This window comes from Citrobacter sp. JUb117, assembly GCF_024809055.1.
In the GTDB taxonomy this organism is placed as follows: Bacteria; Pseudomonadota; Gammaproteobacteria; order Enterobacterales; family Enterobacteriaceae; genus Citrobacter; species Citrobacter gillenii.
On sequence record NZ_JANUFB010000003.1, the window covers coordinates 57,672 to 115,342 of the forward strand.

Below are 57,671 nucleotides of genomic sequence, written 5' to 3' on the forward strand. Positions count from 1 at the left end.
AAGGCGTCCTGCGGTTGCGGCAACCATCGCTTCAACCGTTCCCTCGCCGCCATCGGCAACCGGGATCTTGACGTAATCCGCATCAGGCCAGATCTCACGAAAACCCTGCTCAATCGCAGTTGCTACCTCAAGCGCACTCAGACTCTCTTTGTAAGAGTCCGGAGCAATGACTATTTTCATAAGCCGTCCTTATGCATGTTGATTCTGTTAATCATACACCTGAAGAAGTGCCGGTTCCTGTCAGAACCGGCATAACGCTTAGCGAACCATGCACGGGCGCTTGTTATCAAACGTCCAGTTCGGGATCAGGTATTGCATTCCCATGGCATCATCACGCGCACCCAAGCCGTGTTGCTGATACAGTTCGTGGGCTTTCATTACCTGATCCATATCGATCTCTACACCCAGACCCGGTTTTGCCGGAACCTGTACCATGCCGCCTTTGATTTCAAACGGCTCCTTGGTCAGGCGCTGATTGCCTTCCTGCCAGATCCAGTGGGTATCGATGGCGGTGACCTTGCCCGGTGCCGCTGCCGCCACATGAGTGAACATCGCCAGCGAGATATCAAAGTGGTTGTTGGAGTGTGAGCCCCAGGTCAGACCGAACTCATGGCACATCTGCGCCACACGCACCGAACCCTGCATGGTCCAGAAATGCGGGTCCGCCAGCGGGATATCAACGGATTGCAGCGACAGCGTATGTCCCATCTGACGCCAGTCAGTAGCAATCATGTTGGTGGCCGTCGGCAGCCCGGTCGCGCGACGGAATTCCGCCATCACTTCACGCCCGGAGAAGCCCTGTTCGGCACCGCACGGATCTTCTGCATAGGCCAGAGAGCCTTTCAGATATTTACCGATGCTAATGGCTTCATTGAGCGACCACGCACCGTTAGGATCCAGCGTCACTCGTGCCTGTGGGAAGCGTTTCGCCAGCGCCACAATCGATTCCGCCTCTTCTTCCCCTGCCAGCACACCGCCTTTCAGTTTAAAGTCGTTGAAACCATATTTCTCATACGCTGCCTCCGCAAGACGCACCACCGCATCCGGGGTCATTGCTTCTTCATGACGCAGGCGATACCAGTCACATTTTTCATCTGGCTGGCTCTGATACGGCAGCGGCGTCGCTTTACGGTTGCCGACGAAGAACAAATAGCCGAGCATTTCGACTTCGCTACGTTGCTGTCCATCACCCAGCAGAGACGCGACGTTGACGCCCAGATGCTGGCCCAGCAGATCAAGCATTGCCGCTTCAATACCGGTAACCACATGAATAGTGGTACGCAGATCGAAGGTCTGCAAACCGCGCCCGCCGGCATCGCGATCGGCAAACTGGTTACGTACCGCGTTCAGCACGTTTTTATATTCGCCGAGCGTTTTACCCACTACCAGCGGAATCGCATCTTCCAGGGTCTGGCGGATTTTCTCGCCGCCAGGGATTTCGCCGACACCAGTATGACCAGAGTTATCTTTGATAATCACAATATTACGTGTGAAGAACGGGGCATGTGCGCCGCTCAGGTTCATCAGCATACTGTCGTGGCCCGCAACCGGGATCACCTGCATGGCGGTAACAATGGGGGTCGTAAATTGTGTGCTCATAATAAAGTCCTTATTCAAAATCTAGTGGCGGCCGAAAACGGGGCGTTTACGGTCGAAGGTCCATCCAGGGATCAGGTACTGCATCGGACCCGCATCATTACGCGCGCCGCCGGGCAGTCTCTTGTAGGCTTCATGGGCCTTGTTAACCTGTTCCCAGTCCAGCTCCACGCCCAGCCCAGGGGCGTCCGGAACCGCAATTTTTCCGTGCTTAATCTCCAGCGGATTTTTGGTCAGGCGGCAGTCGCCCTCCTGCCAGATCCAGTGGGTATCAATCGCCGTCGGCTTGCCGGGCGCAGCAGCGCCCACATGGGTAAACATCGCCAGCGAAATATCGAAGTGGTTGTTCGAGTGACAGCCCCAGGTCAGCCCCCAGTCGTCGCACAACTGTGCCACGCGCACCGCACCAGAAAGCGTCCAGAAGTGCGGATCGGCCAGCGGAATATCGACGGAGTTCAGCATCACCGCGTGGCCCATTTCGCGCCAGTTAGTGGCGATCATGTTGGTCGCCACAGGTAGACCAGTCGCGCGGCGGAATTCTGCCATCACTTCGCGACCCGAGAACCCTTGTTCCGCACCGCACGGATCTTCAGCGTAGGTCAGCACATCGTTCAGCCCTTTGCACAATGAGATAGCTTCATCCAGCAGCCAGGCGCCGTTAGGGTCGACCGTAATACGTGCATCCGGGAAACGTTTTTTCAGCGCACGGGCGGTCTCAATTTCCTGCTCACCGGGTAGCACGCCGCCCTTGAGTTTGAAATCTTTAAAACCGTAGCGGTCCTGAGAGGCCTCCGCCAGGCGCACAACCGCCTCGCTGTTCATCGCTTGCTGATGACGCAGGTGATACCAGTCATGGTTGCCCGGCGTCGTCTCCAGATACGGCAAATCTGTCTTCGTGCGATCGCCTACGTAGAACAGATAGCCCAGCACGGTTACCGCATCGCGCTGCTTGCCCGGCCCTAACAGTTCACAGACCGGCACGTTGAGCGCTTTGCCCAGCAGGTCGAGCAGCGCTGCTTCCAGCGCAGCTACCGCATTAACCCGCAGCTCAAAGGTCCAGGCGCCTTTACCGAAGGTGTCAAAGTCAGCGGCCTGGTTGCCTTTATGCACCTGCTGCACCACTTTGTTCAGACGGGCGACTTCCTGGCCTAATACCATCGGGATGGCGTCAAGGAGCGTCTGATAAATCACTTCACCGCCCGGCGCTTCACCGACGCCGGTATTCCCGGCGTTGTCGGTCAGTACCACGATATTGCGGGTAAAATACGCGTTATGCGCACCGCCGATGTTGAGCAGCATGCTGTCATGACCGGCTACCGGAATAACCTTCATGTCGGTGATAACGGGACTCGATTGTGTTGTCATCGTCATTGCCCTGCCACAGGTTTCAGTTCGATACGCTTAATATCGCCCACCAGCACCAGATAGCTCAGCACCGCAATCAGCGCATGCACCCCAACGTAAATCAACGCACCGTTAAACGAACCGGTGGTGCCCACGATGTAGCCAATCGCAATCGGCGTGACGATACCGGAAATATTGCCGAACATGTTGAACAGACCGCCGCTCAGGCCGCTGATCTCTTTCGGCGCAGTATCTGCCATCACTGCCCAGCCGAGCGCACCGATGCCTTTCCCGAAGAAGGCCAGCGCCATAAAGCCAATAATCATCCATTCAACGTCGACGTAGTTACAGAACACCATCACCATCGACAACAGCATACCCATCACGATCGGCGTTTTACGCGCAATATTCAGCGATCCGGTACGACGCATCAGCCAGTCGGAAATAATCCCGCCGAGCACGCCGCCCACAAAGCCGCAGATAGCCGGAACCGACGCCACAAAACCGGCCTTCAGAATCGACATGCCGCGCGCCTGCACCAGGTAAACTGGAAACCAGGTGATAAAGAAGTAGGTCAGCGCGTTAATGCAATACTGGCCGATGTAGATCCCCACCATCATGCGAGAACCAATCAACTGCTTAATTTGTCCCCACTTCACGCTGAACGGGACTTTCGTTTTCGCTGCCGCCTGATCCATGTTGATCAGCGCGCCACCAGCGGCGATGTAATCCAGCTCTTTTTGGTTCACGCCCGGGTGCTGGTTAGGTTCGTGAATTACTTTCAGCCAGACGAAGCTGATAACGATCCCGAGGCCGCCCATAAAGAAGAACACGTGCGACCAGCCCACTTCGTGAGTCAGCCAACCCATGATCGGCGCGAAGATAACGGTGGCAAAGTACTGTGCGGAGTTAAAAATCGACACCGCCGTGCCCCTCTCCTGCGCCGGGAACCACGCCGCCACAATGCGACTATTGCCGGGGAAGGAAGGCGCTTCGGCTAAACCGACAAGGAATCGCAACGTAAACAGCGCGATGATAATGCCAAAGCCGCTGAAGATATCGACGAAGCCTTGCAGCAGGGTAAACAGGGACCAAATAAAGATGGACCAGAAGTAGACACGTTTAGAACCAAAGCGGTCGAGCAACCAGCCGCCGGGGATCTGGCCGATAACATAGGCCCATGAGAATGCAGAGAAAACGTAACCCATACCGACAGCATCGAGGCCAATATCTTTGGCCATCTCCGAACCGGCAATGGATAAGGTGGCGCGGTCGCCATAGTTGAAGGATGTGACGATAAACAGCATCACCACTATCCAGTAGCGAGCATTAGTGCGCTTTTCCGCGCCGCTCGCCGCCTGACTTAATGAACTCATTGTTGCACTCCTGAATTTTCGCGTTTTTATTCGCTCACTCTGAATTGCAAAACCGGTAGGGGTCAGAGGTAACGTTTGGTGTATAGGCAGCTTTTTTGGAGGTTGTTCGCCTTGCATGCTGCATTTTCTTATAACTGGCATGAGGAGTATAAAAAGCAGGCAGGAAACACTCACCGTGCAACAACACAGTATTTCGTCCACACACCAAGCCTGTTTGTGGCAAAAGCCCTGGTGACTGGAAGCAACTTCACGGAAATGAAAACCAGAGGGTTGAATAGGGAAATGTCAGGACGGAAAAGAAAGGAGTGTGAAACGGGTCGCTTGATCCTATGAAAACGCCTGTAAAACCACTTTCAAATGAAGGTTTTTACAGGCATTTGCCCGAAGCTAACACGATTCAGTTTTATTAGGATATGGCCAGGTCGTTCTTTTTGCTTGCTGGCACAAGCAGGACACCCTCCCGGTAGGGGGGAGGGGAAGCCTCAAGACAGGAGAGTTCCCCAATGTTCTACCCAGGGATTGGATTCACTTTCCGGCTCAGGGTGCTCGCTGGCATCAATCAACAACATCTCACCCACGCGCTGCGCGCTTTGTTCCTGCAACAACGCGTCGAACTGTTTTCCGCCGTTGCAGAAGTTAACGTAGCTGCTGTCGCCGAGTGCGATCACGCCATAATGCAGATTTGGCTGAAAACCAAGATTATCTTTGATCCCCTGAAACAGTGGCACAATGCTGTCCGGAAGATCGCCCTGCCCGGTCGTTGAGGTCACCACCAGGACGTATTTGTCTTGATACGCCTGCCAGTCAGCCAGCTCTGGATCTTCAAACACCGTAGCCTTATGGCCCTGTCCGGTAAGGATAGCTTCAGCCTCTTCGGCTACCAACAGCGAGTTTCCGTACATCGTGCCGACAAAAATACCAATTTCCGCCATAACCTTTTTCTCCAGGGACTTAAGAATCTATTTGCTCATCCTGACCTGACCGCTCGCTGAACTCAACCCTTTCATTCTCAGGGAGAAGTCCACGCCAGCCAAACTGCGATAGCGCCTGCATCCAGACGTCATCCAGACCCGCGCGAATCACCAACGGCTCGCCAGTGAACGGATGGGTAAGCGTAAGCTGGCTGGCATGCAACATTAAGCGCTGGCAACCGAAATGCTCCGCCGCACTGCGGTTTTGCCGCAAATCACCGTGCTTACTGTCGCCAATAATAGGATGGCGTAAATGGGACAGATGCCGCCGGAGCTGGTGTTTACGACCGGTTTTAGGCTCAAGCTCTACCAATCCGTAGCGAGTCGTTGGATAACGCCCGGTGGCCACCGGCATTTCTACCGTTGCCAGTCCGCGATAGTGGGTGACCGCCGGTTGCGGATCTTTATCTTCACGGGAAAATTTGTCGGCAATTTTATCCAACTCTTCCACCAGCGGGTAATCCAGCACCGCGTCATCCATTAACCAGCCACGCACAATCGCATGATAACGCTTTTGAATTTGATGCTGTTCAAACTGCTGCGACAGCAAACGCCCGGCTTCGCTGGACAATCCCATCAGCAGCACGCCGGATGTCGGTCGGTCGAGGCGATGCACGGTAAAAACATGCTGACCAATCTGGTCACGCACCGTTTGCATCACGACCACTTTCTCATCGCGGTCGAGCCAGCTGCGGTGAACCAGCCAGCCAGAAGGTTTGTTAACAGCAACCAGCCATTCGTCCTGATAGAGGATCTCAAGCATCAGGATTTATCGCTGGTAAACAGTGCATCCAGCTCCTGTAATGCAACGAGAAGCACTTCACGCTGTGGATGGTCGGCGGTCAGCGCCATTTCGTAATACGGAGCGATGGCAAACGCCTCTGGAAGCGGCTGCGCGTTATCAAGCAGAGCATGCATGCGGGGAATCAATACCCATTGCAGCCATTCAACCGGCTCCATGGTATCCATACAAAAAGGCTGCGTGCTGGTAAATAAATGCGCCTCAGGCTCATCCATTCGCCAGTGATTATGCTCACGCAACAGCGCTTCAAGCGCGTGGAGTTGCTGGCGCACACGGTCATGAGTCGTCATGAAATTAACCTCATTGATGAAAAATCTGGCGCGAAGAATAGCATTTGTGGGCAGGAAATAAAAAAAGGGAGCACTGTAAAAACAGTGCTCCCGGTTCGTTTCGCAGCATTCCAGCTACTTTTAGTGCTCCCTGCTCATCCATGACAACTTTTCCTGTGGTCTTACGACCTGTTCATCCTGAACGTTTGCATCCTGCTCACATCACCCCGATGTAAAAACTTCATCCTGAAGTGTCCCTGGCCATCCTGACCCGCCGACCATCCTGCCCGGCTCTCATTCTCCTTCCTGGAGGTGTCCTTTAACGCATCCAGCGTTTTCCTCTTTGCTTCGTCCTGAAGCCTATCCTTGTAACACCATCCTGGTGTGTCCTGCAGAAGTGTCATCATCCTGATGTTCACTTCGTTGTGCGACTCCTTGTCGACGTAGATAGAATCGCCTGTTTCGCTTTGTCTTACAAGATACTTACAGACATTCCTTTAAGGTTTTTTTCATATGAAAGCAGAGAATAAAACATCAACTAACTGAATTACATACATTTACTATGAAGGCCCTGCATTAAGCTTTCACTTATTACCTGGCGATCTCCTACAGGGTTTGTAAGAGATCTCTCACACGCATGCGGGCAAAATGGATTACAGAACTGGCTTAAGTTGAGTCAGGAAATCCGCAAGAGAGGCCGCCAGCACCGTTCGTTTACGAGTCCCCAGCGTTTCTTTGCACACTTCCCCGGACAGGTTACACACCGAAATGACATCCAGTTCATTTTCCTGTGTCGCAATAAACAGCGTCGGCGAGAGCTTGAGCCGCTTTTGCGTGACCAAATGGCCAATCAGGTTTTCCTGAACGCGCCTGAAGTCATCTTCGCTCCAGGTTTGCAGCAGCGTGAGCTTTTCATCGGCAAACTGCGCGTGCATGTCCCCGGCAAATTGGGTGGTATAAAAAGCGTGAACGGCGGGTTGTACCACAATATCAAAGGCGCGTTCAACCGCGTTTACATTCGTTTCGCCCACAAACGGCTGAGGTTGCCAGTACACGGCATCGCTGGTCGTGGAAATAATGCATGGGGAAGGTACGCCATATAATTCTTCGCTGAGAGGCCAGCTGTTATTTTTCTCATGCCATGCATCGCAATACCGTGTCGTAAAGGTCGTTAACGCCTGCGCAGTCAATTCGTCCACTGATTTCTCTCTTCACAAAAGCCAGGATACACTTGACGCATAGTGTATCTGGTTTATGACGGTGAAACATGTCTTCTTATGAAAACCATCAGGCGCTTGACGGCCTGACCCTCGGTAAATCAACAGATTACCGGGACAATTACGATGCCAGTTTGTTGCAGGGCGTTCCGCGTAGCCTGAACCGCGACCCGCTAGATTTAAAGGCCGATAATCTTCCTTTTCGTGGCGCCGATATCTGGACGCTGTATGAACTGTCATGGCTAAATGCCAATGGCTTACCGCAGGTTGCCGTCGGGCATGTCGAATTAGACTACACCAGTGTGAATCTGATTGAATCAAAAAGCTTTAAGCTGTATCTGAACAGTTTTAACCAGACCCGCTTTGATTCATGGGATGCCGTTCGCCAAACGCTGGAACACGATTTGCGCGCCTGCGCCGAAGGCGATGTTCACGTGGCGCTGTACCGTATCGACGAGCTGGAAGGGCAGCCGATTGCTCATTTCAATGGCACCTGCATCGATGACCAGGATATTGTCATCGATAACTACCAGTTCACCACAGATTATCTGGAGAACGCCACAAGCGGCGAGAAAGCAGTGGAAGAAACGCTAGTCAGCCATCTGCTGAAATCTAACTGTTTGATCACCCACCAGCCCGACTGGGGTTCTATACAAATTCAGTATCGTGGACGAAAAATCGACAGGGAGCAGCTGCTGCGTTATCTGGTTTCCTTCCGCCATCATAATGAATTCCATGAACAGTGCGTGGAGCGCATTTTCAATGACATTCTGCGCTTCTGCCAGCCGGAAAAGCTGAGCGTCTACGCCCGCTACACGCGACGCGGCGGTCTGGACATTAATCCATGGCGAACCAACACCGATTTTGTCCCTGCCATCGGCAGACTGGTGCGTCAGTAACTTTATTTCTCAATTTTGCGTGCCGGATTCCGCGCGCAAGGTTGTGAAAGGTCATAAGCCAGAGCTATTGTAATCAACAGGGAATGACGTGTTGCGTCCCATAAGGAGTTTACTTGATTACACATATTAGCCCGCTTGGCTCAATGGACATGTTGTCGCAGCTGGAAGTCGATATGCTTAAACGCACGGCCAGCAGCGACCTGTATCAACTGTTTCGTAACTGTTCGCTTGCCGTCCTGAACTCCGGCAGTTTGACCGACAACAGCAAAGAGCTGCTGTCTCGTTTTGAAAGTTTCGACATTAACGTGCTGCGCCGTGAACGTGGCGTTAAGCTGGAACTGATTAACCCGCCTGAAGACGCGTTTGTTGATGGACGCATTATTCGTGCGCTGCAGGCCAACCTGTTTGCCGTCCTGCGCGACATTCTTTTCGTTAACGGCCAGATCCATAACGCTGGTCGTTTTCAACGTCTGGATCTCGAAAGCTCGGTTCACATTACCAACCTCGTCTTCTCCATCTTGCGTAACGCCCGGGCACTGCACGTCGATGAAGCACCGAACATGGTTGTCTGCTGGGGCGGTCACTCCATCAACGAAAATGAGTACCTGTATGCTCGTCGCGTCGGTACCCAGTTGGGCCTGCGTGAGCTGAACATCTGTACCGGCTGCGGTCCTGGTGCGATGGAAGCCCCCATGAAAGGCGCGGCGGTGGGCCACGCCCAGCAGCGTTACAAAGACAGCCGTTTTATCGGCATGACTGAACCGTCAATCATTGCCGCCGAACCGCCTAACCCGCTGGTCAACGAACTGATCATCATGCCGGACATTGAAAAACGTCTGGAAGCATTTGTCCGTATTGCCCACGGCATTATCATTTTCCCTGGCGGCGTAGGCACGGCGGAAGAGCTGCTGTACCTGTTAGGGATCTTGATGAACCCGGCGAACAAAGATCAGGTTCTGCCACTGATCCTGACGGGACCAAAAGAGAGTGCGGACTACTTCCGCGTGCTGGATGAATTTATCGTACACACGCTGGGTGAAGACGCGCGTCGCCACTACCGCATTATCATTGACGATGCTTCAGAAGTCGCTCGCCTGATGAAAAAAGCGATGCCGCTGGTGAAAGAGAATCGCCGCGACACCGGTGATGCCTACAGCTTTAACTGGTCGATTCGCATTTCACCTGATTTGCAGATGCCGTTTGAACCGTCTCATGAAAACATGGCGAACCTGAAGCTGTACCCCGATCAACCGGTTGAAGTACTGGCTGCAGACCTGCGTCGCGCGTTCTCCGGCATCGTCGCGGGTAACGTCAAGGAAGTCGGTATTCACGCTATTGAAGAGTTTGGACCGTACAAGATCCACGGTGACCGAGAGATGATGCGCCGTATGGATGACCTGCTGCAGGGCTTTGTCGCACAGCACCGCATGAAGTTGCCGGGTTCGGCCTACATTCCTTGCTACGAAATCTGCGCCTGATGTTTAACGCCCGGTAGCTGCGGCTACCACGATGACAGATTTGTCCATATCCAAGCCGGTTTTGGCCTCGCAGCCAGCCGGCTTTTTTAGTGATACCAGTCACATAGCTCAACTCCTAACATAAACATCAATAATGTTTCGTCAGAAAACCCTCAATACGCAAACGTTTACCTTTCAAATTCGACCGTGACTTATCGTCATAAATTATCATTAGTTGCAAGAATCCACTGAAAATGACAGTTTTTACAGCGCAACACTCGTATCTTCTCGCGCTCTCTTTCACGTCATATGTCGTTAATGCTAGCCTTCGCGCCCGTAAATCCGCTTTGGTTATTTTTTAATAGATTAATGGTCCAAATTTATCCACATAAAAAGTGGATTATTGCATTTGGGATCCCGATCACTGATACATTCATAACTTAAATGTATCTTTCCGCCCGAAAATTATTACGGCGAAAAATTATATAAAAAATCGCTAATCGGAATTCGTTTTACAGTCGGGTCTTTTTTCAGTGGATTGAACCCAAACCTGACTTTTTAAGCTTCCTCCAGGAGAAATAGATGGAAAACACGCAAACCAGCACTATCGTTACGGGCCAGACCCGCAGCGCATGGCGCAAGACTGACACCATGTGGATGCTGGGCCTTTACGGTACGGCAATTGGCGCGGGTGTCTTGTTCCTGCCAATTAACGCCGGTGTTGGCGGTCTTATCCCGCTGATCATCATGGCTATTCTTGCCTTCCCAATGACCTACTTTGCACACCGTGGTCTGACCCGTTTCGTGTTATCCGGTAAAAATCCGGGTGAAGACATCACCGAAGTGGTAGAAGAACACTTTGGTGTTGGCGCAGGTAAACTGATTACGCTGCTCTATTTCTTCGCTATCTACCCAATTCTGTTGGTTTACAGCGTAGCGATTACCAATACCGTCGAGAGCTTCCTGACCCACCAGCTGGCAATTACGCCTCCGCCGCGTGCCATCCTGTCGCTGATCCTGATTATCGGTATGATGACCATCGTGCGCTTCGGTGAGCAGATGATCGTGAAGGCGATGAGCATCCTGGTATTCCCGTTCGTTGCAGCGCTGATGCTGCTGGCGCTGTACCTGATCCCTCAGTGGAGCGGTGCGGTTCTGGAAACCCTGTCCTTTGACTCCGCAGCAACCACTGGCAATGGCCTGTTGTTGACCCTGTGGCTGGCAATTCCGGTAATGGTATTCTCCTTCAACCACTCACCGATCATCTCCTCCTTCGCCGTTGCGAAGCGTGAAGAGTACGGTGATGAAGCAGAGAAGAAATGCTCCAAGATTCTGGCATTCGCTCACATCATGATGGTGCTGACCGTTATGTTCTTCGTCTTCAGCTGCGTGTTTAGCCTGACCCCGGCGGATCTGGCTGCGGCAAAAGAGCAGAACATCTCCATCCTGTCTTACCTGGCGAACCACTTTAACGCACCGATCATTGCCTGGATGGCACCGATTATCGCGATGATCGCTATCACCAAATCCTTCCTCGGCCACTACCTGGGCGCACGTGAAGGCTTCAACGGTATGGTGATTAAGCACCTGCGTGGTAAAGGCAAATCCATCGAAGTCAACAAGCTGAACAAACTCACTGCACTGTTCATGCTGGTTACCACCTGGATCGTGGCAACGCTGAACCCGAGCATCCTCGGTATGATTGAAACCCTGGGTGGCCCAATCATCGCGATGATTCTGTTCCTGATGCCGATGTATGCGATTCAGAAAGTCCCGGCCATGCGTAAGTACAGCGGCCATATCAGCAACGTCTTCGTTGTGATTATGGGTCTGATTGCCATCTCCGCTATTTTCTACTCGCTGTTTAGTTAATCCCCTGCGCCGCCTACGGGCGGCGCATCTCGTTATACAATGGACGCCTCATGATTAGCGTATTCGATATCTTCAAAATCGGCATTGGCCCTTCCAGCTCACACACTGTGGGTCCAATGAAAGCAGGCAAACAATTCACGGATGACCTGATTGCTCGCGGAATACTCACTGACGTAACCCGCGTCGTGGTTGATGTTTACGGCTCTCTGTCTCTGACGGGGAAAGGCCATCACACTGACATCGCGATTATTATGGGCCTGGCGGGTAATCTGCCTGACACCGTAGACATCGATGCCATCCCGTCCTTTATCCAGGATGTGAATACTCACGGACGTTTGCTGCTGGCAGACGGTCAGCATGAAGTGGAGTTCCCGGTCGATAAGTGCATGAATTTCCATGCGGACAATCTGTCCCTGCACGAAAACGGCATGCGCATTACCGCCCTGGCCGGCGAAAAAGTCCTCTACAGCCAGACTTACTATTCCATTGGCGGTGGTTTCATCGTTGATGAAGAACATTTCGGCCTGCCGAACAGCTCGCCGGTAAACGTGCCCTATCCGTACAAATCCGCCGCCGATCTGCAACGACATTGCCAGGAAACCGGCCTGTCGCTTTCTGGTCTGATGATGCAAAACGAACTGGCCCTGCACAGCAAAGAAGAGCTGGAACAGCACTTTGCTAACGTCTGGGAAGTGATGCGTAGCGGGATTGAACGCGGTATCACCACCGAAGGCGTCTTGCCGGGTAAACTGCGCGTGCCACGTCGTGCCGCAGCGCTGCGTCGCATGCTGGTCAGCAGTGACAAAACCACCACCGACCCAATGGCGGTCGTGGACTGGATTAACATGTTCGCGCTGGCGGTGAACGAAGAGAATGCGGCCGGTGGGCGTGTGGTTACCGCCCCGACCAACGGGGCGTGTGGGATCGTTCCTGCGGTACTGGCTTACTACGACAAGTTTATCCGCGAAGTGAACGCTAACTCGCTGGCACGCTACATGCTGGTCGCGAGTGCGATTGGTTCCCTGTACAAGATGAACGCCTCTATCTCGGGTGCCGAAGTGGGTTGCCAGGGTGAAGTTGGTGTGGCCTGCTCAATGGCGGCAGCGGGTCTGGCGGAACTGCTGGGCGGTAGCCCTACGCAGGTGTGCATCGCGGCAGAAATCGGTATGGAACACAACCTGGGGCTGACATGCGATCCGGTTGCGGGCCAGGTTCAGGTCCCATGTATCGAGCGTAACGCTATTGCCTCAGTCAAAGCGGTTAACGCCGCACGTATGGCGCTGCGCCGTACCAGCGAGCCGCGCGTGTGCCTCGATAAAGTGATCGAGACCATGTACGAGACCGGTAAAGACATGAATGCCAAGTACCGCGAAACCTCTCGTGGCGGCCTGGCGATGAAAGTTGTCACCTGCGATTAAGTCCCAACCCATTGCCGGATGGCGCAAGCTTATCCGGCCTACAGTGCCGTAGTCATTTGTAGGCCGGATAAGGCGTCAGCCGCCATCCGGCAAAATGTTGTTTCAGATCTTCGCCTCCACTCGCCGTGAATGTTACCCTACAGGCTGATTCGTAAGGGAGAACACCGTGGCCGTCCATCTGCTCATTGTCGATGCACTGAACCTCATCCGCCGTATTCACGCTGTTCAGGGATCGCCCTGCGTGGAGACCTGCCAGCACGCGCTCGATTTATTGCTCGTGCACAGCCAGCCTACGCACGCCGTGGCGGTGTTTGATGACGAAGCGCGTAACAGCGGCTGGCGTCACCAACGGCTGCCCGACTATAAAGCTGGTCGCCCGCCGATGCCCGACGAACTCCATCAAGAAATGCCCGCCTTACGCGCGGCCTTTGAACAGCGCGGCGTCTGCTGCTGGGTTTCCAGCGGTAATGAAGCCGACGATCTAGCCGCAACGCTGGCGGTGAAAGTCACCCAGGCTGGGCATCAGGCCACCATCGTCTCAACCGATAAAGGTTACTGCCAGTTGCTCTCTCCTGCCCTGCGTATTCGCGACTATTTCCAGAAGCGCTGGCTGGATGCGCCGTTCATCGAAAAAGAGTTTGGCGTACAGCCTCAGCAACTGCCGGATTACTGGGGGCTAGCAGGAATAAGCAGTTCAAAAGTACCTGGTGTCGCCGGTATTGGCCCAAAAAGTGCGACCCAACTGCTCGTGCAGTTTCAGCATCTGGAAGGGATTTACGCCCGGCTTGATGACGTGCCGGAAAAGTGGCGCAAGAAGCTCGAGGCGCACAAAGAAATGGCATTTCTATGCCGCGATATTGCCCGGTTGCAAACGGACTTACATATCGACGGGAACCTACAGCAGTTACGTCTGGCGCGGTAGTTTTGTTGCCGGATGGCGCTGCGCTTATCCGGCCTACATTTCGTGCAATCCTGTAGGCCAGATAAGGCGTTCACACCGTCATCCAGCACAATTACCAGGCGGTGTGGTACAGCTCAACGATATCGCCGAGGCTCGCTTCACGCGGATTACCACCGGTGCATACGTCATCGAATGCTGCCTGCGCCAGCGCCGGGATATCCTCTTTACGCACGCCAACATCACGTAAGTGCAGCGGAATGCCCACATCACGGTTAAGCGCAAACACCGCATCCACGGCGGCTTTACGCGCCTCGTCCAACGTCAATGCTTCCACCTTCACGCCCATTGCCCGGGCGATATCGCGGAATTTGTCCCCGCTATAGTCGGCGTTGTACTGCATCACATGCGGGAGCAGAATGGCGTTGGCGACGCCGTGCGGCGTGTTATAAAACGCACCCAGCGGGTGTGCCATACCATGAACCAGCCCCAGGCCAACGTTGGAAAAGCCCATTCCAGCAACATACTGGCCCAGCGCCATGGCTTCACCGGCCTTGCTGTCACCGGCAACGGATCCACGCAGCGCCCCGGCAATGATCTCAATGGCTTTGATGTGCAGCGCATCCGTCAACGCCCAGGCCGCACGGGTGATGTAACCTTCAATGGCATGGGTCAGCGCATCAACGCCGGTAGCCGCCTTTAACGCCGCGGGCATACCGTCCATCATATCGGCATCGATAAATGCCACCTGCGGAATATCATGCGGATCGACGCAGACAAACTTGCGCCGGTTTTCCTCATCGGTGATCACGTAGTTAATGGTCACTTCTGCCGCCGTCCCTGCCGTCGTCGGGATAGCCATCACCGGTACGCTTGGCTTACGCGTGGGCGATAAGCCTTCAAGGCTGCGCACATCGGCAAACTCAGGGTTATTGTAGATAATACCAATCGCTTTACAGGTATCCTGCGGGGAGCCACCGCCAATGGCAATCAGATAGTCTGCGCCACTTTGCTCAAAGACACCCAGCCCTTCCTGTACCACTGCAATGGTGGGATTGGGGATAACGCCGGAGTAAATCTCCCACGCCAGCCCCGCCGCATCCATCCGCGATGTTACCTTCTCGACCACACCGCACTGTACCAGGTTGGCATCGGTCACAATCAGCGCCTTACGATATCCCCGACGAATAACTTCATCGGTTAACGCCCCAACAGCTCCCCGGCCAAACCATGCCGTTTCATTCAGAATCATTCTGTTCGCCATCGTATTTCTCCTTTTCGCTTTGCGAAATTACTCTTCAATTCGTAATCCGTAGGATTTGAATTTCTCCAGCACGATGGCAATCTCTTCATCATCCAGCACCGGAACAGGATCGACGATCGCTAATGTGCTCAGATAAAGGCGGGCCAGAACTTCCACTTCATGCGCCAGCCACAGTGCTTTTTCCAGGTTCGCCTCGCAGGCAATCAGCCCATGATGCTGCAACAGCGTTGCTTTGCGGTCTTTCAGCGCCACGATCACGTGCTCTGACAATTCACGTGTACCAAACGTCGCATACGGCGCACACGGAATGGAATTTCCACCGGCAGCAGCAATCATGTAATGGATAGCCGGGATAGGACGGTTGAGAATCGATACCGCGGTGCAATGGATCGCATGATTATGGACAACCGCATTAGCCTCTGGCCGCGTCTGATAGGCAGCAAGGTGAAAACGCCATTCGCTGGACGGTAATTGTTCTTTATCATAATTACCGTCGTTGTCTACATACACGATCATATTTTCCGTGAGTCTTTCGTAAGGAATTCCGCTGGGCGTGATCAGCATTCCATTTTCATAACGTGCACTCACATTACCCGCCGTTCCCTGATTCAGCCCCAGGCTGGTCATTTCAAGGCAGGTTTCAATGATTTCTCGCGACAAACGCATTCTTTCCATCATAATTCTCCGGGTACAGTTTCCCCTCGTCTTGATTGCGAAAAATACAGCCGCAGAGTAAGACGGGTCAGGTTTCAGATATGAGCAGCCACTGAATTTTTATTCAGGTTCAGTTAGCTGATTTATTATTAAAAAAGTATTATTTTTGTCTTACACGCTTAATGAGCTTCATCGGTACTTTTACCGTTTCTTTAATCGGCTGGTCTTCAATCGCACTCATCATCATGTCGAAGGCTTTTTCCGCCCAGACGTTTTCATCCTGCTGCATTGACCAGACATTATTGGCGAGGAATCCCAGCATCGGATGTTCATCGAATGTGCCGATATTAATATCAGGTGGAATAACGCCAAAATGATTGCGAATAGCGACGATGGCGCCTTCCAGCACAGGTAATGACGAGGCGATAAATGCCTGAGGACATCCCTGCTCAGCGATCAGTTTTTCCATTAACCGGTAGCCACCATCTGGCGTGTTATCCGGACCTTCACGCACCCAATCATGATGGGAAATTCCATTGTTACCCAATGCGTTAAGATACCCCTGCAAACGGTCGCCAATACTGGGCAGCCCGGTATCGCCCACCAAAAACCAGATTGGCGATTTTCCCGCATCGAACAAACTTTGCGTTAGCTTTTCGCCCCCTAAACTATTATGACTTTCTACCAGCGCGTTATCGGTGTACTTAAAATCACGGTCAAGTAACACCATCGGTTTTCTAACCTGGCGTAAATGATGCTGCTGGTTTTCGAGCGTTGACGGGACAATAAAAAGTCCGTCAACATTACGCGCAATTAACGCTTTGGTTAATTTATTCTCGTAATCAACATCATCATAAGTACAGCTAATCGTTAACTGATATCCAGAACGACGACAGCGTTGCTCAAGTTTTTCAGCGAGCGTAGCAAAAAAGACGTTGGAAATATTGGGCACAATCAGCCCCAGCGTATCCGTTTTATTCAGTTTAAGGCTGCGCGCTGAATGGTTGATGACATAACCATAACGCTCAACATATTCATTAATGCGCGTTTGGGTTTTAACGCTGATACGATATTGCTCAGCTTTCCCATTCAACACCAGTCGCACGGTTGTCACCGATAAATTCAGATCGCTGGCTATCTGTTCTACTGTTTTAGCCATTATATGCCCCAGTTCACATCCAAAACGTCAATTCACAATCATAAAAGTATTTTAAACATTTGTCTTACAGCATCAGTTGGTTAAGCACCTGCTGCTGCCCCCACATAGTCAGATGCACCTGATATTTGCGGGCATAAAAGTCCTGACGCTTAGGGTTTGTCTTGATAACCTCACCGGGCGTCACCATCGCCTGACAAGCCGCCGGGAAATTTGCCCACGCCCCGCAGGCAACCGCACCGGTAATCGCCGCACCCAGCGTCACCGCATCTTCTTCCTGCATTAAATGGATATCGCATCCGGTCGCATCCGCATACTCACGTAGCCACAGCGGATTGTGCGTTGCTCCTCCGCACAGCGTCAGTCGTGTAATGGTGTGCCCATTTTCGCGCATCACTTCCATAATATGCCGCGTACCGCAGGCAATCGCCTGTAATGTTGCCAGATACAAGCGGGCAACCTGCCGCTCGCCACGTTCAAGGGTCAAGCCACATACGCTGCCGCGAGCATCCGGCCGCGCACGCGGTGAGCGGTTGCCATGATGATCGGCCAACACATGTAAGTTGCGCCCTGGTTCCGCTTCATTTTCCTCCAGTGCAGCCACCCATTCATTGACCAATACTATCGGATGGCAACCCCGCGCTTCGGCCTTACGATACAGGTCCGCACTGGCTCCTGACTCCTGAAGCGTCCAGTCGACTAACGCCCCGGCGGCACTTTGCCCGCCTTCGGTCAGCCAGTAGCCGGGTAGCATCGCGGACCAGTACGGTCCCCATACGCCCGGTGTATGAATTTCCTCTTCGCTGCACAGCATATGGCAGTTTGACGTGCCGCTGATCAACGCCAGCGTTCCCACAGGCTGAGCACCGGCCAGCGCTACACCGCCTGCATGCGCATCAATCATCCCGCTGGCAACCACAACATTCGTGGTCAGTCCCAACGCCTGCGCCGCTTCAGGGCTGAGCGTACCAACGGCGGCCCCCGGCGGTAAAATACGCGACGGGATTTTGCTGAGTAAATCTGTTAATTCAACGGCATCGAGCAACGAATGACTAAAACGTTGTTCGTGCGCCAGATAGTTCCATTTACAGGTCAGGGTGCACAGACCCGCTACATCGCTGTCGGTCGCTTTCCAGACCAGGAAGTCCGCCAGATCGTAGAATCGATGCGCACGCTGCCACGTCGCAGGAAAATGATTCTTCAGCCACAGCACTTTAGGCAATTCCATTTCGACGCTGACTTCGCCGCCAACATAGCGCAGGGCGGGATCCTGCGTGGCGTTAATGCGTTTGGTCTCGTCTGCCGCGCGATGATCCATCCACATGATGATGTTATGGTCTGGCGATTCACCGGGTGAAACCGCCAACCCTTGTCCTTGTTCATCGAGAGCAACCAGAGAGCAGGTGGCATCGAATCCCAGTGAACGAATTTCCTCGACGGGAACCCCCGCTGACGACACCGCATCTTTCACCGCATGACACACCTGCTGCCAGATTTCAGCGGATGATTGTTCTACCCGCTGCGGACCGGGTCGAAACTGCGAGATAGGTAATGTCGCAAAGGCCAGTCGCGTACCATTGGCATCAAAGACACCGGCCCTGACGCTGGCGGAACCGACATCCACCCCGAGGAAATATCCACTGCTCATAGTAACTCCCTGACACTGGCTAAAAATGGGGCGAACATGTCGCCCCAACGGTCTTATTTTTTACCGAATGGATGTAATAATTTGTCGATTTCCGGTGTATCAATGTTCTTCGCATTCACGAATTTAACCGGGATATCAATCTCTTTTGGAACAGCCTGACCCGACACGGCGGCATTCAGCGTTTTGATCCCCTGATAGCCAATCTGGTAAGCATCCTGCACCACAAAGCCCTGGATAACGCCGGATTTCAGGAAGGCAATAATCGCTTCGGTGCTGTCAAAGCCAATCACCTTCACTTTGCCCTTCAGGTTTTGACTATCAATGGCGTTCGCTACACCCAGCGTTGAACCTTCGTTAGTGCCATAGATCCCGGCAATATCCGGGTTGGCCTGAATCATATCGATGGTTTTATCCATCGCTTTTTGCGGATCCCCGTCGCTGTACTGAACTGGCAGCACCTTGATATCCGGATATTTTTCCTTCATGCGGGCAATAAACCCTTCTGAACGCTCGATTGCAGAAGAGGTACCGGCCACGTGCGCAATAATACCGACCTTCCCTTTGCTGCCCACTTCAGCGGCGAGCGCATCGGCGGCTTCTGCGCCGGCTTTACGGTTATTGGTTGCCACAAAGCTGACCGGAATGTCGGAATTCACGCCAGAGTCAAAGGTCACAACCTTAATCCCCCGTGAATTGGCCGTTTCCACCAGCGGTGCGAGGGCATTGGCATCTAACGCCGCCAGCAGCAGTCCGTTAGGCTTTTGCGCCATTGCGTTTTCAACCAACTGAATCTGCTCAGCAATTTGTGTTTCATCCGCCGGCCCTACATAGCTGGTTTTATCACCCAACTCTTTCGCTGCCGCTTCGGTCCCCATTTTTACGGTTTGCCAGAATTCATGCTGGAAACCTTTACTGACCACAGGGAGGTTCATATCTTTAGCCAACGCGCTGGAAGTCATGCAGGCCAGCAGGGATAACGCATAGACAAAATGCCTGGTTTTCATTGTTGTACTCCGTTCTGAGTGAGTCACCCTAAACGTCAGGGTTATGATGCCCCGCAACTTCCGGGAGCGTAAATCAACGAATTTTTTTGCGTAATGTGTCGAGATAAACCGCCGCGATAACCACCACACCCATTGCCACCATCTGCCAGAACTGGGAGACGCCCATCAGGTTGAGGCCATTTTTCAACACGCTCATAATGAATGCGCCGATAATCGTGCCGCCGATGGTGCCGATCCCGCCCATCAGGCTCGTACCACCAATCACCACCGCGGCAATCGCTTCCAACTCATAACCCACACCAACCGTTGGCTGACCTGAGTTCAAACGCGAAGCCAGAATGACCCCGGCAATCCCGGTCAGCAGACCGCAGAAGGCGTAGACGAAGATTTTGACGCGCTGGACTTTAATTCCGGACAGGTGTGCTGCAACTTCATTGCTGCCCACAGCATAAACATAGCGACCAATCACCGTTTTCTTCAGGATGTACGCAGCGATTAGCGCCACCACCACCAGGTAAAAGACCGGATAAGGCAGCACGTCGAACAGGCGGCCCTGTGCCAGCATTTTGAAGCCTGGGTAATCAGCAAAGTAAATCGCGCGGCCGTCGGTCATCACCATGTTGATGCCCCTGACGGACATCATCAGGCCCAGTGTGGCAATAAAGGGCGGGATGGTCATTTTAGTGACCAACAGCCCGTTGATATAACCGCACAGCCCACCGGCCAACACGCCTGCCAGGATGCAAATCGGCAGAGGCAAACCCAGCGTGGCGCAGATACCGACCGCAACGCCTGAAAACGCCACCACGGAACCGAGAGAAAGGTCGATCCCGGAGGTGATAATGACGAAGGTAACGCCAATCGCCATGATGCCAATGACCGAGGTTTGCAGAGCAATGGTCATAATATTTTCAGTATTAAAGAAAAATGGCGATCCAAAACTGAAAAATATCACCAGAATAATCAAACTGAAAAGCGGCGCGAGGCGCATTAAAAGTTCTTTGTTAATTTTAATTTTTTTATTATTGCTGTCTGAAGAGGTTACAGAGATAGTCATAAATTAATCCTCTAACGTCGCGTATTGCATGATTTTTTCTTGTGTGGCGTCATCAGAAGCTAACTCACCGGTAATACGACCACTACGCATCACTAAAATGCGATCGCACATACCCAGCACTTCCGGTAATTCAGAAGAAATCATGATGATTGATTTCCCTTTTGCCACCAGTCGATTCATCAATTCATAAATTTCAAGTTTGGCCCCCACGTCAATGCCACGCGTAGGCTCATCAAAGATGAGAATATCGGTGTCTTTACACACCCATCTGGCAATAATGATTTTCTGCTGATTACCACCACTTAAATTTAATGCGGCCTGCTCAAGGTGTGGCGTTTTAATTCGCAGGGCTTTCACCTGCTCCTGGCTGGTTTGCTGACAGCGCTTGCTATCAACATTGCCGTAGCGATCGGAATACTCCGGGTAATTCCCCAGCATAATATTGCGCTCAACCGACAGCCCTAATGCCAGTCCTTCTTTTTTTCTGTCCTCTGTTAAATAGCTGATCCCCTGTTTGATTGCGTCAGGGATATCTTTAACTACGGTGACCTTACCGTTTAGCGTAATGGTACCGCTATCGATGGGATCTGCGCCGAAAATGGCACGCGCCAGTTCGGTACGCCCTGCGCCCATCAGACCAGCAAAACCTAAAATCTCCCCCTGATGCAGGGTGAAATCGATGTTGTTCAGTACCCCTTTGCGCGTCAGGCCGCTCACTTCCAGCACCGGTTTGTGCTGAGACAAAGGTTCACGACGCGGATAGATATTCCCGAGGTCACGCCCAACCATCATGGCAATTAAGTCGCTGATTTTTACAGCATCATAATCGACGGTGGCAATAAACTGACCGTCTCGCATCACGGTCGCGCGGTCGGCAATTAACGCCAGCTCTTCCAGACGGTGCGAGATATAGACAATGCCGGTACCCTGCTCTTTCAGCAAACGGGTAACCTGAAATAAACTGTCGATCTCCGTTTCCGTCAGCGCCGCCGTCGGTTCATCCATAATCAGAATTTTGGCATTCACCGATATAGCTTTGGCAATCTCAACCATTTGTTGTTGAGCGACGGTAAGATCGGCAACCAGCGTATCTGGCGCAATATTCAGGTTCAATTTTTGCAAAATATCGATAGCTGCCTGGCGCTGTTGTTTCTCGTCAAGACGCCAGCGGTTATTTTTGCAAAATTCCCTGCCAATAAAGATATTGTCTTCAACCGTTAACTCTGGGAATAAATTAAATTCCTGGTGAATAATCGTGATCCCGGCTTTTTGTGCACTTAACGGATTCGCGAATGAAACAGCTTGATCTTCAAAAATAATATTGCCTTCATCCGGTTGATAAACGCCGGATAAAATTTTCATCAAGGTGGATTTTCCCGCGCCATTTTCGCCAAGCAGCGCATGAACTTCCCCTTTACGTAACGCAAAATCCACATTACTCAACGCTAATACGCCGGGAAAACGTTTCGTAATATGACTCATCTGTAAAAATGTTTCGGACATTGCTGCTTTCCTCAATATACAGAAACTACAGTCGGTAAATCAGGCGAAAACAGCGTTGCCATGGAGCCATCGTCACCGTTAATGCGAATACTTCTTAAAAGCGTAGATACGTTTTTTGATTATTGCTAACTCGAGTTAGCGATTGCCTTTTAAAGCTATTTTAGCTGCAAAAAATAACCAAATCATTTGGTTTAAAACTGTGACACTGGACAGGAATTTTCTCGTATATCATTAATTAAAAACAAGATTAACTAAAATCCGCACATTAATTTATTTGACGCAGATCGAATTTTAACCACTTCTCGTGAGGCCTCTCACAGTTCCACAACAAAAAAGTTGTGCAAAAAACTCGCTGATACCTAAGCTAACTCGAGTTAGCAAAAATGAAAAATTCAGCCAACTGCGACAGTGGTGTCCTCCATCCGCTTTTGCAGCACGGCATAAAGTGAGATGAGGAACCTCGAATGAAAAAAATGAGTTTACCGAAAATCGGTATTCGTCCGGTGATTGATGGGCGTCGTATGGGTGTACGTGAGTCGCTCGAAGAACAGACCATGAATATGGCGAAAGCCACTGCCGCGCTTATCACCGAGAAACTTCGTCACGCCTGCGGCGCACAGATTGAGTGCGTGATTGCAGACACCTGCATTGCCGGGATGGCTGAATCTGCCGCCTGCGAAGAAAAATTCAGTAGCCAAAATGTCGGCGTGACGATCACCGTGACACCATGCTGGTGCTACGGCAGCGAAACCATCGACATGGACCCAATGCGTCCAAAAGCCATCTGGGGCTTCAACGGCACGGAACGTCCTGGCGCTGTTTATCTGGCTGCAGCGCTGGCAGCGCATAACCAAAAAGGTCTGCCTGCTTTCTCGATTTACGGCCATGACGTGCAGGATGCGGGTGACACCACCATCCCCGCCGATGTTGAAGAAAAACTGCTGCGCTTTAGCCGTGCAGGCCTGGCCGTTGCCAGTATGAAAGGCAAAAGCTATCTGTCCGTGGGCGGCGTTTCAATGGGGATCGCAGGATCCATTGTCGATCATAACTTCTTTGAATCCTGGCTGGGCATGAAGGTTCAGCCGGTAGATATGACCGAGCTGCGTCGTCGTATTGACCAAAAAATCTATGACGAAACCGAGCTGGAGATTGCGCTGGCGTGGGCGGACAAAAACTTCCGCTATGGCGAAGATCAGAATGCCCAACAGTACAAACGCAACGAAGAGCAAAGCCGCGCGGTCCTGAAAGAAAGCCTGCTGATGGCAATGTGCATCCGTGACATGATGCAAGGTAACAAGATACTGGCTGAAAAAGGCCTGGTCGAAGAGTCGCTGGGCTTCAACGCCATTGCCGCGGGCTTCCAGGGTCAGCGTCACTGGACCGATCAATACCCGAATGGCGACACCGCCGAAGCCCTGCTGAACAGCTCATTTGACTGGAACGGCGTACGCGAACCGTATGTGGTTGCCACCGAAAACGACAGTCTGAACGGTATAGCAATGCTGTTTGGCCGCCAGCTTACCGGTACCGCGCAAGTCTTTGCCGATGTACGCACCTACTGGTCACCGGAAGCGGTGCAACGCGTCACCGGCCAGCCGCTGACTGGCCTTGCTGAGCACGGTATTATCCACCTGATCAACTCCGGATCTGCGGCGTTGGACGGCTCCTGCAAACAGCGTGACAGCGATGGCAAACCGACCATGAAACCGCACTGGGAAATCTCCCAGCAAGAGGTGGATGATTGCCTGGCGGCAACCGAATGGTGCCCGGCTATTCATGAATACTTCCGCGGCGGCGGCTACTCCTCTCGCTTCCTGACTGAAGGCGGTGTGCCGTTCACCATGACCCGTATCAATATCATCAAAGGTCTGGGACCGGTGCTGCAGATAGCCGAAGGCTGGAGCGTGGAATTACCGAAAGACATGCATGACCAGCTCGATGCCCGCACCAACTCCACCTGGCCAACGACCTGGTTTGCTCCGCGCTTAACCGGTAAAGGTCCATTCAGCGACGTTTACTCGGTGATGGCGAACTGGGGTGCGAACCACGGTGTACTGACCATTGGTCACGTTGGTGCAGACTTTATTACCCTTGCCGCCATGCTGCGTATTCCAGTGTGTATGCACAACGTGGAAGAAGAGAAAATCTATCGCCCTTCAGCCTGGGCTGCACACGGTATGGACAGTGAAGGCCAGGATTATCGCGCCTGCCAGAACTATGGCCCGCTGTATAAACGTTAATGCGACTCTGCCCGGTGGCGCAAGCTTACCGGGCCTACAACTGTAAAATTTGTAGGCCGGATAAGCGCAGCGCCATCCGGCAACATTTGGAGTGGCTATGAAACAAGACGTTATACTGGTCCTCGACTGTGGCGCAACCAACGTGCGGGCCATTGCCGTTGACCGTCAGGGAAAAATCGTTGCCCGCGCCTCCACACCGAACGCCAGTGATATCGCCTCAGAAAACAGCACCTGGCATCAGTGGTCCCTGGATGCCATTCTGCAACGCTTTGCCGACTGCTGCCACCGCCTGTCATCTGAACTGTCTACCCGCCAAATCCGCGGGATTACCGTCACCACGTTTGGCGTAGACGGCGCGCTGGTTGATGAAAATGGCGAACTGCTTTATCCGGTAATCAGCTGGAAATGCCCACGCACCGCCGCCGTGATGGCCAATATCAGCCGCCTGATGACACCACAGCAGTTGCAGGACATCTCCGGCGTCGGCGCCTTCAGCTTTAACACCCTGTATAAACTGGTGTGGCTCAAAGAAAACCACCCGCAATTACTGGAACGGGCGCACGCCTGGCTATTTATCTCCTCGCTTCTTAACCATCGCTTAACCGGTGAATACACGACGGATATCACCATGGCAGGCACCAGCCAGCTGCTGGATATCCATCAGCGAGAGTTCAGCCCCGACATTTTGCAGGCAGCCGGCATTCCACGCCGACTGTTTCCCCGCCTCGTCGAAGCAGGCGAGCATATTGGGACGTTGCAAAGCACCACGGCAACATTGCTCGGGCTGCCGACGGGCATTCCGGTCATTTCCGCCGGGCATGATACACAGTTCGCTCTCTTTGGCGCGGGCGCACAGCCGGACGAACCGGTGCTCTCCTCCGGCACATGGGAAATTTTGATGGTGCGCAGCGCGCAGGTGAATACCCCACTGCTGAGCCAGTATTCCGGCTCCACCTGCGAACTGGACAGCCACGCTGGGCTGTACAATCCCGGTATGCAATGGTTGGCTTCCGGCGTTCTCGAATGGGTACGCAAGCTGCTGTGGACTGCCGATACGCCGTGGCAAACGCTTATCGATGAAGCCAACGCCATTCCGGCTGGGGCTGATGGGGTAAAAATGCAGTGCGATCTGCTCACCGACGCGAACGCGGGTTGGCAGGGCGTCACGCTCAACAGCACGCGGGGACATTTATACCGTGCGGCACTGGAGGGACTCACCCACCGGCTGCAGCAAAATCTACAGACACTGGAGACCATCGGTCACTTCCAGGCGACAGAGCTGCTGCTGGTTGGCGGGGGAAGTCGTAACGCGCTGTGGAATCAGATTAAAGCCAACGTTCTGGGTATCCCGATCAAAGTGCTGGATGACGCCGAAACCACCGTTGCCGGGGCGGCGATGTTTGCCTGGTCAGGCATTGGGGAATTTACCTCACCGGAGCAAGCTCGCGCCCAGGTGCATTACCAGTACCGATATTTCTATCCGCAAACTGAACCCGAACTCACAGGAGTCGAGTGACATGCTAAAAACGATTTCCCCTTTAATTTCCCCCGACCTGCTGAAAGTGCTGGCTGAAATGGGTCACGGCGATGAAATTATCTTTTCCGATGCTCATTTTCCCGCGCACAGCATGGGGCCACAGGTGATCCGCGCCGACGGCCTGCAGGTCGACGCCCTGCTACAGGCGATTATTCCGTTGTTTGAACTGGACAGTTACGCTCCGCCGCTGGTGATGATGGCGCCCGTTGAAGGGGATTCACTCGACCCAAGCGTCGAAGCACGGTATCGCGATGCGCTCGCCTTGCCAGCGGGCGGTCCGGGTATCACGCGCATTGATCGCTATGCATTCTACGAGCGGGCGCAAAACGCGTTTGCTGTCGTTATCACCGGCGAGCGGGCAAAGTACGGAAATATTCTTTTGAAAAAAGGCGTAACACCGTAATCTCTGATCGGAGTGCCCGTCAGAGGCGGGCATTCATCCAACGATGAGGATCGGACCATGAAAGCGGCGCGCCAGCAGGCGATAGTAGACTTGCTCATTCACCATCAAAACCTGACCACTGAAGTTTTGGCTTTGCAGCTGAACGTCAGTAAAGAGACTATCCGCCGCGATCTCAGCGAACTACAAACCCAGGGCAAAGTCCTGCGCAGCCACGGATGCGCCAGGGTCATTCAGCGGGAAAATCAAAACAGCGGCGACCCGTTTCACATTCGACGTAACAGCCATCATGCGCATAAAGCCGATGCCGCACGGGAAGCGCTGACATGGATAGAAGAAGGCATGGTGATAGCCCTGGACGCCAGCTCGACCTGCTGGTATCTGGCCCGAAAGTTGCCGGATATCAACATCCAGGTATTTACCAACAGTCAGCCCATTTGCCAGGAACTGGCCAAACGTAAACATATTCAGCTCATCTGCTCAGGCGGTAGGCTGGAGCGTAAGGACGGTTGCTATGTAAATCCGTCGCTCATTTCTCAGTTGAAATCCCTCGACATCGACCTGTTTATTTTTTCCTGTGCCGGGATCGATAGCAGCGGCACGCTTTGGGATTCCAACAGCCGCAACGCGGAGTTCAAATCTATTCTGCTCAAGCGTGCATCACAGTCATTGCTGCTTTTCGATAAAAGTAAGTTAGATCGTTCTGGCGAGGCCCGGATCGGGCATCTGGAGGAGGTCACGCATATTATTTCGGGTGAACAGCAGACAGACGGTGCGGTAATCCAGGCCGGATAAACGTATGCGTCATCCGGCCCGGGCGTCTTATCGCTCGTCGCGACGACCACCAACAGCCGCCCACAGACGGCGCACGTGCACAGTCACTTCTTCGCGGTCATGGTACAGCTGACGCGCCTGAATTTGTGCATTGATGTTGTGTTCATCCAACTGCTCCTGAATATATGCCAGGTTTTGCGACACTTCTTCGTAGCGTTTTTTCATCGGCAGTTTGAGATTGAAAATCGTCTCACGACACCAGCCATTGACCAGCCACTGCGCCATCAGCGCGGCAACTTTCGCCGGCTTCTCCACCATATCGCAAACCATCCACGAAATGTTGCTACGATTCGGACGGTACTTAAATCCGTCTTCACGCAGCCAGGTAACCTGTCCGGTATCCATCAGGCTTTGCGCCATCGGACCATTGTCCACGGAGTAAACCCACATGTTGCGTTTGACCAGCTGATAGGTCCAGCCGCCAGGACATGCGCCTAAATCCACCGCATACATGCCGTTTGCCAGACGCTCATCCCACTCATCGGCCGGAATAAAGACATGCAGCGCTTCTTCCAGCTTCAGCGTTGAGCGACTCGGCGCATCGGCAGGGAACTTCAGACGTGGGATCCCCATGTAAAACGGCGAGTTGTTGTCTGGCCAAGAATAACCGGTGTAACAACAGCCCGGCGCAATAAAGAACACGTGGACAACCGGGCGCTTTGGTGTCTCATACTTTGCCAGCACGCCCGCTTCGCGCAGCGCCGCACGTAGCGGTACGGTAAATTTACGGCAAAACTTCACCAGTTCTTTGCTTTCGTTAGTGTCGGCCACTTCGACACGCAGATCGCCGCCCTTCTCCACCACGCCCTGCAACATGCCAACAATCGGCGTAATGCGGTCTTCCGGCGGTAAATATTGCAGCAACTCGCCGACAACAAACATCTGGCGAGCAAAAATCAGCGAGCTAAACGGCAACTCTTTTACGAGCTTTTCAGCATCCCCCTGCTGATAGCACTCAAAAGTCACGTACCCCGCATTGTCTTTCACGCGGGCAAAGCCGAACACTTCTCGGCGTGTTGCTTTATCCGTAATTTCTGCGGCGCACTCTTTCTCAAAACCCGGGCGACACAACAATACAACCTTATTCATGGCTAACGCCCTTACGTTTCAATCGAATAGCACCCACTAACATCAGCGCCCAACCTACCAGGAAGCTGAAACCACCGACCGGGGTAACAAACGCCCACAGGCGTAAATGAGAGAGCGCGAGGCAATACAGGCTACCGCTAAACAGCACGGTGCCTAATGCCATGAACACGCTACTCCAGTAAAACCAAATGCTGATACGTCGCTGCATAGCGACGGCCAGACCAAAAATAGCCAGCGTATGAAACGCCTGATACTCAAGACCGGTCTGGATCCAACCCATTTCAACAACGCCAAGCGTTTTGCTTAGCACGTGAGCCCCAAACGCGCCCAGAGCAACAAAGATAAAGCCACTTATGGCGGCAAAAATCAGCATAAAACGGCTGGTCATGTTAATACCCTACGTAAATTATTGTTCGTAACGAAAGCGGAATTTTTCTTGTTCAGTGGCCGCTTTCGCCAGAATCCACTGACGGAAGGCGGCTATTTTACCCAGTTCTGCCTGACTGTCATGACAAACCAGATAAAACGCGTTTTTGCTGACCAACACATCATTAAACGGGCAAACCAGACGGCCCGCTTCAATTTCTGATTGCGACATCACGTTATTGGCCAGCGCAACACCCTGTCCATGGATGGCAGCCTGTAGCACCATGGCGCTATGGCTGAAGATAGGTCCCTGCTGAACGTTAATATGATTCAACCCAAGCTGGCGCGTATAGGCCTGCCAGTCGCGGCGAGAAGCATCATGCAATAACGTGTGCTTTGCCAGATCCTCTGGCGTCTTCAGCGGTTTATCGCCGGTGAGCAATAAAGGAGAGCAGACCGGCAACAGATATTCTGCGTACAATTTTTCTACGCGCAGGCCAGGCCAGTTGCCGCGACCATAAAAAATCGCCACGTCAACATCGTCAGCCAGTTTATCTTCCTGACGGTCAACCGCCTGGATCCTGACGTCGATTCCCGGATAAGCTGAGTTAAAGCTAGAGAGTCTGGGCACCAGCCATTGAATGGCAAAACTAGGCAATAAACTGACGGTAAGCGCACCTTTTGCACTGCGTGCCTGAAGTTTACGCGTCGCATCGGTTAATTGCGAAAAAATCTCTTTGATGTCGAGAAAGTAGCTTTGGCCTTCTTCCGTCAACAGAAGAGATCGATTGCGTCGACGGAACAGCTTCAGCCCTAGGAAATCCTCGAGTGACTTGATTTGGTGACTTACTGCGGCCTGCGTCACAAAAAGCTCTTCTGCTGCGCGAGTAAAGCTCAAATGACGCGCCGCGGCATCAAAAACACGTAACGCATTTAAGGGTGGTAATCGTTTTGACATGACTTTTAGGCTTTGATGTTAAATGAATTTAACAGTTATCTAACAGGCTGTAACCTATTAGTTTTTTTAATCTGAGCCATTATAAATTGTCCGTTGAGGTTCTACCAGCAAATACCTATAGTGGCGGCACTTCCTGAAGCCGGAACGAAAAGTTTTATCGGAATGCGTGTTCTGGTGGGCTTTTGGCTTACGGTTGTGATGTTGTGTTGTTGTGTTTGCAATTGGTCTGCGATTCAGACCATGGTAGCAAAGCTACCCTTTTTCACTTCCTGTACATTTACCCTGTCTGTCCATAGTGATTAATGTAGCACCGCCAATTTGCGGTGCTTTTTTTTGTCTGCGTTTTATCGATGGCCGAGCGGCTAGTTCTCCAGTTCTACCATCTCTTTCACGTCAGTACGGTTAATCTGCTGTTTGTTGCCGTTAGCGTCCTTGTACGAAATCATTCCCGTTTCATCATCGGTCTTTGGCTTACCATCAGACACGATTGTCCGACCATCGTTGGTGTGCATAACATAGTTCGAACCAGAACAGGCGCTCAGGGCAAAAGTCAGCATACAGGCAGAGATAATGGCGGCAGTCTTTTTCATATTCTTCTCCTTAAAGCGATTTATGCTAGATAAAACGAATTTCATAACAGGCAAAAATCTTCGCCCAACATTATCTAGCATAAGACACTGGTCTGATTTCACCAGGATATCCAGAGGATTCCGATGCTTAGGGTTACCCTTGTGCCAGCGCCCTTTTTGCGCCACGATCGGGGTATTGAACTGAGGAATCCCATGAACGCTTTTAACCCCGCGCAGTTTCGCGCACAGTTTCCCGCACTCAATGATGCTGGCGTCTATCTCGACAGTGCCGCCACAGCGCTCAAGCCGCAGACGGTTATTGAAGCTACGCATCAGTTTTATAGCCTGAGCGCCGGGAACGTCCATCGCAGCCAGTTTGCCGAAGCCCAGCGCCTGACCGCTCGCTATGAGGCCGCACGGGAAAAAGTCGCCCGTCTGATCAACGCGCCGGATGACAAAACCATCGTCTGGACCCGCGGCACGACAGAGGCCATCAACATGGTGGCGCAAAGCTACGCGCGCCCACGCTTGCAGCCGGGTGATGAGATCATCGTTAGCGTGGCAGAACATCACGCCAACCTCGTTCCCTGGCTGATGGTCGCCCAGCAAACCGGGGCCAGGGTCGTCAGGCTGCCGCTCAACGCGCAGTTACTTCCTGATGTTGAGCGTTTGCCCGAGATCATCACCCCGCGCAGTCGCATACTGGCGCTGGGACAGATGTCTAACGTCACTGGCGGCTGCCCGGATTTAGCGCGCGCGATTACACTTGCCCACGCGGCAGGAATGGTGGTGATGGTAGACGGCGCCCAGGGTGTGGTGCATTTTCCCGCCGACGTTCAGCAGTTAGATATTGATTTCTATGCCTTCTCGGGCCACAAGCTGTACGGTCCAACCGGCATTGGCGCACTGTACGGTAAGCCTGAGCTACTGGACGCAATGTCACCCTGGCTCGGCGGTGGCAAGATGATTAGCGAGGTCAGCTTTGAGGGGTTCACCACTCAGGCAGCACCGTGGAAGCTGGAAGCGGGTACGCCTAACGTGGCCGGAGTCATCGGCCTGAGCGCGGCGCTGGAATGGCTGGCGGATATCGACATTGTTCAGGCCGAGAGCTGGAGCCGTGGCCTGGCGACGCTGGCGGAAGATGCGTTGGCAAAACGGCCTGGATTCCGCTCCTTCCGCTGTCAGGATTCCAGCTTGTTAGCCTTTGACTTCGCCGGGGTGCACCACAGCGATATGGTCACGCTGCTGGCCGAATATGGCATTGCGTTGCGTGCAGGACAGCACTGCGCACAGCCGCTGTTAGCAGAACTTGGCGTATCAGGCACCCTGCGCGCCTCATTTGCACCTTATAATAGCCAAAGTGATGTGGATGCGTTGGTCACAGCCGTTGACCGCGCGCTGGAAATATTGGTGGATTAATGACAACTCCTCTGCTCGCCGGACACCCGTTTGGCACAACCGTAACCGAAGAGACATTACGCAATACCTTTCTCCCACTCAACCAATGGGAAGATAAATACCGTCAGTTGATCCTGCTCGGTAAGCAGCTTCCGGCTCTGCCGGATGCGCTGAAGGCACAGGCCAAAGAAATTGCCGGATGCGAAAACCGCGTCTGGCTGGGCTATACCCTGCAGGATAATGGCACCCTGCATTTTTTTGGCGACAGCGAAGGACGTATCGTGCGCGGTCTGCTGGCGGTTTTACTCACCGCCGTCGAGGGCAAAACCGCCGCCGAGTTACAGACGCATTCGCCAATGGCGTTCTTTGATGAATTGGGTTTACGCGCGCAGCTTAGCGCCTCGCGCAGCCAAGGGTTGAATGCGCTCATTGGGGCAGTTCAGGATGCCGGATGGCAACGCTGATGCGTCTTATCCGGCCGACAACGCCACACAAACCGTAGGTCGGATAAGCATAGCGCCATCCGACACAATCAGGGTTGACGCGCGGCTTTCGCCATCATCTTCTTCAGTGCGTGAGACACGGCAACAAAGCCAAAGGTTGCGGTCACCATGGTGGCCGCGCCAAATCCGGATGCACAATCCATACGTTTCGGCCCTTCCGCCGTCGCCTTCATAGCACACACGGAGCCGTCAGCCTGCGGGTACACCAGCGCTTCGGTCGAGAACACGCAGTCCACACCCAGCTTGCCTTTACTGTTCTTCACCACGCCAAAATCGCTTTTTAGCCGCTCACGTAACTTCGCCGCCAGCGGATCCTGAATGGTTTTTGCCAGATCAACGACCTGAATCTGCGTGGGGTCGATCTGCCCCCCCGCGCCACCGGTGGTGACCAGCGGAATTTTATTGCGTCGACAGTAAGCAATCAGCGCCGCTTTCGGGCGCACGCTGTCGATAGCGTCAATGACATACGAAAAGCCCGCGTTCATATACTCAGCAACATTATCTGGCGTGACAAAATCGTCAACAACATTAACCCGACACTCTGGGTTAATCTGGCGTATCCGCTCGGCCATCACCTCGGCTTTCGCCTGCCCGACGGTATCTCGCAGGGCATGGATCTGACGGTTAGTATTGGTGACGCACACATCATCCATATCGATGAGCGTAATCGTGCCAATACCCGTACGCGCCAGTGCTTCCGCCGCCCACGATCCCACGCCACCAATCCCGACCACGCAAATATGCGCCCCGGCAAACAATTGCAGGGCATTTTCACCATACAGACGCGCGGTGCCACCAAAACGCTGACGCCAGGCGTCGCTTATTACCACTGACATAGAACCTCAGATATAGAAAACAAAAAGAGCGGACAATGCCGCCCTGAGTGTCGTTTCATAGCCGGATGGCGCTTCGCTTATCCGGCCTACGCGCTAATTTGTAGGCCTGATAAGGCTAGCCGCCAGGCAACTAGCCGCTAAATACGTTACCCGCGCTGCCGGATGACTTCAGCACCCAGACGCGACCATAGTGATTATACCAACCTGCGCGATGTCCGGCATCGGCACCAATACCCTGGTAGATATCAAAGTGCTGGCCTTTAATAGCGCCACCGACATCCAGTGCCACCATCAAGCGCAGTTCATACTGACCGGTAAATTTGCCGTTATTATCCAGCAGCGGGACTTCTGCCAGTAACGTCGTACCGGCTGGAATAATGCTGCGATCGGAGGCAACCGATGCGCGGCCAATCAGCGGCACTGCGCTGGCACCTTTAACCGGAGCATAAGATTGTGGTTTAAAGAAAACGAACGACGGGTTTTGCTCCAGCAGCTCACGTACTTCGGCTTCGCTGTGCGTTTCGCCCCAGTGGCGGATCGCCTGCATCGACATATCTTCTTTCTTCACTTCGCCACGGTCGATCAGTACTTTACCAATACTGCGGTAGGCATGACCATTTTTCCCGGCATAGCTAAAGAAGTTAAGCGGGCTGCCATCGCCGAAGTCGATATAGCCGCTACCCTGCACATCCATAATGAAGTTATCCATCAGGGAGTTGCTGTAGGCAAGAATATAGTTGTCACTCAGCGCCCCGGCGTAGATTTCAGCACGCGTTGGTAAGCGTCCGCGTTTTGGCGGCATGCGGTAGATAGGGTACTGAAATTCCCCCTGACGCGTATGGCGCGCCTGGATGACCGGCGTGTAGTAGCCGGTGAACTGGACGTTACCATAGTTATCCGCCCCTTCCATTTGCCAGGCATCAATACCGAACTGGCGCATACTGCGCGTATCTCCGCCCGCGCGTAACCATTCCTGGATAGCGTTGTAGACGTTGCTCTGATTGCCATATAAACGCGGTGAGGAACTGCGGATCTGATTTACCTGCTCGGCAAAATCACCGGCATTGATCGGTGCGCCAACCGCATCGGGCTGATTCACCAGTGAGAAAGGCTGGGTCAATTTCCCGTCTTTATACTGCTGCCCACGATCGGTGGGTTTAGAGGAACACGCGGCGAGCATCACGACTACCGCCCCCGCCAGAAGATATTTTGCCCAACGTCCTTTCATTGTTCTCGTCTTAAGTTGCCTGAATGCGAGATGAAGATAACAAACCCCTGAACCTAATGAAATGCGAATACATACCTCAAGACAAATTTTGAACAAAAAATAGACCGAAATGCGTTGTTTTTGTTCATTTTCATCCTAAAACAGTGATCCACGTAAAAAAAGGTTGCATGAAATCGTTAGCAGAGTATAGTGCGCATCCACGGACGCGGGGTGGAGCAGCCTGGTAGCTCGTCGGGCTCATAACCCGAAGGTCGTCAGTTCAAATCTGGCCCCCGCAACCAATTAAAATTTGATGTAAGATTTTTGCGAAGTAGTTCGAATCACAAATACAAAGCAAAAAGACGGACGCGGGGTGGAGCAGCCTGGTAGCTCGTCGGGCTCATAACCCGAAGGTCGTCGGTTCAAATCCGGCCCCCGCAACCAATCAAATTTGATAAAATAGAAAGCAGTACGGTGACGCGGGGTGGAGCAGCCTGGTAGCTCGTCGGGCTCATAACCCGAAGGTCGTCGGTTCAAATCCGGCCCCCGCAACCAATACATTAAGCACCCTGACGGGTGTTTTTTTGTTTCTACGGCCCGTAAAAAAAGCGCTTTTCAGCGCTTTTTTGTTATCCCCTTCTTGCCAGCGTCGCCCCATCGGCAAAATACGCTTTGATCCCTGCCAGAATCGACTCCGCCACTTCCTGCTGGAACGTCGCTGTTTTGAGCTTACGCTCTTCTTCAACGTTACTGATAAATGCCGTTTCCACGAGGATAGACGGAATATCAGGGGCCTTCAGTACCGCAAACCCGGCCTGTTCAACCTGGTTCTTATGCAGATTATTCACCTTACCGAGTTTATTCAGTACCGCTTTACCAAACTTCAGGCTGTCGGCGATAGTCAGTGACTGCACCATATCAAACATAGTGTGGTCGACGTAGCGGTCACCACTCTTGCTGACGCCACCAATAAGATCCGAGGCGTTCTGGGTTTGCGCCAAAAATTTTGCGGCCGTACTGGTTGCGCCTTTGGTGGAGAGTGCGAACACCGACGAACCGCTGGGCTGTCGGCTGGTAAACGCATCGGCGTGAATAGAGACAAACAGATCGGCACGCTGTTTCTGAGCTTTAGCCACGCGCACCTTCAGCGGAATGAAGATATCTTCATTTCGCGTCATAAAGACCTTCATGTTGCCTTCTTTCTCAATCAGCGCGCGCAGACGGCGGGCAATTTGTAGCACCACGTCTTTTTCGCGCGTCTTGTATTTCCCCACGGCACCGGAGTCTTCTCCGCCGTGACCGGGATCGAGCATAATGACAATCGGACGATCGCGCCCCGCTTTACCCGGCTGTGGACCACTTTGCGCAGGCGGCACCTGCTTATCCAGATCGCCCTTGTTGTAATCTTCAAGCAACGCCAGCAGAGGATCCTGTACATCCTGGGCATTGGCCGGATAGAGATCCATCACCAGTCGTTCTTTAAAGCCCGCTACCGGTGCCAGCGCAAAAAGCTGTGGCTTCACATTTTGCTTCAGCTCAAACACCATACGCACGGTCTGCGGGTCAAACTGCCCGACTCTTGCCGACTTGATGTACGGATCGTCCGGGCGGATCTGCGTCCCAATACCCTTAAGCACCGAGTTCAAATTGACGCCTTCAATATCTACCACCACACGCTCAGGATTACTCAGGGCAAACTGTTTGTATTTCAGCAGACGATTGGATTCTACCGTGACGCGGGTATAGCTGGACGCTGGCCATACGCGCACCGCAACGACCTGACTCACGGCAGCCAAACCGACCTGACTGACGCTCAAAAGCCACATAGCACCCGCACCTTTCAGTAAACGGCGGCGACTGATTGCTGAATTGGATCCCGACATGCTTCTCCCGAGCAAAAGAAATCTTTAGTAGAGGTAATACGTAAAACGTCCGAATTGACCGGAAACTTTAACGAATGACGCATAATCTGTCATCTACAAAAGGGTAAACATTCTTTTTATATTCACGGCATTACTGGGAAAAATCTTTAGCAGGAATAAAAATTACGCTTGCGCACAACGCGAAAACAGAATAAAAATACACAAATTACGAATAATCATGCAATAGAGGTGTGCCGTGGTGAAGGAGCGTAGAACCGAGCTGGTACAGGGATTCCGCCATTCTGTTCCCTATATCAATACCCATCGGGGAAAAACGTTTGTCATTATGCTGGGCGGCGAAGCCATCGAGCATGAAAATTTTTCCAGTATCGTCAATGATATTGGACTCCTTCATAGCCTCGGCATTCGCCTGGTTGTGGTGTATGGCGCACGGCCACAGATTGATGCCAATCTTGCTGCGCATCATCATGAGCCGGTGTATCACAAGAATACGCGCGTGACCGACGCCAAAACGCTGGAGCTGGTCAAACAGGCAGCTGGTCTGCTCCAGCTTGATATTACTGCACGCCTGTCGATGAGCCTGAACAATACGCCCTTACAGGGTGCGCACATCAACGTGGTCAGCGGGAATTTTATTATCTCCCAGCCGTTGGGCGTGGATGACGGCGTCGATTACTGCCACAGCGGGCGCATTCGTCGTATTGATGAAGAGGCGATTCACCGCCAACTGGACAGCGGCGCCATTGTTCTGATGGGACCTGTCGCCGTTTCCGTGACCGGCGAGAGCTTTAACTTGACGTCTGAAGAGGTCGCCACTCAGTTAGCCATCAAACTGAAGGCGGAAAAGATGATCGGCTTTTGCTCCTCGCAAGGGGTCATTAACGATGATGGCGATATTGTGTCCGAACTGTTCCCCAACGAGGCCCAGGCGCGCGTTGAAGCCCAGGAAGCGATCGGTGACTACAGCTCCGGTACCGTGCGCTTCCTGCGGGGTGCAGTCAAAGCCTGTCGTAGCGGGGTACGCCGCTGCCACCTGATTAGCTATCAGGAAGACGGCACGCTGTTGCAAGAACTGTTCTCACGTGACGGGATTGGGACGCAAATCGTGATGGAGAGTGCCGAGCAGATCCGTCGCGCAACCATCAATGATATCGGCGGGATCCTGGAGCTGATCCGTCCGCTAGAGCAGCAAGGTATTCTGGTTCGCCGCTCGCGCGAACAACTGGAAATGGAGATCGACAAGTTCACCATTATTCAGCGCGATAACCTGACCATCGCCTGTGCCGCGTTGTACCCTTTCCCGGAAGAACGAATTGGCGAAATGGCCTGCGTGGCGGTGCATCCGGACTATCGTAGTTCGTCGCGTGGCGAGGTTTTGCTGGAGCGGATCGCCGTGCAAGCCCGACAAATGGGGCTCAGCAAGCTGTTCGTGTTGACCACGCGCAGCATTCACTGGTTTCAGGAGCGCGGCTTTACCCCGGTGGATATCGACCTGCTACCGGAAAGTAAGAAAGAGATGTACAACTATCAGCGGCGGTCAAAAGTGCTGATGGCAGATTTGGGATAGAGGTCGTTGCCGGATATGGCATAAATGCCTTATCCGGCCAACAAAACCTACTCTGTAATGCCGTCATTAAACAGCGCAGACAGCCCGCTGCGACGTTCCGTGCGAATAGCAACAGCCGCAGTTAATATCCGCTCATCGGCGTACAACGACAGGCGGCGGCGCGCGCGGGTAATGGCGGTATATACCAGTTCGCGGGTGACAACGGGCGAGTGCTGGCTAGGCAAAATCAACGCCGCATGATCAAATTCAGACCCTTGCGATTTGTGAACCGTCATCGCCCAGGTGGTTTCATGTTCCGGCAAACGGCTGGGCTGCACCGACTTGATGGACCCATCCGGCAAAGCGAACCATACCCGCAGCCCCTGCCCACGATCGAGCGCAATACCGATATCTCCGTTAAACAGCCCCAGCGAACTGTCATTACGCGCAATCATTACCGGTCGCCCCTCGTACCAGCGGGTATGCGCGGAACGCTGGATTTTACGTTTTTGTACCATCACCTGTTCAAGGCGTTCATTCAGTCCGCTTACGCCGAATGGCCCTTCTCGCAGGGCGCACAGCAGCTGATATTCATTAAATGCCTGAATGACAGCCCCCGGCTCTGCGCCTTCGCGCAACAACGTCAGGTAGCGGCCATATCCGGCTAACGCCTCTTCAAGCATAGCGACATAGTCTTCCCCGCTGCGCAGGGTGCGTTTTTCAATATCGCTAAATCCCTGCTGGAATACCGTTTTCAGCGCGGCTTTATCACCGCGATTAATCGCCGACGCCAGCTGGCCGATACCGGAATCACTGCCGAAACGGTAGCTTTTTTGCAGCAGACAGAGGCTGTCCCGCAAAGAGGCGGCCTGGGTGCCCACGCCCGCCGGAATGGTGCTGCCGGTCAACCGACTCAGCTGTTTTGCGCGTTCGGGGGTAAACCCGGCATTCACAAAGGCACAGATATCCCCCAGCACCGCGCCCGCCTCAACGGACGCCAACTGGTCGCGATCGCCAAGAAAAATCACCCGCCCGTGCGGCGGTAGCGCATCAATCAGGCGTGACATCATGGGCAAATCAATCATCGAGGCTTCATCCACCACCAACACATCAAGATGCAGGGGGTTGCCCGCATGATGGCGCAGGCGCTGGCTGCCGGGCTGTGCACCCAACAGCCGATGCAACGTACTGGCATCATCCGGAATGCGTTTCTTTTGCTCATCGGTCAGCGGCAGCTCACGCAGTGCCGCGCCCAGCGATGCGGTCAGACGCGCCGCCGCTTTTCCCGTCGGTGCCGCCAGGCGAATACGACAGCGCTCGCCGTCGGTCATCTGAATCAATGCCGCCAGCAGCCTCGCAACCGTGGTGGTTTTACCGGTGCCCGGTCCGCCGGAGATCACCGATATACGGCGAGTCAGCGCCACGGCCGCCGCCACTTTTTGCCAGTTAACGCCCTCTTCTGTTCGCGGAAAAAGCGTCTCCAGCGTCTGGGCCAGCCGCGACTCATCGACGTCGATGGCCTGGTTAACTTCACTGAAAAAACGGGCGACCGTACGTTCGTTATTCCACATCCGGTTCAGGTACAGGCGATCGCCGTACAGCACCAACGGAGTGGGACGCTCGCCACGACTCACCGCCACGGAGGCCAGCAGGCATTCAGTCCAGTCTGCAGGCTCACCCGCTTCGCTCAGCCAGGCGCTCAGCAGAGGATGGGCGTCTTCGCTTAAGGATAAACGGGAAAGCGGTAAACAGACGTGTCCCTCACCCGCTTCACGACTGAGTAGCGCCGCTGCCAGCGTGACCGCAGGGTTATCGTTACCGGCAACCGCCAGCGCAAACTGGGCATCCAGCGCCCGGAGCTGCTTTTGCTCTACCGCCTCCAGTAATCGCGTTTGGATTGTCATAACGTCTCCTCCAGTGTCGCACCGGCAAACATCTCGTCCATCAAAGCGACCAATTCTGCGTCAGGTCGGGTCGCGTAAATCCCCTGCTGCGGTTGTTCGCTGTCAACGCCGCGCAGGAAGAGGTAGATGACGCCGCCAAAATGGCGTTCATAGTCGTAGTCTGCAATGCGATGACGTAAATAGCGGTGCAGTGCCAGGGTATAAAGCTGATATTGCAGATCATAGCGATGCGCCTGCATGGCAGCGGCCATCGCCTGCTGGGTGTACGCCGTACTGTCTTCACCCAGCCAGTTAGACTTGTAGTCGAGCAGGTAATAACGCCCCTGATGACGGAACACCAGGTCGATAAACCCTTTCAGCATGCCGCGTACCTGCATAAAGTCCAGCGGAGGACAGCCCGCCGAGAGCGGGTCATACTGACGGATCAACGCATCCAGTTGGCTGGCAATCAGCGGCTGCGAAATCGGCAGATAAAACTCCATCTCCACCTGTTTTTCATGCGCTGAAAGTGCGCTCAGGCTCACGCCAGTTTCGTTGAGCGGAGCATGCAAAATGGCCTCCAGCCACGGGGTCAGAACCGACGCCCAATGTACGTCATAGCCGCCAAGCGCGAGTTGTTCCTGCACCCAAAGCGGGTCCACCGGCTGGGTAAAATCAAGCGCTTCAAACAGGCTATGCAAAAATGTTCCCGGTGACGCCCCACGCGGGAACTGGTGCGGCGTGAGTCCGGATTCCACAATCGCTTCACCGACGCCCGCCGCATCAACGTCCAGCCGGGGGATCAGATCCTGCGCGATACCGTGCCCGCGCTGTTGCAGGCCGGAATAACTGGTAACGCGCCAGTTATCGCCTGGCAGGCGCGGCAGCGTCCGCGCGCTCAACGGCTCGCGGCTTTCTTCAGCAGAAAGCCAGCGTTCGGTGTCCGGTTCATCAGGGACCCGACAGGCAATATCGTCACTACAAAGCGCATCAATGGCGGCGCGCAGTCCGGCAGCGTTCATCGGCTCGCCTTTTTGCAACAGACGGCCCAGCGCGCTTTGATGCACATCGGTGTCACCTTTTTTATCTCCCCGGCGGCGTACCAGCGGCGCAACGCCAAGGCTGCAGTGCCATACCGAACGGGTCAGCGCGACGTAGAGCAGACGTAGGTCTTCCGCCAGACGTTCAACCTCAGCCAGCTCGATGCTCTCATCAGCCTGGCTGAGATCCAGCACCGCTTCAAACGAACGGCGATCGTGATAGAACGCCTGATCCTGCACGCGAAAATGAGTGATGAAAGGCAGCCAGACCAGCGGGTATTCCAGCCCTTTCGATTTGTGAATAGTGACGATTTTGACCAGGTGCTTATCGCTTTCCAGCCTGAGCTGCTGGCTGGATGCATTGCTGTCCGGCTCAAGAATATGCTGGGATAACCAGCGCACCAGCGCATGCTCGCTTTCCAACTGCGAACCGGCTTCCTGTAGCAGCTCGCTGATGTGTAAAATATCAGTCAGGCGACGCTCGCCTCCCGCCGTTGCCAGCAGGTTTTCCGCAATCTGACGCGCCGACATCAGCGCGCGAAGCATCGGCATCACGCCGCGCTTGTGCCAGAGCTGACGGTAGCCGTCAAACTCCTCGACTACCGCATCCCAGGCATGCTCATCATTATTGAGCGTTTCGATATCCTGCGCATTCAGCCCCATCATCGACGTTGCCAGTGCGCTACGCAGCGTATTTTCACGCTCCGGCGTCATCACCGCCTGCAATACCCACAGCAGTTCCTGCGCTTCGAGGGTATCAAAGACGCTGTCACGGTTGGAAAGATAGACCGACGGGATCGCCAGTTGCGTCAGCGCATCGCGGATGAGCGCTGCCTCCTGGCGACTGCGCACCAGCACGCTGATATCCGACGCGCGTACCGGTCGTGATGTTTTAGCGCTCGTCAGAAGCGCCTTGCCCGCGTGTCCGGCTTTCAGCCAGTCACGAATTTGCGTTGCACAAACCCGGGCCATGTAATTCTGATAGTCACCGACACCGCAACTTTCCCCGTCCATCAACCACATGTTGATCGCTGGCTGTGTTTCACCGTTCAGGACAAACCGCAACGACTGATTTTTTTCGGCGGATTTCACCGGACTAAAGGGGATCTCGCGGAACATAAAGGCGTCGGTCATCTGGCTAAACAGCGTATTCACACCATTAACCATGCCAGGCGCCGAGCGCCAGTTGGTGTCGAGCGTGTAGTGCGCGCTCACTTCGCTGCGCGCCTTCATATAGGTAAAAATATCCGCGCCGCGAAACGCGTAAATCGCCTGTTTCGGGTCGCCAATCAGCAGCAGGGCCGTATCCGGCTGATGCTGCCAGATACGGCGGAAAATGCGATATTGCTGCGGATCGGTGTCCTGGAATTCATCAATCATTGCCACCGGAAAACGGCTACGGATGGCTGTCGCCAGTGCGTCGCCGCTTTCACTGCGCAGCGCCGCATCGAGACGACTGAGCATATCGTCAAAACCCAGCTCACCGCGTCGGCGTTTTTCTGCAGCCACCGTTTCGCGGATCTCCGCCAGTGCCCGTGTGATCACCAAGTCGCGAATAGTCAGCGGCTCAGCGAGCAGTTCATCAATGGCAACAAAGAGCGGATGCTGTGGCGTGATGCCGCCCGCTTTGGTACGTTCTTCCAGAAAACGCTGGGAGAATTTTTCCAGGGCATCCGGCAACTGATAACTTTGCGTTTCTTCCTGCGCCCAGGCGCTTATCTTCTCAATCCACTTGCCCTGATTACCCCGGTTAAATTTACGTCTGTCGATCCCCGAGGCTTCCAGCAATCCGTCCAGCTCATCAACCGAATCGCACCATTGCTGCTTGATTTGGTTGATGCGTGCGAGGATTTTTTCGTGTCGGGATGCCAGCGTTTCATCTGCTGACGGCGGCGCTTTAATGACCGGCGCTTCCCCTTGCAAGTAGCGATCGATATCCCTCAGCAGCGCCTGCGGCCCTTTCCACGTTTCAAAAACCACCTGCGCAATATCGCGAGACAGCGGGTAGCAATGCCGACGCCAAAAGTCCGCGCAGGCCTGATAACGCAGCAGTGATTCATCTTCAATCAGCTGTTGTTCAAACAACATGCCGGACTCAAAGGCATTGAGACTGAGCATGCGCTGACAAAAACCGTGGATGGTAAACACCGCCGCTTCATCCATCTGTCGTTCAGCCAGCAGCAGCCACTGCGCGGCCTGCTTTTTATCGGCAATTTCATCTAACAGACGGACGTACAGCGGGTTTTCGGTGGTTTCACGCAGGCAAGCAATGCGCAGTTCATGGATGTTGCTACGAATACGTCCACGCAGTTCTTCAGTAGCCGCCTCCGTAAAGGTGACCACTAATAGCTCTTCGACGGTCAGCGGACGGGGAAAGGCGGCAGAGCCGCCCAGTCCAAGCAGTAAACGTAAATACAGGGCGGCGATGGTAAAGGTTTTACCGGTGCCTGCGGAGGCTTCAATCAGACGCTCGCCCGTCAGGGGCAAGCGGAGAGGATCAAGGGACTCAGCGGCATCATTCATTCTTTTCACTCATCAGGGGTAAGGTTTGCTGCAACGCGCTGACGGTCTGCCACACTTTCCAGCCTTCCGGGTGCACATAGTCTGCTTTCCCGTTCTGACTGCCGGAAACCTGTGACAGTATCGCCATGCCTTGCGGCTCAACCACCGCCTGATGGAAGAAATCGGCAAGCTTTTGCGGCGTCAGCAGTTTAATCTGAGCCACGATTTTATCACGTGAATCGAAGCGCATATTACCCCGATCGAAATCTTTGCTTAACTGCGAAGCTTCTGCCCCTAACGTTTGCGGCGCCTGCAGCATTTGCGCAATGATAGCCTGCTGAATTTGCGCGAACTCATCGGCTTTCATCGCCCGCAGCTTCGCTTCCGCCGTGGGGAAAAATGCTTTGTAGCGGTCCCACAAATAAGACGGCTGCTTGTCACTGCTTTGCAGCAGGAAGCCCATCCCCCACTGACGGCCTACGCTCATCGGGAAGGCAAATACGGCATATCCCAACTGCTCTTCGGTACGCAGCTGATTGTAGAACCACGGCTGCACAATCTGTCCTAACATGGCGCTGTAGGCTGAGCTGGTGTATTCATCGTAGCCGGTGGGGACAAATACCGCCGCCAGCGCGGAGTCTGTACTGCTGCCCGCTTTTTCAAAGATAACGGACTGCTTTTTGTCCACCACCACATCTTTGTTACGACACCACTCCGAGCCGTTAGCACCCAGCTGTTTCTGGATGTCCCGCGCCATGGTCTTCGCCTGCGCCTCGCTCATATTACCAATCACGAGGAATTCAGGTCGCGCCCCGGCTTTTAACGTGTCACGGTAGGTCATCACCTCATTTAAGGTAATAGAAGGCAGCAACTTACGGCGCTCATCACGCGAGAAGTACGGCACCTGAGAAAGCATCTGTACCGGCATAATCGCCTGGTCGTAGGCTTTGCCTTTTTCCGCAGAGTCCATCATCTGCGCGTACCAGGATTTCGCCTGTTCCAGTTGTTCCTCCGTAGAGGTATAGCTGAAATAACCGCTCAGCAGCGCCTGAAAAAGCTGCGGTAAACGTTGCGTATAACCGTTAGCGTTGAGCATCAAACCGTTGTTGGCGTTGGTCGAGAAGCCAATACCGCCCACCGCAGCCTGATTACTCAACTGGTCAAGCGCAATGCCTGCCAGGTAATCGTTAAGCGCGAATAACACCTGGTTTTTGGCACTGTCCATCGCCTTCGGGTTACGCAGGATCACGCTGACGTCGGCCTTCGGCTCAGTGGCAAAATACTGGCTCGGCGCATAGACCACGCGTAAATCCGGCTCATCGACAATCAGATCCGGACGCGCATATTTTTTATCCGCTTTAATCAGCGTGAAATCGTCAGGAATATAGGGGTTTAACTCCGGCAAAGACAGCGCAATGCCCTGCGCTTTTTGCTGCCAGTCAGCGAAGGTTTTATCGCTTATTTTATCGACCTGATAAGGCGCATCAACAAAGTATGCGGTTTTGTTGTGCGGCTCTTTCGGGCTGATGTACCAAATACGCGCGTTCTGCGGCGTCATCATCGCCAGACGCTGCTGCACGGCTTTCGCATCGTACTGGTCGGCAATATTTACCGCATCCAGCGTATGTTCTACCGGAACGCGGATCATGGTATCTGCCAGCCATTCCACATAGTCCATATCACGGGTGATGGACGGATAGCGGAAGTCGAGATCCAGCACGTGCGCCAGTTCGTCGAAATAACGTTTATCGACGCCTTTATCGCGTAACAGGTTGAGATAGCTAAAGATGGCCGCGACCACTTCATCGCGATTCGCCAGGCCTTTGTCGGTTAAGGTCGCGGAAATGGCTAATACACCGCTGTTACCGTTGACCACCGGGTCAGAGTCCGCACGGATGCCTTCCACTAATCCCTGCTTTTGCAGCCAGTCAGACAAGGTACCAGGGCTGCGGTTGCCAATCAGGTACGTCACCAGCTCATCGGTTTTACTGCGAAACTGTGCGCTATTGTTATCAATACGAAACTCAATGCGCAGCACTTTACGCGGCATCGCCGGGACATAGTGGATTATGATGCCCTTTTGCGCGTCGGTAACTACCGGGACGGTGATTTCCGGCTTTTCGATATTTTTGTTTGGCACCCGTCCGAAGGTATCAGCGGCTATCCGCGCCAGTTCTGGCAGCGGTTTATTGCTGTAAATTACCGCCTTCATCACGTTTGCCGAGTAGTACTTTTCATGAAACGTCTGTAAAGCCTGCAGCACCGGATTACCCGGCTTGTCGCTCAGCGTTTGCAAGTTACCGCCGGAGAAGCGCGAGCCCGGGTGCGCCGGGTTGATGGTCTCGGCACTCACCTGCGCCATACGCATACCGTCACGGGTACGCGCCAGCGTCAGCTCAGAGTTAACGGCATTACGCTCGCGATCGGCATATTTTTTATCCAGCAACGGTTCGGCAATGGCGTCCGCCAGACGATCCACCGCCCCGAGCAGCGCGTCGTTTTCAACTTCAAGATAGAAAGCCGTGCGATAAGGCGCCGTGCTGGCATTGTGGCTGCCGCCGTGCATTTTAAGGAATTCCGCTAAGCTATCCGGCTGCGGGTATTTTTTCGAGCCCATCAGGCACATGTGTTCGAGGTAATGCGCCAGCCCCTGATGATCGTCGGGATCTTCCAGAGACCCAACGGGCACCACCAGTGCGGAAAGGGATTTCACGGCCTGGGGATCGGATACCAGCAACACAACCATGCCGTTGTCCAGGCGCACGGCCTGATACTGGCGGGTATCTTTATCGCTTTTACGGATGGTTTCAGCTAAGGGCTGCCAACCGGTATCTGCCTGACTTACGGGCGCCCAAAAGGCGACGAACAACAGTATTGCGCAAAACCAGGTGCTGCGGGGCATTCACAAACCTCATCATTAACGTATTCACCTGTTCACAGCAAACCACGCAGAAAGGCGGGGTCTGAACAGGGCAAGACTTTGTGCTGAACGAGTCAGCATCTTATGTGTAAGAATCAGTCCGTGACAGAAAGCGCATCATAGAGGAAGCCATCGAATTGCGCAATTTTTATACAATCATCATGACTGATTAAAGCGAAATAACGGTAACAAAAAGCGCTGAGACTGCGCCACAATGGCCTCCAGCGTATCCGGCTCCAGCTGACGCCACAGGCGTTGATACCAGATATCGTCACCCTCACCGCGTACCATCATGTTGCCTTCATAGGCCTGCAAAAACTTACTACGCGCTTTTTGCCGCGTGTCGTCGTCCTCTAACATGGCATCATTTGCGGCGTCATAACAGGTTTTTATCCATGCCCCACCGCTTTCCGGTAGCACCAGCAACGGCGATGACATGCCCTCGCGATACCCGTCAACAAGCTGCGCCAGGTAGCGCATTGCCTGCTCGGCATCCAGTGGAGGAAAACGCCACTCTGCATCTTTACGCAGGAACAGCCGGCTCTCACCCATTCCACCACTGGCACAATAGACAAGATGTTCCAGCCAAAGTTGCACGCCCTGAGAAACGCTTAACAAAGATGGGCGCCAGCGCAACAAACCGTCCTGCTGAACCTGCGGTAGCCACCCGGTGATTTGCACGCCGTTGCAGTTGAGATCGATCTCCATACTCTGACCCGGCTGGCGACAAGCGATAATACGCTCGGCCAGCGACTGCATTTCCTGGCGCTGGGCATCCCATAGGATTTCGCCAAATGCCCCGAAAGGCAGCGAGCCTGCCGCACGGAAGTGACGGAACAAACGCTCCGCATCATGCTGTTCAACCAGCGTGTTAAGCAGCTGCTGATTAAGCTGATAGCGGGTTAATCCTTCAAGGATAAAGGGTTCTGTCTCCGGAATATCACTCTCTTCAGAGCGGAAGTTCACCTGTAGCCGCATCTGGAAAAAAGCCCGCACCGGGTGTGCCCAAAATCTCTGCAGCGTCTCTAGTGTCAGGATTTCAGGCATGACATATGGCAGTGGTTGCACAAAATCAGTGTGTGCTTTGCCTGTCAGGCTCGCCGCGGGCAGCCACTCCCGGGCATAACTTTGCTGCTCTCCCGGCAGATAGTTTTGTGCGTCAAAAGGCATGCGGGTATGCAAACGGGTTATGTGCGCTTTTACCCGGGCCTCGCTTTCATCACAGGTGAGCGCTTCATCACCCGGCAAATAGTGGCTTTGCCCAATGTAGTCCAGCAACTCTTGTACCAGCACCGACGGAAAGCGTTCGCTGTTGTCCTGGATTGAACGACCAATGTAGCTGATGTAGAGCGTTTGCTGCGCCGAAATCAGGGCTTCCAGAAACAGATAGCGGTCATCATCGCGGCGGCTTCGGTCACCACGCATCGGCTTTTGGCTCATCAGATCAAAACCCAGAGGCGCAAGCTGGCGCGGATAAACGCCGTCGTTCATGCCCAGCAGACACACTACCTTGAAAGGAATCGATCGCATCGGCATCAGGGTACAGATATTGACCGGACCTGCGAGGAAACGCTGGCTAATGCGTTCCTGATCGAGCCGTTGTGCCAGCTCATCGCGTAACAGCGAAAGCGGCACGGCCTCGCCGTATTTAGCCCCCAGACCTTCAGCGATAATGGCCTGCCACTGATCTTTAATCAGCGTCATTGCCGCTTCGGTATCCACATCCGGCAGGAAGAAATCATTAAGCATGTCGTTGCAAACAGGCAACCACTCTTCCAGCGGACGTTCCTGCGCCAGACCCCGACGCCAGAGATTCAGTTTCATCAACAGCGAAGCCAGATGCCCCACCAGTTCGGCGATCAAACCGCTGGACTCATCATACGGCAGTACGGATTGCCACTCCCCCTGCGCACTTTCCATCGCATAGCCCAACAGCATGCGCGTCAAACCAAATTGCCAGGTGTGTTGGCCTGTCGGCGGCAGTTCCAGTTCACGCACGTTGTCATCGTCAATGCCCCAGCGAATGCCTGACTCATTCACCCATAAGCGGAGATAGCGCAGTCCTTCTTCGTTGATGTTGAAGCGCGCCGCCAGCACGGGAACATCCAGTAATGCCAGCACATCCTCGGAGACAAAGCGGCTGTCCGGCAGCGACAGCAGGCTAATAAACGCCTGTAAAACCGGATGGGACTGGCGCGCACGACGGTCAGAAATGGCATACGGTAAATAGCGATCGGCCGGCGCGCTGCCAAAAACAGCCTGAATAAAGGGGCTATAGCTGTCGATATCCGCCACCATGACGATGATATCGCGCGGCGTCAGCGTTGGGTCCGCCGCCAGCATCGCCAGCAGGCGGTCATGAAGAATTTCCACCTCACGCTGTGGGCTGTGGCAGACATGAAACGTTACGCTGGTGTCATTCGGCTCAAGTAAGCGCTTATTATCGCTGCGCGAATACTCCTCCAGATTAACGCCCGCCACAGCCCGGCTTTCCAGTTCAAGGATATCCGACTGAATGTTATGCAAAAGATTGTCAGGCGTGATATCCACAAACGCATCCAGCTCCTGGCTGTTTTCCAGTTCGGAAAGCAGGTAAATATAGTCTCGCCCCAGTTTGCCCCACGAGGCCAGCAGCGGGTTACTGACATCCTGTTCGCCGTCGCTGTTAAACAACTCTTCAGCATTCTGGCTATCACGAAACAGCGGCAGATGACGTTCTTCAAAGCTATGCCGACGCTGACGTGCCAGCAGCTTTGCCAGATACGCGGGGTCTTTAATATCACCCCAGTAGTAACGACATGGATTAGTAAACAGCAGATGAATTTCAATATGCTTCCCCAGCGCCTGCAGGGCCTGAAGATACACGGGCGGCAGTGCGGAAATGCCGCAAATAAAGACGCGAGCGGGCAGCCCCTGCGGACAGCTTGAGGCATTTTCCAGGGTCTGAATAAATCGCTGATATAAATTGGCGCGATGCCAGCGCTCTTGCCCCAACTCTGCGGTGTATTCCACCAACGCTTTCCACAACGGTGCCTGCCAGGCCTGAGACTCCCCCAATCCTTCAACCTGTTTCCCCGACTCCCACTGCGTCAACCAGTCAGGGCGGTAGACTAAGTACTGGTCAAACAGGTCAGCGGCACGTGAGGAGAGCTGAAACAGCTTACGCTTGTCGGTATCGTCTGTCAGATACTGGCCCAGCAGCGTGAACGCCTCGTCATCCAGCAACTGCGGCAGCAGCGTCATCAGCTTCCAGCTCATACTCTGCTTGCTGAACGCACTTTCTTTTGGGATATCCGGCAGTACCCGCACAAACATATCCCAGATAAAACTCGCAGGTAGCGGGAAGTCAATATTGGCGGCAATGCCGAACTTCTGTGCCAGGGTCATTTGTAGCCATTGCGCCATGCCGGTACTTTGAACCAGGATCATTTCAGGTTCAAAGGGATCGATGAGCCGGTCGCGCTCAACGATATATTCCATTAACGCTTCCAGCACATCCAGACGATTGGAGTGGTAGACCCTTAACATAGCGGCTCCTGACTACTGACTGTTTGGGCAGTGCAGACGCGTCATTTGACCTTGCCTGCCCAAGGGTGAAGAAAGTTTGACGTTGATGCTGACACATCCCGCCCGCGTTGTCTGCATTCGGTTTACCTGCCAGTTTAACGGCGACGGAAATGCCGTCATTTGGGTTTGCATCCACGCATGACGCCACAGCTGCTGGTACTGACTTCTGATGAGGAAACTGTTCATTAATACCCTTTGATACCCCGACAATGCGGTCACAATCATGACCATAAGTACCATTGCCAGCATCACTTCTGGCAGGCTAAAACCGCGTTGCCGGTTCAGGGTAGCAGGCACAGAGCAGCCTCTCTTAGCGGGCAGAAATCGCTCCAGCCATGTGCGGAAAATACAATATTGCCATCGATAACCTCGCCCTGCCGCCATAGTGACATCCCTTCATAGTCGGTAATAAGCAACACGTTATTCTCGCCATGTAATCGCAGGCATACAGCTGCATTCGCGGTTGAATCTCGCCGGCATTGCACGGCCGGTTGCCGTTGCCAGGACTGCATACGTCCCCATTCCATGGCGGATTGCACCACAGCCTGGCGCTGCAAAGCCTGACTTTCTATGGCAACGCGCGAAGCAAAACTGGCTTCCTGTTGGCTAAGCCCCTGGAGCAGCAGACCGCCGAGCAGCAGAAGCAAAAGCACCATCGCCAGGGACGATACGCCGCGTTCCCGGTTCACAGGTTAAACCCCGTCACGCTATAGCGCGCTTCAATAACCTTTTGTGGCGCACTTTTGCTGGCTCCGCGCAGACGCAAGGTCAGGATGGGCGCAAATCCGCTGATGTTCTGGCGTTCAACCTGAAATGTCTCAATCAGAACAGTGCCAGGATCGGTCATTTTATCCCAGCCCTTTCCATCGCAGGATGTCGCACCACGCAAGGTTTCCAGCACCTGGTCTTGTAAACGAAAACCTATCTGGTCAGCGTCTTTAGCTGGGGTTGTCTCCCAAATGCCGTTACCGTTAGCGTCCCAACGCGCAATTACGCAATCACCGTGTCCCGATATCACCAGCCCTTCACCGCTACAGTTTCCGTGACAGTACCCTGCCCGCTGGAGATGTTTAGCCACCGTATAGGCTCGCTGCCAGAGATCATCTTCAAGGGCTAACTGGCGCGTGTTGAGCAATATATCGTGCTGAAGCGCCGGTAAAAAGCGCGCAGCCCCCAGTAGCAAAACGCTGCTGATAGCCATTGCTATCAGCACCTCCAGCAATGAAAAACCGCGTTCGTTTACCGACATACATCTGCCTCATCACGCTCACAAAGCCGAATTCGCCCCCAGTTCGATATCACCACCCACCGTTCACCCGCGGCATTTTTTAGGCCAATATGTCCAGCCCATGCGGTGTTGCGCAGGCCAAAAAAGGCCAGCGATGGCGTGATGTCTGCCATCTCAACATCATCCCAGCGCGGGATTAACACCAACGCAGAAGCGGGCTTACAGGTATTTTGAGCCGCAGCAGAGCTGACCAAACACCATGACGTTCCCTCTCTGATAACGCCGATGACATGGTCACGGTTATGCCAGTTGGCATCCTCGCGCAGTTGCAGCAGGTAGTCCTGCACCTGAACGACGGTTTGCCACAATCGTTGCTGTTGCTGCCAGCGTTGCCAGCCATATAGCCCTGACGCGCTTAGCGTGACGATGATGAGCATTGCCACCAGCGTTTCAATTAGCGTATAGCCCTGTTGTTTTTTCATGCCGCCAGTATGGCGATAAGGAAAATAATCACGAGTGGGGAATTCGGGTTGTTCGGCGAGCTTCGGGGAATATTTGCTTCGTTTCAGCGCATTGCAAAATTTCAGGAATCAGCGTCGAAAAACTGAAATCAGGGCAAAAAAAACCGACGCGCGAGGGCGTCGGTCGTGGCAGGGTAGCGGTCGATTAGATAGCAACCGGCGCTTTAATACCAGGGTGCGGATCGTAACCTTCAATCTCGAAATCATCGAAACGATAGTCGAAGATAGAGTCAGGCTTACGCTTGATGACCAGCTTCGGCAAGGCACGCGGTTCGCGGCTGAGCTGCAGGTGCGTTTGCTCCATGTGGTTGCTGTACAGGTGCGTATCACCGCCGGTCCAGACAAAATCACCGACTTCAAGGTTGCACTGCTGCGCCATCATATGGACCAGCAAAGCATAGCTGGCAATGTTAAACGGCAGGCCGAGGAACACATCGCACGAACGCTGATACAGCTGACAGGAGAGCTTGCCGTCTGCCACATAGAACTGGAAGAACGCATGGCACGGCGCCAGCGCCATCTTATCCAGTTCGCCTACGTTCCACGCAGAAACGATAATACGGCGAGAGTCCGGATCATTCTTCAGCTGGTTAAGCACCGTGGTGATCTGATCAATATGGCGGCCATCTGGCGTTGGCCACGCGCGCCACTGTTTACCATAGACCGGGCCCAGATTGCCGTTTTCATCTGCCCACTCATCCCAGATAGAAACGTTGTTTTCGTGCAGGTAGGCCACGTTAGTGTCGCCCTGCAAAAACCACAGCAGTTCATGAATGATAGAGCGCAAATGGCAGCGTTTAGTGGTAACCAGCGGGAATCCTTCCTGCAGATTAAAACGCATCTGATGACCAAAAATGGAAAGCGTTCCGGTTCCGGTACGGTCGTTTTTCTGCGTGCCTTCATCCAGCACTTTTTGCATCAGTTCTAAATACTGTTTCATGATTCCTCAGGAAGCGTGTTGCTGTGGGCTGCGGCGGTACGCCCAAACCATCATAATGATACCGGCGACAATCATCGGGATAGACAGGATCTGCCCCATGCTGATGTACTGTACCCATTCGCCGGTAAACTGCTGATCCGGCTGGCGGAAAAATTCAACGATGATACGAAACGCGCCGTAGCCAATCAGGAACAGACCGGAGACCGAGCCCATCGGACGCGGTTTACGAATGAACAGGTTAAGAATGATAAACAGCACCACGCCTTCCAACGCCATCTCATAAAGCTGAGACGCGTGACGAGGCAGCGAACCGTAGGTATCGAAAATAGATTGCCACTGCGGGTTGGTTTGCAGCAGTAAGATGTCTTCGGTACGCGAGCCCGGGAACAACATGCTATATGAGAAGTTAGGGTCAACGCGTCCCCACAGTTCGCCGTTGATAAAGTTGCCCAGTCGTCCCGCACCCAGACCAAACGGAATCAAAGGAGCAATGAAGTCAGAGACCTGGAAGAACGAACGCTTGGTGCGTTTGGCGAAGATAATCATCACCAGGATCACACCGATGAGACCACCGTGGAATGACATTCCGCCATCCCAGACGCGGAACAGATACAGCGGATTATCAAGGAACAGAGGGAAGTTGTAGAACAGTACGTAACCGATACGCCCACCGAGGAACACCCCGAGGAAGCCTGCATAGAGTAAGTTTTCAACTTCGTTTTTGGTCCAGCCACTTCCTGGGCGATTAGCGCGGCGCGTCGCCAGCCACATCGCGAAAATAAACCCCACCAAATACATCATGCCGTACCAGTGAAGTGCGACGGGTCCAATTGAGAAAATGACCGGATCGAATTCCGGAAAATGCAGATAGCTACTGGTCATCTGTCACCACAAGTTCTTGTTATTTCGCTGAAGTCAGACAGCAATTGATAAGCGCGCCTGTATGATACAGGCGCTCCGAAGGTGCGAATGATAGCACAAGGGGATCACCACGCATGCCGGGAAGATGTAAAAGATCTGTATAGGTAAGCCAGACACCAACAGGGATGCCAGATGAAACAGTGATGATCAGGCCGACAATTCAGACTTACAGCCCCCCGCGAATCAAACCGCCCATACCGCGGCGTTCCATAAATGCCGCCACCTGATGGCGCACTTCCGTCGCCAGTTGCGCTTCCAGGCTGCGCTGTGCCAGCGTTTGCGCTTCATCAAAATCGATGTGGCGCAGCAGATATTTCACTCGTGCCACAGAACGACCGTTCATTGATAAGTGGCGAAAACCCAGACCGATTAAAATGGTCACACACATTGGGTCACCCGCCATTTCGCCGCACAAGCGTAAATCGATGCCGCTTCTCTCGGCTTCCTGGGCAATCATCGCCAACGCACGTAACATCCCAGGATGCAGGCTGTCATAAATGCTGGCGACCCGCGTATTGTTACGATCGACTGCCAGAATATATTGGGTCAGATCGTTGGTACCCACCGAGATAAAATCGACCCTGTTCGCCAGATGCGGCAGCATAAAGACCATCGACGGGACTTCCAGCATGATGCCGATACGCGGTTTCGGGATCGCGTAGCCGATCATCTCTTCCACTTCGCGCCCGGCGCGCTCAATCAAGCGCCGCGCTTCGTCAACTTCATCAATACTGGTGACCATCGGTAGCAAAATACTCAGGTTGCCGGTTGCCGCGTTGGCACGCAGCATTGCGCGGACCTGGATCAAAAAGATCTCCGGCTGATCGAGCGTAATGCGGATCCCGCGCCAGCCAAGGCACGGATTCTCTTCACTGATGGGCATGTAAGGCAGTTGCTTATCAGCCCCGACGTCCAGCGTACGCAGAGTCACCGGCTTGTCGTTAAACATTTGCAGCATGCCCTGATACTGGGCAACCTGTTCTTCTTCTGACGGAAACCCGCTTTGTAGCATGAACGGAATTTCGGTGCGATACAGCCCGATGCCGTCGATCCGGCTTCCCAGTTTTTGCTCGTGTTCCGGACTCAGCCCGGCGTTGAGCATCACCTTAACGCGCTCGCCGCTTTTCAACTGGGCTGGCTGGTTAACGTCATCTTCTGCCAGGCGACTGAGTTCAATCTCTTCACTGATAAGTCGCTGATATTCCTGAATCAAAACCGGTTCAGGATCAACCAGCAGCTCGCCGCGATAACCGTCCACCACCAGCGTACGGCGGTGGAGTACCGACGGCTGGATGTCGGCCCCCATCACAGTCGGAATACCCAGCGCGCGCACCATAATTGCCGCATGGGAGTTGGCAGCGCCGTCTCTGACCACCACACCAACTAGTCGGTCCTGCGGAAGCTCTGCCAGCGTGGTCGCGGAAAGCTCATCTGCCACCAACACGAAACGTTCCGGCCAGGCATTTGGCCCCTGAATCGAATCGTCAAGATGGAACAGCAGACGCTGGCCGAGCGCACGTAAATCCCCGGCCCGCTCTTTGAGATAGTTATCACTGAGGGCGGCAAACTGTTCAGCGAACTTCTCGATAATCGTTTTAACCGCCCACTCCGCCACCGAACCGTTGTCCACTTCTGCAAACAGCTCGCGGCGCAGACGGGTATCGGAAAGCAGGTGCGAGTAAAGATCGAAGATCGCCGCCGTCTCTTTTTGTGCTCCCGCCGTAAAGCGCTTACTGTAGCGGCGGAATTCATTGGCGGCTTCTTCCAGCGCCTCAGTCAGTCGTTCGCGTTCTAGTACCGGATCCAGGGTTGACGCCTGATACACCTGCTCCATCAGCGGCAGCGTGGCATCCTGCCAGCCTTCGGCAATCGCCACGCCGGGTGCGGCAGGCAACGCACGAATGCGCGTTTGCCGGTATTGACCAAACAACGCGGTGAGCTGCGACTGAGAAAGAATGGCGGCCATTTGCGTGGCGAGCGTCACCAGGAATGACTCTTCGCTTTCATCGTACTGGCGCAGTTCACGCTGCTGGACCACCAGCACACCCAATAGCTGGCGGCGCTGAATGATCGGCACGCCTAAGAAGGCGCGGAATCGCTCTTCTTTTACTGAAGGGATGTATTTGAAGCTGGGGTGTTTTTGCGCATCGGCGAGGTTAATTGGTTCCGCCAGCCTGCCAACCAGGCCAACGATACCTTCATCAAACGCAAGCGCAACGGTGCGACCGCGTGGTTTTTTGAGTCCCCGGGTCGCCATCAGGTAATAACAACGTCGGTCGTGATCGGCCAGATAAACCGAACAGACCTCTGTATCCATCGCAAGACAGATGTCGGTAACCAGAATATTCAGCGCCTCATTAAGACGCGGAGCACTGGCCACCTTTTCGACTATTTCGCGCAGGCGGGTGAGCATAATTTGCGTAGCTTAACCTCTTTTACGTCTGTACGCAGGTGCGCTTTGCGGCTTTGGGGTACTCTCCTGAAGCGCCATCACAACACTTGCGAATTCTTTCATCACCCTGCGATAGACATCGCGTTTAAATGACACTACCTGTCGAACCGGATACCAGTAACTCACCCAACGCCAGCCATCGAACTCGGGCGTGCTGCTGGTTTGCATATTGATCTCAGCATCGCTGCTTACCAATTGCAGAAGGAACCATTTTTGTTTCTGGCCGATACAAACCGGCTTCGTGTCCCAACGCACCAAACGTTTCGGTAACTTGTAACGCAACCAGTTACGAGTAGAAGCCAGGATCCGCACATCTTTACGACTGAGGCCCACTTCTTCAAACAGTTCCCGGTACATCGCCTGCTCTGCTGTCTCTCCCGCGTTTATCCCACCTTGCGGGAATTGCCAGGAGTGCTGACCAAATCGCCGGGCCCACATGACCTGCCCCTGGCGGTTACAAATTACTATTCCTACATTCGGGCGGTAGCCATCGTCATCAATCACCGGACTACCTCAACATAAACCTTATATATAAACGATTGTTTCACACTCCTGAGAGGCGGTAAACCACTGTGTTAAGCACACGAGACTCTAATAACAATTGAATAACTCACAGCAAAGGACTGAGTTATAAACAGAGGTAGGCTGAGTTAGGCGATTTTATTCACCTTTTCTGTGGATATAGTTGTGAAGAAGTACGGAATTACTATGGGAAAACCCGGAACAGTCTGAATATGACCTTTGTCACATATAAAAATTAGTCGTCTATATTCATTGAGTTAAAAGCAAATACTGTCACCCAACACACAGAAATGTGATGTATATCACGCATACGATCCTCGAGCTGATGAAAGATCAACCAGCGTTGGTTTTATCCACAGATTGTGCCAATAAGTTAGGCACAATTTGTGTGAAAATTCGATTTTCGTCGCACGTCAAGGCTGTAAATTGAAACAGTAGTGGGGGTTTTTCACAGTTATCCCATCTTTCTGTGGATAACATGGTGTAAGATCCTGTTCATTGTCAGTGACCAGAATTGGAAAACCTCATCGGTTGTTGCGCAACTCTTGATTATGAAATTTAAAAATCAATATAAATCAGATAATTGAGTAAAGCTTGTGGAAAAAGATAAACTCTGTCCACTCGGTATAAAATCATTGCTCATTTTTTCGCCTAAGGGTTAACTCAATGTCAGAACTCCAGCCACTGCTTTCTCCCCCTGAATCCGAAGCCCTGCTGCTTGCCCAGGCACGGCGGCTTTCGGGCTACACGTTAGGGGAGCTGGCGGCAATGGCGGGGATTGTAACCCCCAACGATTTGAAACGGGACAAAGGCTGGATCGGCGTACTGCTGGAGATCTGGCTCGGCGCCAGCGCGGGCAGCAAGCCGGAGCAGGATTTTGCGGCGCTAGGCGTAGAGCTGAAAACGATCCCTGTGGACAGTCTTGGCAGACCGCTGGAAACCACCTTCGTTTGCGTAGCACCATTAACCGGCAATACCGGCGTAACATGGGAAACCAGCCATGTCCGCCATAAGCTTAAACGTGTGCTGTGGGTGCCGGTGGAAGGGGAGCGCAGCATCCCGTTAGCCCAACGTCGCGTAGGATCCCCGCTGTTATGGAGTCCGAATGAAGAAGAAGACCGGCAATTACGCCTGGACTGGGAAGAATTGATGGACATGATTGTGCTGGGCCACGTCGAACGCATCACCGCCCGCCATGGGGAAGTGTTACAGCTACGCCCAAAAGCCGCCAATGCGAAAGCGCTAACCGAAGCCATTGGCGCGAATGGTGAGCCAATTCTGACCCTGCCACGCGGTTTTTATCTAAAAAAGAACTTCACGCGCGCGCTGCTGGAGCGTCATTTTTTATTCCAGACGTAATAGGCACAGCCCGGCCTTTCGCCCGCCGCGTTACGCGCCTATAAT

Annotated in this window: 47 protein-coding genes and 3 tRNA genes (1 of these 50 only partly in view); 16 read left to right on the plus strand and 34 right to left on the minus strand. The window is 53.6% G+C overall.

Annotation, left to right across the window (positions count from 1 at the left end; genetic code table 11):
* From M2374_RS07700 to syd, 8 genes are all read right to left on the minus strand, one after another.
* A protein-coding gene (locus tag M2374_RS07700) for a glycerate kinase (RefSeq protein WP_181688791.1) crosses the window boundary here: on the minus strand, positions 1-180 show its 5' portion. It extends 963 nt beyond the left edge of the window; only the first 180 of its 1,143 coding nucleotides appear in the window; the start codon lies at positions 178-180; its stop codon lies off the left edge, out of view.
* Positions 181-258: 78 nt separating this feature from the next.
* Positions 259-1,599, minus strand: coding sequence for a glucarate dehydratase (gene gudD, locus M2374_RS07705; RefSeq protein WP_181688790.1), 1,341 nt, complete (start codon positions 1,597-1,599; stop codon positions 259-261).
* Between the two features lie 21 nt (positions 1,600-1,620).
* Positions 1,621-2,961, minus strand: coding sequence for an enolase C-terminal domain-like protein (locus tag M2374_RS07710; protein WP_146717876.1), 1,341 nt, complete (start codon positions 2,959-2,961; stop codon positions 1,621-1,623).
* Between the two features lie 2 nt (positions 2,962-2,963).
* Positions 2,964-4,316 carry a galactarate/glucarate/glycerate transporter GudP gene (gene gudP, locus M2374_RS07715; protein ID WP_096755896.1) on the minus strand — a complete coding sequence of 451 codons (1,353 nt, stop codon included), beginning with the start codon at positions 4,314-4,316 and terminating at the stop codon, positions 2,964-2,966.
* A gap of 482 nt (positions 4,317-4,798) precedes the next feature.
* Positions 4,799-5,248, minus strand: a complete 450-nt coding sequence (locus M2374_RS07720; protein WP_096755895.1) for a flavodoxin — start codon at positions 5,246-5,248, stop codon at positions 4,799-4,801.
* A 19-nt stretch (positions 5,249-5,267) separates the two neighbouring features.
* The gene (gene truC, locus M2374_RS07725) at positions 5,268-6,050 is read right to left on the minus strand and encodes a tRNA pseudouridine(65) synthase TruC (protein WP_096755894.1); all 783 of its coding nucleotides are present in this window, start codon (positions 6,048-6,050) and stop codon (positions 5,268-5,270) included.
* The gene (locus tag M2374_RS07730; RefSeq protein WP_096759337.1) at positions 6,050-6,379 is read right to left on the minus strand and encodes a YqcC family protein; all 330 of its coding nucleotides are present in this window, start codon (positions 6,377-6,379) and stop codon (positions 6,050-6,052) included. Before M2374_RS07730 ends, truC begins: the two co-directional genes overlap by 1 nt.
* 632 nt (positions 6,380-7,011) lie before the next feature.
* On the minus strand, positions 7,012-7,557 hold the full coding sequence (gene syd / locus M2374_RS07735; RefSeq protein ID WP_181688789.1) for a SecY-interacting protein: 546 nt from the start codon (positions 7,555-7,557) through the stop codon (positions 7,012-7,014).
* A 68-nt stretch (positions 7,558-7,625) separates the two neighbouring features.
* On the opposite strand from syd, the gene queF reads away from it, so the two are divergent.
* The 5 genes from queF to xni all read left to right on the plus strand — a co-directional run bounded on the left by queF (position 7,626) and on the right by xni (position 14,143).
* On the plus strand, positions 7,626-8,474 hold the full coding sequence (queF, locus tag M2374_RS07740) for an NADPH-dependent 7-cyano-7-deazaguanine reductase QueF (RefSeq protein ID WP_135911476.1): 849 nt from the start codon (positions 7,626-7,628) through the stop codon (positions 8,472-8,474).
* A 113-nt stretch (positions 8,475-8,587) separates the two neighbouring features.
* On the plus strand, positions 8,588-9,952 hold the full coding sequence (gene ppnN, locus M2374_RS07745) for a nucleotide 5'-monophosphate nucleosidase PpnN (protein ID WP_096755891.1): 1,365 nt from the start codon (positions 8,588-8,590) through the stop codon (positions 9,950-9,952).
* Between the two features lie 561 nt (positions 9,953-10,513).
* Positions 10,514-11,803 carry an HAAAP family serine/threonine permease gene (locus M2374_RS07750; protein ID WP_096755890.1) on the plus strand — a complete coding sequence of 430 codons (1,290 nt, stop codon included), beginning with the start codon at positions 10,514-10,516 and terminating at the stop codon, positions 11,801-11,803.
* A 50-nt stretch (positions 11,804-11,853) separates the two neighbouring features.
* Positions 11,854-13,221 carry an L-serine ammonia-lyase gene (locus M2374_RS07755; protein ID WP_096755889.1) on the plus strand — a complete coding sequence of 456 codons (1,368 nt, stop codon included), beginning with the start codon at positions 11,854-11,856 and terminating at the stop codon, positions 13,219-13,221.
* A gap of 166 nt (positions 13,222-13,387) precedes the next feature.
* On the plus strand, positions 13,388-14,143 hold the full coding sequence (xni, locus tag M2374_RS07760; protein ID WP_117343131.1) for a flap endonuclease Xni: 756 nt from the start codon (positions 13,388-13,390) through the stop codon (positions 14,141-14,143).
* Positions 14,144-14,234: 91 nt separating this feature from the next.
* On the opposite strand, the gene fucO is transcribed toward xni, so the two are convergent.
* The 7 genes from fucO to M2374_RS07795 form a co-directional block, all read right to left on the minus strand.
* The gene (gene fucO, locus M2374_RS07765; protein WP_096755887.1) at positions 14,235-15,383 is read right to left on the minus strand and encodes a lactaldehyde reductase; all 1,149 of its coding nucleotides are present in this window, start codon (positions 15,381-15,383) and stop codon (positions 14,235-14,237) included.
* A 27-nt stretch (positions 15,384-15,410) separates the two neighbouring features.
* Positions 15,411-16,058, minus strand: coding sequence for an L-fuculose-phosphate aldolase (gene fucA / locus M2374_RS07770; RefSeq protein WP_135324480.1), 648 nt, complete (start codon positions 16,056-16,058; stop codon positions 15,411-15,413).
* A gap of 139 nt (positions 16,059-16,197) precedes the next feature.
* Positions 16,198-17,196: a LacI family DNA-binding transcriptional regulator gene (locus M2374_RS07775; protein ID WP_259154410.1), complete on the minus strand. Its 999-nt coding sequence runs from the start codon at positions 17,194-17,196 to the stop codon at positions 16,198-16,200.
* A 64-nt stretch (positions 17,197-17,260) separates the two neighbouring features.
* Positions 17,261-18,841, minus strand: a complete 1,581-nt coding sequence (locus M2374_RS07780; protein WP_181688788.1) for an FGGY-family carbohydrate kinase — start codon at positions 18,839-18,841, stop codon at positions 17,261-17,263.
* Positions 18,842-18,894: 53 nt separating this feature from the next.
* Complete coding sequence (locus tag M2374_RS07785) at positions 18,895-19,845, minus strand: ABC transporter substrate-binding protein (RefSeq protein ID WP_115257587.1); 951 nt, start codon at positions 19,843-19,845, stop codon at positions 18,895-18,897.
* Between the two features lie 73 nt (positions 19,846-19,918).
* Positions 19,919-20,902, minus strand: a complete 984-nt coding sequence (locus M2374_RS07790) for an ABC transporter permease (protein ID WP_096755882.1) — start codon at positions 20,900-20,902, stop codon at positions 19,919-19,921.
* 3 nt (positions 20,903-20,905) lie between these two features.
* Positions 20,906-22,405, minus strand: a complete 1,500-nt coding sequence (locus M2374_RS07795) for a sugar ABC transporter ATP-binding protein (RefSeq protein ID WP_115257586.1) — start codon at positions 22,403-22,405, stop codon at positions 20,906-20,908.
* A 464-nt stretch (positions 22,406-22,869) separates the two neighbouring features.
* Between M2374_RS07795 and fucI the strand changes: the two genes are divergently transcribed.
* The 4 genes from fucI (at position 22,870) to fucR (ending at position 27,377) form a co-directional block, all read left to right on the plus strand.
* Positions 22,870-24,645 (plus strand): L-fucose isomerase, encoded by a 1,776-nt coding sequence (gene fucI, locus M2374_RS07800; protein ID WP_181631901.1) that lies wholly within the window; start codon positions 22,870-22,872, stop codon positions 24,643-24,645.
* A gap of 97 nt (positions 24,646-24,742) precedes the next feature.
* Complete coding sequence (fucK, locus tag M2374_RS07805) at positions 24,743-26,161, plus strand: L-fuculokinase (RefSeq protein ID WP_181688787.1); 1,419 nt, start codon at positions 24,743-24,745, stop codon at positions 26,159-26,161.
* A 1-nt stretch (position 26,162) separates the two neighbouring features.
* Entirely contained in the window at positions 26,163-26,585 is a 423-nt protein-coding gene (gene fucU / locus M2374_RS07810; protein WP_181506610.1) for an L-fucose mutarotase, read from the plus strand.
* A 57-nt stretch (positions 26,586-26,642) separates the two neighbouring features.
* On the plus strand, positions 26,643-27,377 hold the full coding sequence (gene fucR / locus M2374_RS07815; protein ID WP_115257583.1) for an L-fucose operon activator: 735 nt from the start codon (positions 26,643-26,645) through the stop codon (positions 27,375-27,377).
* A gap of 27 nt (positions 27,378-27,404) precedes the next feature.
* Here the strand turns inward: fucR and rlmM are convergent, their stop codons facing one another.
* From rlmM to M2374_RS07835, 4 genes are all read right to left on the minus strand, one after another.
* On the minus strand, positions 27,405-28,505 hold the full coding sequence (gene rlmM, locus M2374_RS07820) for a 23S rRNA (cytidine(2498)-2'-O)-methyltransferase RlmM (RefSeq protein WP_096755876.1): 1,101 nt from the start codon (positions 28,503-28,505) through the stop codon (positions 27,405-27,407).
* Positions 28,498-28,893 carry a DUF423 domain-containing protein gene (locus tag M2374_RS07825; RefSeq protein WP_096755875.1) on the minus strand — a complete coding sequence of 132 codons (396 nt, stop codon included), beginning with the start codon at positions 28,891-28,893 and terminating at the stop codon, positions 28,498-28,500. The genes rlmM and M2374_RS07825 overlap by 8 nt, the downstream gene beginning before the upstream one ends.
* A gap of 18 nt (positions 28,894-28,911) precedes the next feature.
* A complete protein-coding gene (gene gcvA / locus M2374_RS07830; RefSeq protein ID WP_096755874.1) occupies positions 28,912-29,829 on the minus strand; it encodes a glycine cleavage system transcriptional regulator GcvA in 918 nt (305 codons plus the stop codon).
* A gap of 362 nt (positions 29,830-30,191) precedes the next feature.
* Positions 30,192-30,419: a YgdI/YgdR family lipoprotein gene (locus tag M2374_RS07835; RefSeq protein ID WP_096755873.1), complete on the minus strand. Its 228-nt coding sequence runs from the start codon at positions 30,417-30,419 to the stop codon at positions 30,192-30,194.
* Between the two features lie 192 nt (positions 30,420-30,611).
* Between M2374_RS07835 and csdA the strand changes: the two genes are divergently transcribed.
* Complete coding sequence (gene csdA, locus M2374_RS07840) at positions 30,612-31,817, plus strand: cysteine desulfurase CsdA (protein WP_181688786.1); 1,206 nt, start codon at positions 30,612-30,614, stop codon at positions 31,815-31,817.
* A complete protein-coding gene (csdE, locus tag M2374_RS07845) occupies positions 31,817-32,260 on the plus strand; it encodes a cysteine desulfurase sulfur acceptor subunit CsdE (RefSeq protein ID WP_096755871.1) in 444 nt (147 codons plus the stop codon). Before csdA ends, csdE begins: the two co-directional genes overlap by 1 nt.
* 68 nt (positions 32,261-32,328) lie before the next feature.
* Here the strand turns inward: csdE and tcdA are convergent, their stop codons facing one another.
* Together tcdA and mltA are read right to left on the minus strand one after the other, a co-directional pair.
* A complete protein-coding gene (tcdA, locus tag M2374_RS07850) occupies positions 32,329-33,135 on the minus strand; it encodes a tRNA cyclic N6-threonylcarbamoyladenosine(37) synthase TcdA (RefSeq protein ID WP_181688785.1) in 807 nt (268 codons plus the stop codon).
* 130 nt (positions 33,136-33,265) lie between these two features.
* Positions 33,266-34,363 (minus strand): murein transglycosylase A, encoded by a 1,098-nt coding sequence (gene mltA, locus M2374_RS07855; RefSeq protein WP_096755869.1) that lies wholly within the window; start codon positions 34,361-34,363, stop codon positions 33,266-33,268.
* A 204-nt stretch (positions 34,364-34,567) separates the two neighbouring features.
* On the opposite strand from mltA, the gene M2374_RS07860 reads away from it, so the two are divergent.
* The 3 genes from M2374_RS07860 (at position 34,568) to M2374_RS07870 (ending at position 34,897) form a co-directional block, all read left to right on the plus strand.
* Positions 34,568-34,644: transfer RNA gene (locus M2374_RS07860), tRNA-Met, on the plus strand.
* A gap of 65 nt (positions 34,645-34,709) precedes the next feature.
* Positions 34,710-34,786, plus strand: a tRNA-Met gene (locus tag M2374_RS07865).
* A 34-nt stretch (positions 34,787-34,820) separates the two neighbouring features.
* A tRNA-Met gene (locus M2374_RS07870) sits at positions 34,821-34,897 on the plus strand.
* Between the two features lie 74 nt (positions 34,898-34,971).
* On the opposite strand, the gene amiC is transcribed toward M2374_RS07870, so the two are convergent.
* Positions 34,972-36,225 (minus strand): N-acetylmuramoyl-L-alanine amidase AmiC, encoded by a 1,254-nt coding sequence (amiC, locus tag M2374_RS07875; RefSeq protein WP_096755860.1) that lies wholly within the window; start codon positions 36,223-36,225, stop codon positions 34,972-34,974.
* 235 nt (positions 36,226-36,460) lie between these two features.
* Between amiC and argA the strand changes: the two genes are divergently transcribed.
* Positions 36,461-37,792, plus strand: coding sequence for an amino-acid N-acetyltransferase (gene argA / locus M2374_RS07880; protein WP_096755859.1), 1,332 nt, complete (start codon positions 36,461-36,463; stop codon positions 37,790-37,792).
* A 47-nt stretch (positions 37,793-37,839) separates the two neighbouring features.
* Here the strand turns inward: argA and recD are convergent, their stop codons facing one another.
* The 12 genes from recD to rppH all read right to left on the minus strand — a co-directional run bounded on the left by recD (position 37,840) and on the right by rppH (position 56,249).
* Positions 37,840-39,675, minus strand: coding sequence for an exodeoxyribonuclease V subunit alpha (gene recD, locus M2374_RS07885; protein WP_181218056.1), 1,836 nt, complete (start codon positions 39,673-39,675; stop codon positions 37,840-37,842).
* Complete coding sequence (gene recB / locus M2374_RS07890) at positions 39,672-43,217, minus strand: exodeoxyribonuclease V subunit beta (protein ID WP_181688784.1); 3,546 nt, start codon at positions 43,215-43,217, stop codon at positions 39,672-39,674. The genes recD and recB overlap by 4 nt, the downstream gene beginning before the upstream one ends.
* Positions 43,210-46,098 (minus strand): pitrilysin, encoded by a 2,889-nt coding sequence (gene ptrA / locus M2374_RS07895; protein WP_181491016.1) that lies wholly within the window; start codon positions 46,096-46,098, stop codon positions 43,210-43,212. The genes recB and ptrA overlap by 8 nt, the downstream gene beginning before the upstream one ends.
* Positions 46,099-46,275: 177 nt before the next feature.
* On the minus strand, positions 46,276-49,644 hold the full coding sequence (gene recC, locus M2374_RS07900) for an exodeoxyribonuclease V subunit gamma (protein ID WP_181688783.1): 3,369 nt from the start codon (positions 49,642-49,644) through the stop codon (positions 46,276-46,278).
* Positions 49,645-49,656: 12 nt separating this feature from the next.
* Positions 49,657-49,980, minus strand: a complete 324-nt coding sequence (locus M2374_RS07905) for a prepilin-type N-terminal cleavage/methylation domain-containing protein (protein ID WP_096755854.1) — start codon at positions 49,978-49,980, stop codon at positions 49,657-49,659.
* A complete protein-coding gene (locus tag M2374_RS07910) occupies positions 49,965-50,372 on the minus strand; it encodes a DUF2509 family protein (protein ID WP_181630293.1) in 408 nt (135 codons plus the stop codon). The genes M2374_RS07905 and M2374_RS07910 overlap by 16 nt, the downstream gene beginning before the upstream one ends.
* On the minus strand, positions 50,369-50,932 hold the full coding sequence (locus M2374_RS07915) for a prepilin peptidase-dependent protein (RefSeq protein WP_181688782.1): 564 nt from the start codon (positions 50,930-50,932) through the stop codon (positions 50,369-50,371). Before M2374_RS07915 ends, M2374_RS07910 begins: the two co-directional genes overlap by 4 nt.
* Positions 50,923-51,393, minus strand: coding sequence for a prepilin peptidase-dependent protein (locus M2374_RS07920; protein ID WP_117343821.1), 471 nt, complete (start codon positions 51,391-51,393; stop codon positions 50,923-50,925). Before M2374_RS07920 ends, M2374_RS07915 begins: the two co-directional genes overlap by 10 nt.
* A 184-nt stretch (positions 51,394-51,577) precedes the next feature.
* Positions 51,578-52,372 (minus strand): thymidylate synthase, encoded by a 795-nt coding sequence (gene thyA / locus M2374_RS07925; protein WP_096755850.1) that lies wholly within the window; start codon positions 52,370-52,372, stop codon positions 51,578-51,580.
* 6 nt (positions 52,373-52,378) lie between these two features.
* Positions 52,379-53,254 carry a prolipoprotein diacylglyceryl transferase gene (gene lgt / locus M2374_RS07930; protein WP_115257571.1) on the minus strand — a complete coding sequence of 292 codons (876 nt, stop codon included), beginning with the start codon at positions 53,252-53,254 and terminating at the stop codon, positions 52,379-52,381.
* A 205-nt stretch (positions 53,255-53,459) separates the two neighbouring features.
* Positions 53,460-55,706 carry a phosphoenolpyruvate--protein phosphotransferase gene (ptsP, locus tag M2374_RS07935; RefSeq protein WP_115257570.1) on the minus strand — a complete coding sequence of 749 codons (2,247 nt, stop codon included), beginning with the start codon at positions 55,704-55,706 and terminating at the stop codon, positions 53,460-53,462.
* A gap of 12 nt (positions 55,707-55,718) precedes the next feature.
* A complete protein-coding gene (rppH, locus tag M2374_RS07940) occupies positions 55,719-56,249 on the minus strand; it encodes an RNA pyrophosphohydrolase (protein WP_003825602.1) in 531 nt (176 codons plus the stop codon).
* Positions 56,250-56,933: 684 nt separating this feature from the next.
* Between rppH and mutH the strand changes: the two genes are divergently transcribed.
* Complete coding sequence (gene mutH / locus M2374_RS07945; RefSeq protein WP_135911462.1) at positions 56,934-57,626, plus strand: DNA mismatch repair endonuclease MutH; 693 nt, start codon at positions 56,934-56,936, stop codon at positions 57,624-57,626.
* Positions 57,627-57,671 lie beyond the last annotated feature (45 nt).

Excerpts from the sequence above, each read along its gene's own strand:
- M2374_RS07835 (WP_096755873.1), bottom strand. The coding sequence starts at position 30,419 with ATGAAAAAGACTGCCGCCATTATCTCTGCCTGTATGCTGACTTTTGCC.
- thyA (WP_096755850.1), bottom strand. The coding sequence starts at position 52,372 with ATGAAACAGTATTTAGAACTGATGCAAAAAGTGCTGGATGAAGGCACG.
- gudP (WP_096755896.1), bottom strand. The coding sequence starts at position 4,316 with ATGAGTTCATTAAGTCAGGCGGCGAGCGGCGCGGAAAAGCGCACTAAT.
- ptsP (WP_115257570.1), bottom strand. The coding sequence starts at position 55,706 with ATGCTCACCCGCCTGCGCGAAATAGTCGAAAAGGTGGCCAGTGCTCCG.
- recC (WP_181688783.1), bottom strand. The coding sequence starts at position 49,644 with ATGTTAAGGGTCTACCACTCCAATCGTCTGGATGTGCTGGAAGCGTTA.
- amiC (WP_096755860.1), bottom strand. The coding sequence starts at position 36,225 with ATGTCGGGATCCAATTCAGCAATCAGTCGCCGCCGTTTACTGAAAGGT.
- gudD (WP_181688790.1), bottom strand. The coding sequence starts at position 1,599 with ATGAGCACACAATTTACGACCCCCATTGTTACCGCCATGCAGGTGATC.
- csdE (WP_096755871.1), top strand. The coding sequence starts at position 31,817 with ATGACAACTCCTCTGCTCGCCGGACACCCGTTTGGCACAACCGTAACC.
- recD (WP_181218056.1), bottom strand. The coding sequence starts at position 39,675 with ATGACAATCCAAACGCGATTACTGGAGGCGGTAGAGCAAAAGCAGCTC.
- fucA (WP_135324480.1), bottom strand. The coding sequence starts at position 16,058 with ATGGAAAGAATGCGTTTGTCGCGAGAAATCATTGAAACCTGCCTTGAA.
- M2374_RS07730 (WP_096759337.1), bottom strand. The coding sequence starts at position 6,379 with ATGACGACTCATGACCGTGTGCGCCAGCAACTCCACGCGCTTGAAGCG.
- mltA (WP_096755869.1), bottom strand. The coding sequence starts at position 34,363 with ATGAAAGGACGTTGGGCAAAATATCTTCTGGCGGGGGCGGTAGTCGTG.
- gcvA (WP_096755874.1), bottom strand. The coding sequence starts at position 29,829 with ATGTCAAAACGATTACCACCCTTAAATGCGTTACGTGTTTTTGATGCC.
- M2374_RS07790 (WP_096755882.1), bottom strand. The coding sequence starts at position 20,902 with ATGACTATCTCTGTAACCTCTTCAGACAGCAATAATAAAAAAATTAAA.
- recB (WP_181688784.1), bottom strand. The coding sequence starts at position 43,217 with ATGAATGATGCCGCTGAGTCCCTTGATCCTCTCCGCTTGCCCCTGACG.
- fucR (WP_115257583.1), top strand. The coding sequence starts at position 26,643 with ATGAAAGCGGCGCGCCAGCAGGCGATAGTAGACTTGCTCATTCACCAT.
- M2374_RS07755 (WP_096755889.1), top strand. The coding sequence starts at position 11,854 with ATGATTAGCGTATTCGATATCTTCAAAATCGGCATTGGCCCTTCCAGC.
- mutH (WP_135911462.1), top strand. The coding sequence starts at position 56,934 with ATGTCAGAACTCCAGCCACTGCTTTCTCCCCCTGAATCCGAAGCCCTG.
- fucU (WP_181506610.1), top strand. The coding sequence starts at position 26,163 with ATGCTAAAAACGATTTCCCCTTTAATTTCCCCCGACCTGCTGAAAGTG.
- queF (WP_135911476.1), top strand. The coding sequence starts at position 7,626 with ATGTCTTCTTATGAAAACCATCAGGCGCTTGACGGCCTGACCCTCGGT.
- M2374_RS07785 (WP_115257587.1), bottom strand. The coding sequence starts at position 19,845 with ATGAAAACCAGGCATTTTGTCTATGCGTTATCCCTGCTGGCCTGCATG.
- lgt (WP_115257571.1), bottom strand. The coding sequence starts at position 53,254 with ATGACCAGTAGCTATCTGCATTTTCCGGAATTCGATCCGGTCATTTTC.
- rlmM (WP_096755876.1), bottom strand. The coding sequence starts at position 28,505 with ATGAATAAGGTTGTATTGTTGTGTCGCCCGGGTTTTGAGAAAGAGTGC.
- M2374_RS07750 (WP_096755890.1), top strand. The coding sequence starts at position 10,514 with ATGGAAAACACGCAAACCAGCACTATCGTTACGGGCCAGACCCGCAGC.
- M2374_RS07775 (WP_259154410.1), bottom strand. The coding sequence starts at position 17,196 with ATGGCTAAAACAGTAGAACAGATAGCCAGCGATCTGAATTTATCGGTG.
- csdA (WP_181688786.1), top strand. The coding sequence starts at position 30,612 with ATGAACGCTTTTAACCCCGCGCAGTTTCGCGCACAGTTTCCCGCACTC.
- fucK (WP_181688787.1), top strand. The coding sequence starts at position 24,743 with ATGAAACAAGACGTTATACTGGTCCTCGACTGTGGCGCAACCAACGTG.
- tcdA (WP_181688785.1), bottom strand. The coding sequence starts at position 33,135 with ATGTCAGTGGTAATAAGCGACGCCTGGCGTCAGCGTTTTGGTGGCACC.
- M2374_RS07920 (WP_117343821.1), bottom strand. The coding sequence starts at position 51,393 with ATGAAAAAACAACAGGGCTATACGCTAATTGAAACGCTGGTGGCAATG.
- truC (WP_096755894.1), bottom strand. The coding sequence starts at position 6,050 with ATGCTTGAGATCCTCTATCAGGACGAATGGCTGGTTGCTGTTAACAAA.
- M2374_RS07720 (WP_096755895.1), bottom strand. The coding sequence starts at position 5,248 with ATGGCGGAAATTGGTATTTTTGTCGGCACGATGTACGGAAACTCGCTG.
- M2374_RS07780 (WP_181688788.1), bottom strand. The coding sequence starts at position 18,841 with ATGAGCAGTGGATATTTCCTCGGGGTGGATGTCGGTTCCGCCAGCGTC.
- M2374_RS07825 (WP_096755875.1), bottom strand. The coding sequence starts at position 28,893 with ATGACCAGCCGTTTTATGCTGATTTTTGCCGCCATAAGTGGCTTTATC.
- M2374_RS07710 (WP_146717876.1), bottom strand. The coding sequence starts at position 2,961 with ATGACAACACAATCGAGTCCCGTTATCACCGACATGAAGGTTATTCCG.
- M2374_RS07915 (WP_181688782.1), bottom strand. The coding sequence starts at position 50,932 with ATGTCGGTAAACGAACGCGGTTTTTCATTGCTGGAGGTGCTGATAGCA.
- fucI (WP_181631901.1), top strand. The coding sequence starts at position 22,870 with ATGAAAAAAATGAGTTTACCGAAAATCGGTATTCGTCCGGTGATTGAT.
- ptrA (WP_181491016.1), bottom strand. The coding sequence starts at position 46,098 with ATGCCCCGCAGCACCTGGTTTTGCGCAATACTGTTGTTCGTCGCCTTT.
- M2374_RS07795 (WP_115257586.1), bottom strand. The coding sequence starts at position 22,405 with ATGTCCGAAACATTTTTACAGATGAGTCATATTACGAAACGTTTTCCC.
- fucO (WP_096755887.1), bottom strand. The coding sequence starts at position 15,383 with ATGGCGAACAGAATGATTCTGAATGAAACGGCATGGTTTGGCCGGGGA.